The organism is Enterococcus sp. SB12 (assembly GCF_030910025.2).
In the GTDB taxonomy this organism is placed as follows: domain Bacteria; phylum Bacillota; class Bacilli; order Lactobacillales; family Enterococcaceae; genus Enterococcus_B; species Enterococcus_B faecium.
In genome coordinates this window covers 57672-115342 of the sequence record NZ_CP175676.1, presented here as the reverse complement: position 1 = coordinate 115342, position 57671 = coordinate 57672, and the positions used below count along the sequence as shown (strand labels likewise).

The 57671-nt window shown below is 37.4% G+C and carries 44 protein-coding genes and 10 pseudogenes (2 of these 54 cut by a window edge); 37 read left to right on the top strand and 17 right to left on the bottom strand.

Annotation, left to right across the window (positions count from 1 at the left end; translation table 11 throughout):
* The 4 genes from RBL01_RS13200 to RBL01_RS13185 all read right to left on the bottom strand — a co-directional run.
* Positions 1–1761: the 5' portion of an ATP-binding cassette domain-containing protein gene (locus tag RBL01_RS13200; RefSeq protein WP_200771337.1), read on the bottom strand. The gene continues 507 nt to the left of window position 1, outside the view; 1761 of the gene's 2268 nt are visible here — the first part of the coding sequence; the start codon lies at positions 1759–1761; the stop codon falls past the left edge of the window.
* Between the two features lie 332 nt (positions 1762–2093).
* The gene (locus RBL01_RS13195; protein ID WP_410779664.1) at positions 2094–3263 is read right to left on the bottom strand and encodes an IS256 family transposase; all 1170 of its coding nucleotides are present in this window, start codon (positions 3261–3263) and stop codon (positions 2094–2096) included.
* A gap of 179 nt (positions 3264–3442) precedes the next feature.
* The gene (locus RBL01_RS13190) at positions 3443–3709 is read right to left on the bottom strand and encodes a hypothetical protein (protein WP_002298902.1); all 267 of its coding nucleotides are present in this window, start codon (positions 3707–3709) and stop codon (positions 3443–3445) included.
* A gap of 9 nt (positions 3710–3718) precedes the next feature.
* Entirely contained in the window at positions 3719–3883 is a 165-nt protein-coding gene (locus RBL01_RS13185; RefSeq protein WP_002298900.1) for a leucocin A/sakacin P family class II bacteriocin, read from the bottom strand.
* A 325-nt stretch (positions 3884–4208) separates the two neighbouring features.
* Between RBL01_RS13185 and RBL01_RS13180 the strand changes: the two genes are divergently transcribed.
* The 3 genes and pseudogenes from RBL01_RS13180 to RBL01_RS13170 all read left to right on the top strand — a co-directional run bounded on the left by RBL01_RS13180 (position 4209) and on the right by RBL01_RS13170 (position 7336).
* A complete protein-coding gene (locus RBL01_RS13180) occupies positions 4209–5117 on the top strand; it encodes an IS982-like element ISEfm1 family transposase (RefSeq protein ID WP_258430544.1) in 909 nt (302 codons plus the stop codon).
* A 166-nt stretch (positions 5118–5283) separates the two neighbouring features.
* Positions 5284–6890: pseudogene (locus tag RBL01_RS13175) on the top strand (Nramp family divalent metal transporter).
* A gap of 8 nt (positions 6891–6898) precedes the next feature.
* Positions 6899–7336, top strand: coding sequence for a universal stress protein (locus RBL01_RS13170; protein WP_002297835.1), 438 nt, complete (start codon positions 6899–6901; stop codon positions 7334–7336).
* 62 nt (positions 7337–7398) lie between these two features.
* Here the strand turns inward: RBL01_RS13170 and RBL01_RS13165 are convergent, their stop codons facing one another.
* From RBL01_RS13165 to RBL01_RS13150, 4 genes and pseudogenes are all read right to left on the bottom strand, one after another.
* Complete coding sequence (locus RBL01_RS13165; RefSeq protein ID WP_143353314.1) at positions 7399–7590, bottom strand: IS3 family transposase; 192 nt, start codon at positions 7588–7590, stop codon at positions 7399–7401.
* 95 nt (positions 7591–7685) lie between these two features.
* Positions 7686–8166, bottom strand: a pseudogene (locus tag RBL01_RS13160) (IS3 family transposase); the annotation flags it as partial.
* 200 nt (positions 8167–8366) lie between these two features.
* Positions 8367–10025, bottom strand: a complete 1659-nt coding sequence (locus RBL01_RS13155; protein ID WP_038809773.1) for a hypothetical protein — start codon at positions 10023–10025, stop codon at positions 8367–8369.
* Positions 10009–10737 carry an ATP-binding cassette domain-containing protein gene (locus RBL01_RS13150; RefSeq protein WP_038809774.1) on the bottom strand — a complete coding sequence of 243 codons (729 nt, stop codon included), beginning with the start codon at positions 10735–10737 and terminating at the stop codon, positions 10009–10011. The genes RBL01_RS13155 and RBL01_RS13150 overlap by 17 nt, the downstream gene beginning before the upstream one ends.
* Before the next feature lie 242 nt (positions 10738–10979).
* On the opposite strand from RBL01_RS13150, the pseudogene RBL01_RS13145 reads away from it, so the two are divergent.
* From RBL01_RS13145 to RBL01_RS13130, 4 genes and pseudogenes are all read left to right on the top strand, one after another.
* Positions 10980–11907, top strand: a pseudogene (locus tag RBL01_RS13145) (ABC transporter ATP-binding protein).
* A complete protein-coding gene (locus tag RBL01_RS13140; RefSeq protein ID WP_038809771.1) occupies positions 11904–12677 on the top strand; it encodes an ABC transporter permease in 774 nt (257 codons plus the stop codon). Before RBL01_RS13145 ends, RBL01_RS13140 begins: the two are co-directional and overlap by 4 nt.
* Positions 12678–12713: 36 nt before the next feature.
* The gene (locus RBL01_RS13135; RefSeq protein WP_038809770.1) at positions 12714–13067 is read left to right on the top strand and encodes a bacteriocin immunity protein; all 354 of its coding nucleotides are present in this window, start codon (positions 12714–12716) and stop codon (positions 13065–13067) included.
* 75 nt (positions 13068–13142) lie between these two features.
* Positions 13143–13268: pseudogene (locus RBL01_RS13130) on the top strand (GNAT family N-acetyltransferase); the annotation flags it as partial.
* Between the two features lie 62 nt (positions 13269–13330).
* Here RBL01_RS13130 and RBL01_RS13125 read toward each other — a convergent pair.
* Positions 13331–14272, bottom strand: coding sequence for an IS30 family transposase (locus tag RBL01_RS13125; RefSeq protein ID WP_200771310.1), 942 nt, complete (start codon positions 14270–14272; stop codon positions 13331–13333).
* A gap of 311 nt (positions 14273–14583) precedes the next feature.
* On the opposite strand from RBL01_RS13125, the gene RBL01_RS13120 reads away from it, so the two are divergent.
* The 3 genes from RBL01_RS13120 (at position 14584) to RBL01_RS13110 (ending at position 16405) form a co-directional block, all read left to right on the top strand.
* Positions 14584–14835, top strand: coding sequence for a hypothetical protein (locus RBL01_RS13120; protein WP_038810181.1), 252 nt, complete (start codon positions 14584–14586; stop codon positions 14833–14835).
* A gap of 301 nt (positions 14836–15136) precedes the next feature.
* Entirely contained in the window at positions 15137–15433 is a 297-nt protein-coding gene (locus RBL01_RS13115) for a DUF4298 domain-containing protein (protein WP_002330390.1), read from the top strand.
* A gap of 429 nt (positions 15434–15862) precedes the next feature.
* On the top strand, positions 15863–16405 hold the full coding sequence (locus tag RBL01_RS13110) for a site-specific integrase (RefSeq protein ID WP_050582853.1): 543 nt from the start codon (positions 15863–15865) through the stop codon (positions 16403–16405).
* Positions 16406–17094: 689 nt separating this feature from the next.
* On the opposite strand, the pseudogene RBL01_RS13105 reads toward RBL01_RS13110, so the two are convergent.
* A pseudogene (locus RBL01_RS13105) lies at positions 17095–17247 on the bottom strand (IS982 family transposase); the annotation flags it as partial.
* On the opposite strand from RBL01_RS13105, the gene RBL01_RS13100 reads away from it, so the two are divergent.
* The gene (locus RBL01_RS13100) at positions 17243–20215 is read left to right on the top strand and encodes an Eco57I restriction-modification methylase domain-containing protein (RefSeq protein WP_307781022.1); all 2973 of its coding nucleotides are present in this window, start codon (positions 17243–17245) and stop codon (positions 20213–20215) included. The pseudogene RBL01_RS13105 and the gene RBL01_RS13100 sit on opposite strands and share 5 nt — an antisense overlap.
* Before the next feature lie 93 nt (positions 20216–20308).
* Here RBL01_RS13100 and RBL01_RS13095 read toward each other — a convergent pair whose 3' ends face one another.
* A complete protein-coding gene (locus tag RBL01_RS13095; protein ID WP_002330479.1) occupies positions 20309–20896 on the bottom strand; it encodes a recombinase family protein in 588 nt (195 codons plus the stop codon).
* A gap of 192 nt (positions 20897–21088) precedes the next feature.
* Positions 21089–21505 (bottom strand): annotated as a pseudogene (locus tag RBL01_RS13090) (tyrosine-type recombinase/integrase); the annotation flags it as partial.
* Positions 21506–21979: 474 nt separating this feature from the next.
* On the opposite strand from RBL01_RS13090, the gene RBL01_RS13085 reads away from it, so the two are divergent.
* Together RBL01_RS13085 and RBL01_RS13080 are read left to right on the top strand one after the other, a co-directional pair.
* Positions 21980–26728, top strand: a complete 4749-nt coding sequence (locus RBL01_RS13085; RefSeq protein WP_410779663.1) for a S8 family serine peptidase — start codon at positions 21980–21982, stop codon at positions 26726–26728.
* A 46-nt stretch (positions 26729–26774) separates the two neighbouring features.
* Positions 26775–27038, top strand: a complete 264-nt coding sequence (locus tag RBL01_RS13080) for a hypothetical protein (RefSeq protein ID WP_008271158.1) — start codon at positions 26775–26777, stop codon at positions 27036–27038.
* Positions 27039–27188: 150 nt separating this feature from the next.
* Here RBL01_RS13080 and RBL01_RS13075 read toward each other — a convergent pair whose 3' ends face one another.
* The 4 genes and pseudogenes from RBL01_RS13075 to RBL01_RS13060 all read right to left on the bottom strand — a co-directional run.
* Positions 27189–28466, bottom strand: coding sequence for an ISL3 family transposase (locus RBL01_RS13075; protein ID WP_072538804.1), 1278 nt, complete (start codon positions 28464–28466; stop codon positions 27189–27191).
* A gap of 158 nt (positions 28467–28624) precedes the next feature.
* A pseudogene (locus RBL01_RS13070) lies at positions 28625–29348 on the bottom strand (bacteriochlorophyll 4-vinyl reductase); the annotation flags it as partial.
* Positions 29349–29583: 235 nt separating this feature from the next.
* Complete coding sequence (locus tag RBL01_RS13065) at positions 29584–30234, bottom strand: hypothetical protein (RefSeq protein WP_239520003.1); 651 nt, start codon at positions 30232–30234, stop codon at positions 29584–29586.
* 45 nt (positions 30235–30279) lie between these two features.
* Positions 30280–30423, bottom strand: a pseudogene (locus RBL01_RS13060) (IS982 family transposase); the annotation flags it as partial.
* Positions 30424–30513: 90 nt separating this feature from the next.
* Between RBL01_RS13060 and RBL01_RS13055 the strand changes: the two are divergent.
* From RBL01_RS13055 to RBL01_RS12990, 14 genes and pseudogenes are all read left to right on the top strand, one after another.
* A protein-coding gene (locus RBL01_RS13055; protein ID WP_410779662.1) for an IS3 family transposase occupies positions 30514–31628 on the top strand; the annotation gives its coding sequence in 2 pieces (ribosomal slippage) (positions 30514–30790 and positions 30790–31628; 1116 coding nt in all).
* Positions 31629–32220: 592 nt separating this feature from the next.
* Positions 32221–35895 (top strand): SpaA isopeptide-forming pilin-related protein, encoded by a 3675-nt coding sequence (locus RBL01_RS13050; protein ID WP_058128821.1) that lies wholly within the window; start codon positions 32221–32223, stop codon positions 35893–35895.
* Position 35896: 1 nt separating this feature from the next.
* Complete coding sequence (locus RBL01_RS13045; RefSeq protein ID WP_002291088.1) at positions 35897–36628, top strand: pilin N-terminal domain-containing protein; 732 nt, start codon at positions 35897–35899, stop codon at positions 36626–36628.
* Between the two features lie 64 nt (positions 36629–36692).
* The gene (locus tag RBL01_RS13040; protein WP_058128820.1) at positions 36693–38180 is read left to right on the top strand and encodes a SpaH/EbpB family LPXTG-anchored major pilin; all 1488 of its coding nucleotides are present in this window, start codon (positions 36693–36695) and stop codon (positions 38178–38180) included.
* 86 nt (positions 38181–38266) lie between these two features.
* Positions 38267–39463 carry a class C sortase gene (locus tag RBL01_RS13035; RefSeq protein WP_058128819.1) on the top strand — a complete coding sequence of 399 codons (1197 nt, stop codon included), beginning with the start codon at positions 38267–38269 and terminating at the stop codon, positions 39461–39463.
* Positions 39460–40581, top strand: a complete 1122-nt coding sequence (locus RBL01_RS13030) for a class C sortase (protein WP_010724946.1) — start codon at positions 39460–39462, stop codon at positions 40579–40581. Before RBL01_RS13035 ends, RBL01_RS13030 begins: the two co-directional genes overlap by 4 nt.
* Positions 40582–40737: 156 nt before the next feature.
* Complete coding sequence (locus RBL01_RS13025; protein WP_002311014.1) at positions 40738–40992, top strand: transposase; 255 nt, start codon at positions 40738–40740, stop codon at positions 40990–40992.
* A gap of 198 nt (positions 40993–41190) precedes the next feature.
* A complete protein-coding gene (locus RBL01_RS13020) occupies positions 41191–42150 on the top strand; it encodes an IS30-like element IS6770 family transposase (protein WP_002293280.1) in 960 nt (319 codons plus the stop codon).
* Positions 42151–42352: 202 nt separating this feature from the next.
* A pseudogene (locus RBL01_RS13015) lies at positions 42353–42752 on the top strand (recombinase family protein); the annotation flags it as partial.
* Positions 42753–42779: 27 nt separating this feature from the next.
* Complete coding sequence (locus tag RBL01_RS13010; RefSeq protein WP_005880869.1) at positions 42780–43046, top strand: DNA cytosine methyltransferase; 267 nt, start codon at positions 42780–42782, stop codon at positions 43044–43046.
* 170 nt (positions 43047–43216) lie between these two features.
* Positions 43217–45637, top strand: a complete 2421-nt coding sequence (locus RBL01_RS13005) for a hypothetical protein (protein WP_058128846.1) — start codon at positions 43217–43219, stop codon at positions 45635–45637.
* The gene (locus RBL01_RS13000) at positions 45624–47291 is read left to right on the top strand and encodes a LeoA/HP0731 family dynamin-like GTPase (protein ID WP_005879553.1); all 1668 of its coding nucleotides are present in this window, start codon (positions 45624–45626) and stop codon (positions 47289–47291) included. Before RBL01_RS13005 ends, RBL01_RS13000 begins: the two co-directional genes overlap by 14 nt.
* Before the next feature lie 188 nt (positions 47292–47479).
* A complete protein-coding gene (locus tag RBL01_RS12995) occupies positions 47480–47629 on the top strand; it encodes a DUF3173 family protein (protein WP_050582839.1) in 150 nt (49 codons plus the stop codon).
* Positions 47630–47714: 85 nt separating this feature from the next.
* Positions 47715–47873 carry a hypothetical protein gene (locus RBL01_RS12990; protein ID WP_154212950.1) on the top strand — a complete coding sequence of 53 codons (159 nt, stop codon included), beginning with the start codon at positions 47715–47717 and terminating at the stop codon, positions 47871–47873.
* Between the two features lie 29 nt (positions 47874–47902).
* Here RBL01_RS12990 and RBL01_RS12985 read toward each other — a convergent pair whose 3' ends face one another.
* The gene (locus RBL01_RS12985; RefSeq protein WP_016249818.1) at positions 47903–48583 is read right to left on the bottom strand and encodes an IS6-like element IS1216 family transposase; all 681 of its coding nucleotides are present in this window, start codon (positions 48581–48583) and stop codon (positions 47903–47905) included.
* 74 nt (positions 48584–48657) lie between these two features.
* On the opposite strand from RBL01_RS12985, the pseudogene RBL01_RS12980 reads away from it, so the two are divergent.
* The 10 genes and pseudogenes from RBL01_RS12980 to RBL01_RS12935 form a co-directional block, all read left to right on the top strand.
* Positions 48658–49062: pseudogene (locus RBL01_RS12980) on the top strand (recombinase family protein); the annotation flags it as partial.
* Between the two features lie 142 nt (positions 49063–49204).
* Complete coding sequence (locus RBL01_RS12975) at positions 49205–49426, top strand: helix-turn-helix domain-containing protein (RefSeq protein WP_002331328.1); 222 nt, start codon at positions 49205–49207, stop codon at positions 49424–49426.
* Between the two features lie 15 nt (positions 49427–49441).
* The gene (locus tag RBL01_RS12970) at positions 49442–50284 is read left to right on the top strand and encodes a hypothetical protein (protein WP_002342384.1); all 843 of its coding nucleotides are present in this window, start codon (positions 49442–49444) and stop codon (positions 50282–50284) included.
* A 62-nt stretch (positions 50285–50346) separates the two neighbouring features.
* Positions 50347–52149 (top strand): exonuclease domain-containing protein, encoded by a 1803-nt coding sequence (locus RBL01_RS12965; RefSeq protein ID WP_002343693.1) that lies wholly within the window; start codon positions 50347–50349, stop codon positions 52147–52149.
* Between the two features lie 178 nt (positions 52150–52327).
* The gene (locus RBL01_RS12960) at positions 52328–52582 is read left to right on the top strand and encodes a transposase (protein WP_000199136.1); all 255 of its coding nucleotides are present in this window, start codon (positions 52328–52330) and stop codon (positions 52580–52582) included.
* Between the two features lie 197 nt (positions 52583–52779).
* A complete protein-coding gene (locus RBL01_RS12955; protein ID WP_410779661.1) occupies positions 52780–53739 on the top strand; it encodes an IS30-like element IS1252 family transposase in 960 nt (319 codons plus the stop codon).
* 297 nt (positions 53740–54036) lie between these two features.
* Positions 54037–54945, top strand: coding sequence for an IS982-like element ISEfm1 family transposase (locus RBL01_RS12950; protein WP_410779660.1), 909 nt, complete (start codon positions 54037–54039; stop codon positions 54943–54945).
* Positions 54946–54994: 49 nt separating this feature from the next.
* Positions 54995–55870 carry a hypothetical protein gene (locus RBL01_RS12945; protein ID WP_058128840.1) on the top strand — a complete coding sequence of 292 codons (876 nt, stop codon included), beginning with the start codon at positions 54995–54997 and terminating at the stop codon, positions 55868–55870.
* An 18-nt stretch (positions 55871–55888) separates the two neighbouring features.
* Complete coding sequence (locus RBL01_RS12940; RefSeq protein WP_073985031.1) at positions 55889–56356, top strand: hypothetical protein; 468 nt, start codon at positions 55889–55891, stop codon at positions 56354–56356.
* Positions 56357–56599: 243 nt separating this feature from the next.
* Positions 56600–57671, top strand: partial view of a Y-family DNA polymerase gene (locus RBL01_RS12935; protein ID WP_368281607.1) — the 5' portion only. 254 nt of this gene lie beyond the right edge of the window; only the first 1072 of its 1326 coding nucleotides appear in the window; its start codon is at positions 56600–56602; the stop codon falls past the right edge of the window.

The window sequence follows — 57671 nt, the reverse complement described above, 5'->3', positions numbered from 1 at the left end:
ACGTTTCCCATGACACAACTCACATTCTTGAACGATTGGATCCATGAATGCCATCTCGGTGATCATCACACCTTTACCTTTGCAACGGGGACAAGCACCTTTACCGTTATAACTAAATAGTTGTGTTGAAACGCCATTGTTGGCTTTACTGAAAAGCTTTCGTAGAGGATTTAAAATGTTCAAGTAAGTTGCAGGTGTAGAACGAATATTCAAACCTACAGAATCCTGACTCAAATCAATATAGTCTTGATCAGAAACTTGTTGTTTGAAAGCTTGGACTAAAGTACTTTTTCCAGAACCTGCTGGTCCAGATATCACGGTCATTACACCTTGAGGGATTCTGGTAGATACGTCTTTTAAATTATGAGAAGTTACATGATTAACATTTAGCCAAGATTGAGGTTCACGAGGCTTTGGGAAAGTGATTTTTTCTCGTAACATTTTACCCGTAATCGTATCTGACCGTAATAGTTCGTCGTAGGTACCAGTGAAAGTTACTTGACCACCATTTTTGCCGGCTTGTGGTCCCATTTCTACGACATAATCTGCTGTCGAAATAATGGCAGGGTTGTGATCAACTAGGATAATGGTATTGCCATGTTCCTTGAGCTTTTTTAAGGATTGGGTAATTAATTTAATATCGTGAGGATGGAGTCCTACACTTGGTTCATCGAGTACGTAAACTAAATCGGATAGGGAACTCGTCAAATATTTGGCAATTTTAATTCGTTGAGCTTCTCCACCAGATAGAGTATCAGTTCCACGGCCAAGGGAAAGATAACCTAAACCGATGTCGACCAAAGCTTGAACTTTACTATGTAGTTCACGCACCATTGTTTTAGCCTTGGGGTCCGAGATATTATCCAAAAATTTTAGGACACTTACTAAATCCATATCGCTGACTTCTGCAATATTTTTGCCAGCAATTTTACCAGTTAGAGCCTTTTTGTTCAGACGTGTTCCATGACATACTGGGCAAGGTTTTCGAGTGACAATCTTTGATAAGGCAGCTTCATGATGACGACCTGAGGCACTATGAATAACAGAGCGAAGCATACGTGGAACTAGTCCTTCATATAATGCCGTACGGCCCCAATTTGCCGGTGGATTTTTTAATTTTTGTTGCGGAGCGTGCATGAATAAATCATATTCTTCATCGGTGTAGTCTTTAATTTTTTTGTCTAAATCAAATAATCCACTGTTGCCATATTCCTTCCAACGCCAAGTTCTCGGTTGAAAACCGGCAAAAGTCATTGCACCTTCATTGAGTGATTTATTAGGATCAATTAATTGACGTTCATCTATGTCGTCAACAAAGCCTAATCCCTGACATTTTGGACACATTCCCTGAGGTAGGTTAAAGGAAAACCATTCAGAATACCCAACCCAAGGCTGTCCAATTCGAGAAAACATCAAACGTAAGACGGAATAGATGCCGGTGTAGGTTGCCAGAGTAGATCGAGAATTACGACCAATAGGCTTCTGTTCAACCACAATTGCCACTGGTAAGTTGTCGATTCGGTTCACTTCAGGTTGACCGTATTTAGGCAAATATTGTTGGGTGAAACTAGGAAAAGTTTCATTCAATTCACGTCGGGAAACAGCGGCTAATGTATCAAAAACTAAAGAGGATTTACCAGACCCAGAAAGACCAGCAAATACAGTCGTTTTATGCTTAGGAATATCTAAACTGACATCCTTTAAGTTATTTTCTTGAGCTCCATGGATAGAGATAGTCCCATCTGCAAATAAATCAGTCATAAAAACCTCCAACAGTAAATTTATAATTCCATTATACATAGAAATCTCGTTTAACAAAAATAATCGGGTCTAGAATTTTTGGTGTTGGAAAGTATTTCCATTCCAAAAATACTAGGCCCTAATTTAAAAAGCCATTGATAATGGATCAAAAACGGCCACTAGGGTATACCCTGTTGGTCCTAAAATGTTATTCTATATGGACATAAATGAATAACTGATAAAGAAATAATAAACTTAGCAAAAAACAAAGATATTACAAAATTAAATAATTGAACCTATATGGTTGCGTCAAGAATTATGTGTAAATGGAAAAGCCCATTCTGTTGATCAAGTTAAAACATTGATTCTAATGTATCATGTATTTCTTTAAAACCTTTATGAACTCGGCATAGAAACTTTTGATTATAGTTGTTGAATTGAGATACTAGAAATCTCTCCAGAGATTCTTCATTAGGAAATTGCTCTTTTCTTTTGGTATATTTCTTTAATTGTTTGTTAAAACCTTCAATCAAATTAGTTGAATAAATAGTTCTTCTGATTGACGGAGGGAAATTATAAAAGGTTAATATAGCAGGATTCATGAGTAATTTAACTACTCGTGGATACTGCTTTTTCCATTTATCTATCATAAAACTTATTTGATTCATAGCTTCTTCTTTTGAAGCTGCTTGATAAACCAATTTAAAATCATTACAGACTTCTTGTCGGTCACTAACACGAACCTTATGAGCAATGTTTCTAGAGATATGGACACAACATTGTTGAAATTGAGCATTTGGATAAATACTATGGATACTATCGTTAATGCCGCTTAAACCATCAGTTACAACTAATAAAACCTCTTCTAAACCACGGTCTTTTAAGTCTTGAAGTATTTCTTTCCAAACATACGAAGACCCAGTTGGAGCAATACTAAACCCAAGAACCTCTTTGGTCCCATCTAGTCGGATACCTATGACAATATATACAGCTTCTTTTGAGACAGTTTGTCTTTTTAAAGGAATGTGAGTAGCATCCATAAAAATGATTGAGTATTGGGATTCTAAGGACCTTTCTTTAAAAGCAACAACATCTTCAGATACTATTTGAGTGATATTGGAAATGGTTTGTGGCGTATAGTAATGACCATATATTTTTTCAATCAACTCAGAGATTTCAGACATAGTGATTCCTTTTTGAAATAATTGGATAATGGTGGTTTCTAAAGAGTCGTTACTTCTTTTATAAGCAGGCAACGTTTGTTGAGAAAACTCTCCGTTTCTATCTCTAGGAATTGCCAAATTTAATTCTCCAAACTCTGTTTTAAATGAACGAGAATAATTCCCATTTCGGGAATTACCTGAATTAAAACCAGTGCGATTATATTTCTCATAATCAAGAAAAGCCGTTAATTCAGCTTGTAGCAGTGTATTGATAGCTAATTCTAGATGACGACGGAATAAGTCATCCAAATCACCTTTATTGATTAGTGTTTCCATAATTTCTGTAGTAAAATTAGTCATGAGAAAGTCCTCCTATAAGATTTCGGTTGTGGTAACTTTAATTTTACAGAATGGACTTTCTTTTTATCTACCTAAAATTTCTATTTACACAAAATATTTTACGCTATCACCTATATAGTAAGAGTACCTAAACTCAATTAGATACTCTTTCAAAAAAATATAATGGTACTTATTACAACTCAAAGTCCCGACCATGCTTTGGGAGTTTTTACTTCAGCAAGTAACTCCAATAAAACTTTTGGTGTGGAAAAGCCGTTTCTAATAGTGAACCCACTAATTGCAGGTTGAAATTCTTTCTTATAATCATAATAAAATTCACCTTTAGCAGCACTATCTTTTATTTTTTCTAAAATTTCACATAGATTTTTATCTTTTTTAATTTCTGGGGTGGCTAATGCAGTTTCAGTTAATTCTAGAATTTTGTTGAAGGATTTATTATTTTTCATAATAGGATATTAATGTCCCATACCTGCCAAGCCAGAAGCCCAGCCACTAATAACAATTCCTGCAATATTTTCTTTAGCTTCTCCCCAGTTAACCCAGCACTTACTATTATTACAATAAATACCATTATCATATGAACGCGTAGCTGCATCAACTTTTGTACCAAAATTCGTCACAACTAATCCAAACTTTCCAATAAGAGTTAAACTAAATAATTTTTTTCTAATAAATCAATACCTCCTTTTTTCTAAAATAATTATAAATAATTTTCAGAAAAATTTGATAATTATATCATAAAAAGTTTTTTTGAAAGCATAATTGCAATAAAAAATCATTATTAAAACTAATCCCATTTTTATTCTAATCCGAAACACTAAAATACAAGAAAAAACCCGTGGTGCTAGTTAATTTTTTCCTAGAGGAAAATGTCTAAACATGTTGGTAAATCAACAAAAAAACGCATATAGTAGTCTCAAAACTCCCAAGAAATGAGGACTACATATGCGTTCATCAAAATATACTGAACATTATACAGATACTTTTATAACATTCAAGGAAATTATGAGAACTGTTTCTAACATATACCACAATTGTGTACCAGATAAGATTAAAAACCGAAGAAATACTGATCAACTGAAGCAACGCGATACAGTGATTATTGCTTGTGTTATATGGGGCATAATTAATGGCTATACTAGCCAAAGAGCCACGTATAGAGCGGTTTGTTCCGTCTTATTTCCTAATGGTGACTTTCCTAGTAGGAGTCGATTCACTCGCTTAAGTTCAAACTTAGCTTACACTATCAAGATTATTCGATACTTTTTCATCAAGAAGCTCACCAAAGGTGAACTAGTCGGAATTATAGATAGTTTTCCTAGTCCATTATGTAAACCAGTTAGAAATAGACAAGCAAAACTATTGAATCAAATAGCCAAAGTTGGCTATAACTCAACAAAAAAATCTTATTTTTATGGTCTTAAAATTCATATGATCGTTACTAAGACTGGCTTTCCGATTACTTACTCAATCACGAATCCAGGTGTCCATGACGTGAAAGTGTTAGAGACTTTATCGGAAGAAGCGAATCTTCCCAATATCCTAGGGGACAAAGGATATATTAGCCATAAAATCCATGAAAAGCTTGCCCTTAAGGGCATTACTATATCCGTTCCGCCACGTAAAAACATGGATAAATCAGAAAAACTAGACCACAGCTTACTTGGAAAACAAAGAAAAACAGTTGAGACTGTTTGTTCTTCCTTAGAAAAATTAGGTTGTCAAAATTTCAACTCACGTTCTGTTAAAGGGCTAGAGAGTAGATTTGAAAGCATATTACTGGCTTACAGTGTTCTATTAAGTCGAGCACAACGACGTTTTGAAGGAACTTTGAAATATTCTTTAGGATATTAAAATTAACTAGCACCACGGGTATATAGATATATTTTTAACGTGTACAATTGATTCATTCCGATACAAATGAAATGAAGGCAAATAATATTAAATTAGGCGAATGTTTATTTTTTTTTAGGTTTGTCTAATATTTTACTTTAATTTAATAAAAAAGAGGTGTATACTTATGATATTTTTAAAGGAAGGTGGAAATATTTTGAAAGATACAACAAGTCAGTCCAATAAAGAGCACAAACATCGATTAATTCAGCATGCGAATGGTCCCTCTTTAGAGGAAATTAACGGAACTGTCGAGGTACCCAAAGGCAAAGGCTTTTGGAAAACCTTGTTCGCCTATTCTGGACCGGGAGCATTAGTTGCTGTGGGATATATGGATCCAGGCAACTGGTCTACTTCGATTACGGGTGGGCAAAACTTCCAGTATTTATTAATGTCGGTCATTTTAATGTCTAGTTTAATTGCAATGCTATTACAATATATGGCTGCTAAATTGGGAATTGTTAGTCAAATGGATTTAGCTCAAGCAATTCGAGCGAGAACGAGTAAAAAACTAGGAATCATTTTATGGATTTTAACGGAATTAGCGATTATGGCAACAGATATTGCGGAAGTAATTGGCGCATCAATTGCTCTTTATTTACTTTTTAATATTCCGCTTGTCGTCGCAGTCTTTATTACGGTATTTGATGTTTTATTATTATTGTTGTTAACGAAAGTTGGTTTTAGAAAAATTGAAGCAATAGTTGTCTGTTTGATTTTTGTAATTCTTTTTGTGTTTGTTTATCAAGTAGCGTTGTCTGATCCTAATTGGGGGGATGTACTTAAAGGATTGGTTCCGACTGGTGAAACGTTCTCCTCTACACATTCAATTGGTGGTCAAACGCCTTTAACTGGTGCATTAGGAATTATTGGTGCAACCGTTATGCCTCATAATTTATATCTACATTCGGCTGTGTCTCAGACTCGAAAGATAAATCGTACGGATGAAGATGAAATCGCCAATGCTGTACGATTTTCAACATGGGATTCTAACATTCAATTGACTCTCGCTTTTTTTGTTAACTCCTTATTGCTCATAATGGGAGTTGCTGTTTTTAAAACAGGGGCAGTGAAAGATCCATCATTTTTTGGGTTGTATGAGGCTTTATCAAATCCGGATACATTGAGTAACGGAATTTTAATCACCGTTGCAAAATCAGGTCTTCTTTCTACATTATTCGCAGTCGCGTTACTAGCTTCTGGACAAAATTCAACGATTACCGGAACTTTAACTGGACAAGTAATTATGGAGGGATTCATTCATATGAGAATGCCAATTTGGCTAAGACGTTTAATTACGCGTTTGATTTCAGTTATCCCAGTGTTAATCTGTGTAATTATTACAAGCAGGCAAGGAACGATTCGGGAGCACACAGCGTTAAATACACTAATGAATAATTCACAAGTCTTCTTAGCTTTTGCGTTACCATTTTCGATGGTACCATTATTAATGATGACCAATAGTGAGGTGGAAATGGGAAGCCAGTTTAAAAATTCGATAGTTATTCGGATACTAGGATGGGGTTCAGTAATTGGATTGACATATTTAAATTTGATTGGATTGCCCGGCCAAATTGAAGGTTTTTTGGTGAAAAGGTGACATCAAGCCAACTTGTACTAGCTGATTCTATTGCCTATGTCATTATCGTCGCAGTATTACTACTGTTAGCGTGGACAATTATTGAACTGTATAAAGGAAATAAAAAATATAATCAATTAATTAATGAAAGGTAAGATGCACTATGGAAGGATTTGATGAATTTAAAAATATTTTAGTTGGGGTAGATGAATCAGAAGGAGCTCAAAAAGCCTTTCAATATGCTGTAAAGCAAGCGAGTAAAACTGGAGCCGCATTACTGATTGCCTCAATTTTAGAAATTGAAGAGTTGAATGTTTATGAAGCGTTAGACCCTGAGTACTTGAGCCAGAAACGAAGTCAATTGTTACTTAATTTGGAAAAGTACAAACAATATGCAGAAAATAGCGGTGTAAAAAACATTCAGCTGTACAGTGGAGAAGGTGATCCGGCCGAGGAAATTACTAAGACGATTTTGCCAGCAACATCTGCAGATATCTTAATCATTGGATCGCGATCAATGCATGGAATTAAAGGATATTTTGGTTCGCATGCTACTTATATGGTTAAAAATTCTCCAATCTCAATTACAGTTATTAAGTAAATATTGCAGATAATATGTATTTGGGTCAATATCTTGGACAAATTTTAATAGAGATGGTTATGCTATTTCCTCTCTTGACAGGTCTTCAAACTCCTGTGGAGTAGATAACCAATCGAACTAATGTAGCTAAATAGCGCTCGTTTGGCTTCTTCAAAATCTGAGTAAGTAGTCGTATAGACCTCTTCTTTTTTCAATGATGCATAGGAAGATTCAATTATTGTATACTGGCTGCATAAATCCGTTTGTAGAACCATTCCTCCTGGAATGTAATAATGCTTTTTGGATTAGAGTCAATAGCTGAGACACTTTTTACGAGAGATTTTTTATGTTAAGCAGCCAGTATCTTTTTCTAAAATTCAACCGTAGACAGATATGCTAAAGCACTGTGAATTCTGTGGTTGTTATAAAATCCTTGAACGTAACTGAAAATTTGCGCCTTGCTTCTTCAAAAGTTTGATATATTGGTCGCTGGGACACATGTTCTTTCTTCAATAATGCATGGAATGATTCGATTCCTTCGTTATCGTAGGGACAGCCTTTACGGCTGTAGGAATGGTGATAGTTAATTCTTTCAGCCGTTCTTCGTATTCATTACTTGTATACTGCGACCCTAAATCGGTATGCAAAATCAGCCCATTTTCAACATTTCTATTTGAAACAGTGTCCTCAAGGGCTTTTTATACAATAACAGTCGTCATATTACGATCAAAGTGATAACCAATAATTTTTCTTGAATGAAGGTCCATGATGGTTGAGAGATAGCACCATCCATCGTCTAACGTATGGATGTATGTGATATCAGCTACCTATTTCTGATTCAACCTAGTTGTGACTTTTGGATTTAAATGGCAGTATTTTTATAGAGATAAATGGCACTATCTGTGTTTCAGATAGTGCCATTTATCAGTTACCTACCCCAATGTAGTTCTAACTGTTAAAAGTAACTTACTGCATAAGTGATAATCAATCACTTATTATTACTTATTTCAATAAAAGTAATCTCAAAACTGGCTTAAAAAAAATTAACTAGCTATTCCTTAATTTTGAAAGTTTTCGGAGCCATTTTATAAATTACTACTAATCCAATTGCTACATATAAAATACTAATAATCGAAATAAAAATTACATATAAAAAACCGGTTGCTCTGACCTGTGTATTCATATAAGCAAAATAGTAGAATACCCAAGTGATTACCTTATATAGTGGACTTTTAACTGACATATCAACAGTAAAAGGCTGAAGCAAATAATAAATAAATAGCTCATGAAAGGAAAATAGAAGTCCTAGTGCAAGTAATAATAACAGTAATGTTCCAAAAAATTGCCAACTTAAGTAGAAATTATTCAGTACCTGTAACAATACAAATAATAGGAAAATTTCCAAAATAATTAAACTATTATATTTAAAGATTTGTCTTAACCTATAAGTGAACCCTTTCAAAATAGTGGATCTTTCGCGATAAAATGAATAATACAACATTGAAGAATCGCAATTGACAAACAACATTTGTACAATTTGTTTACCAAAAGAGAGAAAATACATTAAAAGGAATAATAGTGGTAAAAGCTGTAACGTATCAACTTCATTAATATAGTTACTGACACCCGCAATTCTCAGACTAGTTAAGCCTACTACAACTATGGAAAATCCAACGAGTAGCGCACGGATTTTTTTATTGAACACTTGACGATAACGACTAAATAACAATGCGTTCAAATACTCGTTTCCCTCTAACCTATCTATCTGGTTATCTTTGGTAACTTGTAGTTGCTTTTGCATTTTCAACCCTTGGCCTATATATTGGTCATTTTCTTGTTTCGTACTTTTAATAGCTTCATAAAATGACAATGATTGTACGATAGTTTTCCTTATAAATTCATTTTGTTTAGGATAATTCCACGCACTTTTGTAGCCAACCAAAATTAAAATTACCCAAACTGGTAGTAACATCCAATTAGTAAAAATACGTGTTAATGGAGCCACTAAATCAAGATAATACAAGCTACCTATAATAACTAAAAAAAAACCTGTAGCAATTGCTCCAAGCCACCGTCGTCTTACTGTACTGTAATTGAGCATATAAATTCGCTGGCAGAAGTTAAATAGTAAAAAGTTTCCTGCTAAATATGAAAGAGGTATAAATAATACCAGCGTCATATTGTTAGCTACGTAGCCATAAAATAAACCTGCAAAAAAATAAAAAATAGCATTTTTTATAATTCCAACAAACTTTTGTCCTAAGATAAACTGATTGCGTGATAAAGAGAACGCTGTATAAAAATCAATCAATTTTTGCGTAGTAATCACTGAAAAGTGGTTATAAAATCCCCAAATAACAACTACTAACAAAAGCCACAGGAACGCCCCTTGTTGCATCATTGGTTGATCAATTTTAGAAAAAACATCAGAAAACTTGTCTCCTTTGAAAAATGTTATTAAAGAGACTTGGGTGAGAATAACTATTACAAAAACAAAGATTTTTATTAAGAAGGAATATAAGATACTCAAAATCGTTAAGAGAATACTCAATAGGCTTTTCAACTCGTAAGCCGCGTATATTCGCTCGTTGATTACTTTTTTAACTCCGGGAATTCGACATAAAAAGTAGAAAATTCCGTTAAGTGTTTTACTCAAGTTATACTTAAAATAATGCCAATCTTCTTTAAAAAAACTAGCTAATACTTTCATCAACTAGCTCCTCCTTGTCCAACAGTAACTGCACTACTTCCCTTTCAAAGTCTTGGTCATGAATACGATTAGCAGGAATCCCTCGTAACTTGCCATGATGCAGTAGCACAACTTCGTCACATAAATCCTGTGCTAACTGCAGAATATGCGTTGAAAAAATAATTACTGACGCAGATTTCATGTGAATAATCATTTCTTTCATTTCGTGAGCCGCCACCACATCAAACGATGTTAAAGGTTCATCCAATAATAATACTGGTGGTTGAACCATTAAGGAAACCAACATTTGAACCTTATTTTGCATACCATGGGAAAAATCTTTAAGCAATCGATGATGATCCTCTTTGTCGATTCCAACCGATAGTAAATAATCCTCTGTACGTTGAATATCCTTAATCTTCTCACGATTGATATCTACAAAAAAGCGGACAAATTCATACGCTGTCATAAATGCTGGTAAGTGAGGTGTAGTGTAAACAAACCCAATGTCAGTATTATCATAGTTTTGAATCTGTTCGTCTTTATCGTTTAAATAAATTCGACCGTCATCTAGTGAAACATTCTGTGAAATACAGTTAAACAGAGTAGTCTTACCAGCACCGTTCCGTCCTAAAAGCCCATAAATTTTCCCCTTTTCAAATTGAAAACTAGCTCTATCAAAAATAAGTTTCTCTCCAAATTTTTTTGTAATATTATCAATTACTAATTCCATTTCCTCACCTCTCTCGTAATACAATAAGTTTACTAGACTATTAGTTTTTTTAAAAGGAAAAGTTAACATGTACTATACACTTGGTGTCCAAAAAAAGAGGGTTTTTGAGACAATATAAATGAACAAAAAAGAAGATTGAAAAATCCGTTTCAATGTCTATTAATGGTAGTTAACTTATTTACTCATACTTAAGACCTAGCGACAATGTACTAACAAAAGTGTAGAATATAAAAGTAAAGAACATGAAGGGAGTGGGTCAAGTGACAGAAATTTTGTCTATTCAACATTTGTCAAAAAACTTTGGTAAAAAGCAAGCACTAAAGAATATTAACTTCACCTTGCAGCAGGGGCAAATTGTTGGGTTAGTAGGTCCTAATGGCGCAGGGAAAACGACGATAATGAAAGCTTTGTTAGGTCTAATTCACTATCAGGAAGGAACAATTCAAATAAACGGGCTACCGATTTCACCGACTAGCCACAAAGGGCTAAAAGAAGTAGGCGCCTTAATCGAATATCCTGGAATCTATCCTTTTCTTACAGGGTATGACCATCTGAAATTATTTTCTGAAACGAAAGATAAAGCGACTATTGACAACCTCGTAGCTATGCTTAAAATGACGGAATATATTCAAAAAAAAAGCAAAGTCTTACTCTTTGGGAATGAAGCAAAAGTTAGGAATTGCTTTAGCTTTACTAAATAGTCCAGAACTCGTTGTATTGGATGAACCAATGAATGGATTGGATCCTCAAGCAACTCGTGATGTCCGGGAAATTATATTATCATTAGCTAAAACTGGTACAACGTTTCTAATTTCAAGCCACATTCTTAGTGAACTAGAAAAAATCTCTGACCAGTTTATTATTATTAATAATGGTGAAATTACTCGTCAATGTTCTATAGATGAATTGAGTCAGTCAGCGAAACATTACTTCCTTTTAAAAACGTCACAGAATGAGTTAGCTAGAGAACTTCTAATAAAAGAAAAGTTTGTTATTGAGAGTCCAACTGAACTCAAAGTAGTTAAAGAGACGGAGGATCAATTAAGTGACATTATCCAACTTATATCGACTAACGGTATACAAGTAAACGATATTCAACACCTTGATAACGATTTGGAAAGTTGTTTACTTGAAATATTAGACGAAAAGAAAGCTGGTGTTCAAGAATGATTTTACTTGTGAAACAAGAACTTTTTAAGTTAACTAAAAAAAAATCTACGTTTATTGCTCCACTATTGTTAGTATTGCTTATTATTGTTGCTGGAATACTTACAAAAAAATATTCCGATGTGATTGCTCCAGATATCATGTTCACCAGTAATTTTAGTGGCACTTCTTGGATTGTTTTTATCATGATTGCTGCAAGTAGTGCAATTATTTCTATGGAATCTCAATACGGAACACTGAAAAATTTACTCTATCGAAAATATTATCGTGGAGAGATTTTGGTTAGCAAATGGTTAACATTAGCTATTTATTCCCTATTTCTATATGTATTAGCAACAGTTACTTCTATGATAGTAAAAATAGCTTTGTTTCCTTCTATCCGTTTTACACAAACATTAGAAAACGGACAAACTTTATTAAAACCTTTAATGTTAAATACACTGGGAAGTTATATTGGCTTATGGCTGATTCTTAGCTTAGTTTTAATGTTAGCTTGTTTTATTAATAGCTCTGGAGCCGCTATTTCTGCTGGAATAGTCTTCTATTTTGCTTCTTCTATAGTATCCGGTATTTTAACAGCTGTCATAGCTAAATGGGAGTGGGTAAAATGGAATCCAATTAGTATGTTAAATTTGCAAAATCAATTGGGGAATGAAAAAATCATGGAACCATTAACGCATTTGTCCACTAATCAATTACTCATGGGAAATGTTGTTTATATTGTTATTTTCTTAGTGTTGGGCTATGTAGTATTTAAGAAAAAGAATATTTGATTTTCGTAAAATAGAAAAAATTGGAGATGATGAAGTATGACCGAGTCAAAGTTAACTAATGAAAGAACAACTATACATGCATTATATAATTGTTTATGTGAGCGAAAAGAACAATCGAATGAGCTATTAGACATTGAAGATGTGCTTTTGCAAGTCTACAAAAAATTAGACACTGTAAAAAATCCCGAAGCATTAATTAATCGCTTAGTTCAATATATCCGCAGTATATCCTTGAAAGGAAGACTACATTACTCTTCAAAGGAAGAAAACTTAATTATCCAGTTAGGAGAATTTGGCAAAAAAGCTGGATTAAATGGATTATATAGAGGAGATTTTTCAGACAAGAGTCAATTTTATAAATTTACAGAAAGTATACAACGCCATAATTAAAAAGTTATTCCTACTAAAGATAGTCAAAAACTTATATGCTTTTGACTAGTTCTTTTTATATTACAACTATGCGATTACAAAAATGTGAGACAAAAAATACTTTTGACTGAAGATGCTACTAAAGTAAGGCATTTTTTTGAGAAGTTTGAATTCGTTTCTTGTGATAAGGGAAGCACTGTGTCTTTTTATAAAGAGTTCTAGCTACTAAAAACAAAAAGGTAAGAAACTTGAAATTTTTTTACCTTTTTTATTTTTATTAATTGTCAAATTAAGTTAGACAATTCCTCTTTGCATATGTGACTCAAGAATACTTCTATTGGTGTTTTATAGTTTAATGATTTTCGAGGGATATTATTTCTTTTCGATGCAATAGATTGGATAAAAGATTCATCAACTTCGTTGAAATCCATTTGCTTTGGTAAACCATTAGAGTTTTCATTTAACCCTCTTTGTGATGGTGTACCAGGATCTGCAAAATAGATATCAATATCATTGATATTACTGATTGATTTCCAATTTGAAAATTCCTTTCCACAATCAAAAGTCATTGATTTGAATAGATGCTTAGGTACAGATTGCATCCATTGGTTCAAACGATTTTCAATATCTATAGCTCGTCTGCCTTCTGGCTGAAGAGTGATGATTACTTTAGATAATCGCTCAACAAGGGTAATAACAGCACTTTTGTGCTTTTTACCCAAAATAGTATCCCCTTCAAGGTGGCCAAATTCTTGATTGAATTTAGAATAATCATTACCTCTGTCACGAAGTGATCGACGAAAAGATTGTTTTCCCCGAGTTTCTTTGTGTCCGTTGGCTTTACGTTTTCCTTTCATAGGTCGGTGAGTCACTTCAAATACGCCTTGTTTAAACATACGATAAAGAGTACGCATAGAACAAGAAATAGAAAACTCTGCACGGCCAACAATCACATCAGGTGTCCAACCTTGAACAACCCTCTTTTGAATATATTCTGTTTGTTCATCTGATAAGACAATAGGACGTCTGCCACAGCGAGTTTTATTCTTCTTGTATTGATTGAAATAATCTAGAGCATTGTGCCCTGTTTTGAAAAATTGGTAAACTTTATGAATCGTTTGTCTAGATCTATTCAATAGTACTGCGGTTTTGGCTACAGATTGATGATTATTATAATACGCCTCTATCATTGCAAGTTCATTTGATGTAAGCTGGGGATAGGTCATTTGTCTTCACTCCTTATAATTCTTTTGCGGGAACTATCTTGAGTGTAGCACAAATGACTTTTTTATTTGTCTAGCTTAATTTTACAATCGGCGGTATAAAAAAAGCGCCCCACAAAAGAGCGTCTTAGTATATTTTTCCTATAACTATTATATCATAAATCGGTAAGTTTTGACCACTTTGAAATTATTACAAATTCAATCATATCAAAACTTACGGACAATCAGCCACTTAAAAACTTTACCTTGCCTTAGGATGGCAGTCTCAGCATCATAAAAACATTGCAGGTCAATCAATTTGGGAAATTGGTCGCATGTTAAATCATGTTAAAGAAAATGATTTGGCACATGGTGATTTTATAAATTGGCTCAAAAAAATAAATATTGAAAGAACCGAAGCCCATAGATTTATGAAAGTTGCTAAGGAGCTTCCAAATGTTGACAATTGGCAACTTTTAAGTAATAGAGCGCTATATACTTGTCCAATCGTTGGACAACAGTCAAATCTGATAACGTTATCAGATAATGGAAGTCGACTTCCAATTTGTGAACGTACACAAATTTAGTAACGTTTCGAAATATCCAAATGTTTGTACGTACCAACATATCAAAAATAGAATACATACTCTAATTTGAGATAACACCAATATCAACCGACGTCGGTTGATTCTTCGCAAAACGAAGAATCACAAATACAATTTTTTGAATCTCTTCCAATTGGCACAATATCAAGCGCATTCACTCATTCCAGTGATCTAGACGTGCTTAGAATGGCAATCTCAACATTAAATATAACTTTATTAAATACTAATGATTGCATTAAAAATTGCTTTTTGAGATAATTGCTAAAAAAGAGAGGATTCTCAAATGGAAAACAAAGATATAGAGCTGATTCAACAAATGGAAAACAAATATGACACTTTTATGCCAGTCTTAACTAATTTAATTGATAGTGTTGAAAAATTTAACTCAATTTACAATAACTATATTGAATTAAAAAATTTTTATGGTAGTGAAAAATGGTTTGAATATATGGAAATTGAAAAAATCCCAGTAAAATGTGGTGTTCTAACAGAAGACCAATTATTTGATATGATTGGTGATCATAATGAACTTCTTGGAGTATTACTTGACCTAACTTCAAAAATGTACAAAAATTTTTAAAAAAAATAAACACCACTTAAGGTGCCATTTCTTGCCTGCTGAACTCATTTTTAGTGACTTTTTATATAGTTTTGATTTTGTTTTATTTTCATCTAACTGTAAACCAAATCATCACAAACGCTTATATATCAATGAAGTTTACTGTAAATTTACACTGTTTAAATGCTAGGTTTAATTCTACAAATTTTTTAAATGTTTCGATTTTGAATTTTATTTCAGGTAAATTACTGGAAGAGTGAGTAGACCAGTCTTTAACGTCACTTCCAATTATAGCTAATTCTTTATGAGCATTAATAATTCCCATTGTTGCCAATTTTCCAGGTTCTAAAATTACGACTTAATCACTTAGTTTTTCTTCTAATCGATTTTTAAAACTAAAATCAATGGAGCGTTCTTTATCTTTATATCAAAGATTCAAATATCTTAAAAATGGTGCAGGATACATTATTTGATAGTTTTCGTGCTGGTCGTCGCAACTATACAATTTTCCAAGTTGGGAAAGCGACCTTGTTAAGAGTAAGTGATGTCATGAAATTAAAGAAAACAGATGTCTTTAATTTTGATGGAACAGTCAAACAAACTGCATTTATTCATGATCAAAAAACAGGTAAGGGAAATATGTTATATTTAAAAACTGTCCAACAAAATTTAATGCTTTATCATGCATGGCTCATCCAACAAAACATGAATTCAGAGTGGTTATTTCCTTCAACTTCTCGTCCTGATCGTCCTATTACCGAGAAACAGTTTTATAAGATTATGGCACGAGTTGGTGATCTTTTAGGAATTAACTATCTAGGAACGCATACCACGCGTAAAACAGGCGCTTATCGGGTCTATACCCAGTCAAACTATAATATTGGCTTAGTTATGCATTTATTAAACCATTCAAGTGAAGCCATGACCTTAACGTATCTTGGATTAGATCAAGCTAGTCGAGAAACGATGTTAGACCAAATTGATTTTGGGTAATGAATGTTTAGAACTTAGTAGTCGTCCAAATACGACTACTTTTTTTGTTGAATCGTCCTTGGACGATTCAATGCTTTTGACTTGTAAGAACAGGATTGAATGAAGCCATACTGTTCGCATATTTTTAGTGGATGAACAAACAAAATACGAGAGATTTTTTCTTCTTTTTGTATGACAAAAAGAAAGAACTTTTGCCCATTTTATTTTTATAAAATGGGCAATTGGCGTTTGCTTAAAGCAAATCGACACAATCCAAAGGGGATAAAAGGGGAAAGTGAAACTTCCCCTTTTTCAAGCCACATTGTAATACAAGAACGAAGTGATTTGTATTACAATGTGATAGCTTGCCAGTATTTATGGTTTTATATTTGCTATTTTGTTGTGAGGATTGTAACCGAATAGGACGCAATTCTTATTACAAAATCAATGACAAAGGGCGATTGAGGAATAAGCGCTGGGGCATTTTATCTTTGAGGAAGTTCTTGATGGTTCAGAAAAATGTATCACAAATTTAAACAAAGACTCACTCATTTAAGAGACGCTACTATCATGAAATTTTGTTGTTGCGATAAGCAACTTCTGATACACGATTTTTAGCCATTACATCACTCGTTTTTAGAGTGATGTGTAAGTGCGCATTAACCTCGCTATAATATATTATAATAGAATACCCGTGGTGCTAGTTAATTTTAATATCCTAAAGAATATCTCAAAGTTCCTTCAAAACGTCGTTGTGCTCGACTTAATAGAACACTGTAAGCCAGTAATATGCTTTCAAATCTACTCTCTAGCCCTTTAACAGAACGTGAGTTGAAATTTTGACAACCTAATTTTTCTATGGAACAATCGGCGAAAATTCGTTATTCATTAGAACACCCTACAGAGAAAAATCCATATGAATCATTACCAAAAGTTAATATGTTTACGTTTGATATGAAAAATAAAGAACGCTTTTCGGATAATTCAAAATCGTTTAATTTCCGTGAGTTTTTCCGAGTGAATGAAAATAATGAGTTTGTTCATAAACATGATATTAATGCATTCTTAGATAATATTACTAATCAAGATAGTAGCACTAATTACCCATTTTCAACTAATCAATACCGTAATGAATTAAGGCATACATTATGGCTATTACCTGGAGTTAAAGAAGCGAACGCATTTGAAAAATTACTTAATGAACATCAGATTTTTGGAAAGGAATACAAAATTGTTAATGTTGTTAAAGATGATAAATCAGATAGCAACGAAGTCGTAACAGAGGGCGATTTGGATAAAGTTCGGCAAGCAATAGGAGATCCCAGTCAGAATAAAACTATTACACTTACTGTTCGTAAATTAACAACGGGGGTTAATATCCCTGAGTGGACTGCCGTTCTTTGCCTTTCAAATACCAATAGTGCTATGAATTATCTTCAAGCTGCATTTCGAGCTCAAACGCCATTTTCTCATGAAAAACTTGGAATGAAGAAGAATTGTTATATCTTTGATTTTGCTCCAGATCGTGCACTTACTGTCATGGCTGAAAGCGCACAAATTAATTCCGGTGTAGGTAAGAAAAATACATTACAACAAAAAGAAGCTATGACACAATTACTGAATTTCATGCCTATTTTGGGTCAAACAGACCATGGTATGAAAGTTTTTAATGTTGATAGAATGCTTACCCAACTCAAAAAAGTTTATGCGGAAAAAGCTGTTCGTTCAGGATTTGAAGACGATTCACTTTACAATGATGAATTACTTACACTTGATGAAGCAGATTTGAATGATTTTAATAACTTGAAAGAAATTGTTGGAAAAACTAACCTATCAGGACTACCAAAGAAAGTTGAAATAAACGTCAATGGATTAACGGATGAAGAGTATGAAAAAGGAGAAAAAGCTCAGAAAAAGAAGCCTCGAGAACGAATTACAGAAGAAAAAGAAATTATTGAAAAAGTCAAACAAGCAAAAAAACAACGCAAAGCAATGATTTCAATTTTGCGTGGAATTTCCATACGAATTCCGATGATCATTTATGGTATGCCTATTGAGGTTGATAAGGAAATGGGAATCGATGAATTTGTCAATCACGTTGATAGCATTTCATGGGAAGAGTTTATGCCAAAAGGCATTAAAAAGTCTGATTTTAAGCGGTTCGCAAAGTATTATGATCCAGAGGTTTTTGTCGAGGCAGGAAGAATTATCCGACAGAGGGCTCAGTCTTATGATGATCTAGAGTACACAGAAAGAGCAGAGAAAATTGCAGAACTTTTTGGAACATTTAAAAACCCAGATAAAGAAACTGTTTTGACCTCATGGAGAGTTGTTAATCTACAGCTTTCTAAAACAATTGGCGGATTACGTTATTTTGATGAAAACTTTGAAAACACTACATCGAACGGGCAAGATTCGATCACTTGGGTTGATACAGAGATCACAAAAGAAGTATTTAAACCGAATACTAAAATTCTTGAAATTAATTCTAAAACAGGGCTATATCCTCTCTATGTAGCAAGTTCATTATTTCATCAAAAACGAAATAAGCTAAACGATGATCGAGCAGGAAGATTCAGCAAGATTGATGATGATGAAATAATACAAGAAGTTTTGAAAGAAAATATTTATGTCATTGCTAAAACGCCTATGGCCAAGACTATAACGCGGCGTACATTAGCAGGATATAATGATTGGACGACTAATATTTTATATGTAGAAGAAATTGATCAAAAACTCAAATCAAATATGGATCAAACCTTAAATGAAATACAAAAAGGACTGAATGTAATGAAATTTGATGTAGTGATAGGAAATCCCCCACATCAAGAAAAAAGTATCGGAGATAGCACGCAAAAACCACCAATTTATCATAAATTCATGGAACTTGCTTATACCATTTCTGATAAGGCAGTGTTGATTACTCCTGCTCGTTTTCTATTTAATGCAGGTGCAACTCCAGAAGATTGGAATCATAAAATGATTAATGATAATCATTTAAAAATAGTTTATTTTGAAAATGTAAGTTATAATATTTTTCCAAATACAAATTTTGGATCTATTGTAGTTACCTATTGGGATAAAAATAAAAACTTTGAACCAATAGGTATCATGACAAACTTTTCTGAACTTAATTTAATTATTAAGAAATTAAAAATCAATGGTATTGATACGTTGGATAGTATTGTTTCGGGGCGCGGAGTGTATAAATTGACACAAACAGCTCATAACGAACATCCTGAAATTGAAGATATTCAATCAAGGGGACATAAAAACGATGTTGGAACCGGAGTTTTCGGTAAATTAGAAAACATAATCTTTTTTAAAGATAAACCTAATGATGGAAGAAAATATACTAAAGTACTGGGATTATTGGATAAAAATAGAGAGTATTTTTGGGTAGATACAAGATATATAACTCATACACCTGATTACACTAAATTCAAAGTTGTTTTACCGAAAGCTAATGGAACAGGATTACTGAAAGACAAACCATCAAAGATGATAGGGGCTCCTTTAGTTCTTGAACCATTTGTTGCTTTTACTGAAACATTTATTTCTATTGGTGCTTTTGATAACGAAGAAGAAGCACATAATGCATTAAAATATATTAAATCAAAATTTGCACGTGCTTTATTAGGGGTACTTAAAGTTACTCAAGATAATCCGAGGGATAAATGGAAATTTGTACCACTTCAAGAATTTAATAGTAATTCTGACATCAACTGGGCAAAATCAATCCCAGAAATTGACCAACAGCTCTATACAAAATACAAATTATCTCAAGATGATATTGATTTTATTGAGGGTAAAGTTAGACAGATGGATTAATATACCAAATACATTTTATTTTGTCGATCATTATGGGGTCACAGGAACATCTGTACAGAAAAAGCGGTAGAAAAACGAACAACTGACGATAAATTACGTTAGTTGTTCGTTTTTTTTGTTTAACTTTTTCAGTTTTAGTCGATTAATTTCACGATAAAATGTTCCTGTAGATATCTGATTTGTTTCAATAATCTCTTTGATTGAATAATCTCCACTTTTGTACATTCGAACTGCAATATCTAACTTCTCCTGTGGAACTTTAGGACGGCCAATCGCTACACCTCGTTTTTTGCTAGCTTCGATTCCTTCACGGACTCGATCAGCTAATAGATTACGTTCCAATTCAGCAATCACACTCATCATTTGTAACATGGCCTTCCCCGTGGGTGTTGAAGTATTCATATTTTCTTTGAGAGAAACAAATTGAATTTGTTTTTGATCCAATTCTTGAATCAAGTTCAAAATATCCAAAGTATTACGTCCAAGCCTAGAAATACTTTCTACCACAACAATATCGCCTTTTCGTATAGTCTGGAGAAGCTGCTCAATACCAGGTCGATTTCTTTTTGTTCCCGTATATTTTTCTTGAATAATCTTCTCTGCGCCAAAATTTTTTAACTGATCAATTTGACGATCTAAATTTTGGTCGTCTTTCGATACTCTAGCATAACCAATAATCATATAAATCCCCTCAAAATTATATTCTTGCTTATTATGAAGAATTCTCTTCTATTTTGCAATAGGTTTTGAAAATCAGTAAAATACGTTTTAAAAGCTTGATATAACAATGTTTCATAGTTTCAAAAAGTCATTGTAAAAACGATTCTAAATAACTATTTCCAAAACCTACCGCTATTTTCTGTTTAGTTGTTCCAGTGACCCCATACCTAATAGATCGCCAACGCGTGTCATCACCTTATAAAACTGCTTCTCCGTTATATGTCGATCTGGATGGGACGTTGAGGGAAATAACCAATCCGAAGTGATATTCTGTTGGACTAGCCAATCATGATATTGTAGCAAGTCTTGTTGGACGGGCTTTAAATATAAGGTGTTTGCTTTGCCTGTCTTTTTATCATGAATAAAGGCCGTATTTATAACAGTTCCTTCGGGATTATAGACATCTGATTTTTTTAACGTCATGACATCACTCACCCGTAGTAGAGTGGCTTTTCCAACTTGGAAGATGGTGTAGTTTCGACGACCAGCGCGAAAACTATCTAACAAGGTGTCCTGTACCATCTTTAATACGTTTGAGTCTTCAATTGGCAGTACAATCTGTTGAGACATCATATACCTCCCCGTTAATTAAATTTTGTCTATTTGATTGATATCAGACGGATCGTATGTTGTTGTACCTTTTGGCTCATACTCTGTAACTAATACATCTTCTTCGTTTAATATTTGGCGCTACGATATTTGGAGTTGATAGGCAGCTTACCTACCAGCTCCAAATATCGTAGCGCCAATAATGTTTTATGGAGGGCACACCTGTCTCAGCGTGTCCTCCTTTGTTTTGCCACAAAATTAAAATCGGTGCTAGCTAACTCTCATAATTATGCGGCGGTCAAGTGGTCCCAATATGTCGTAATTATCGATACACCGATATTCACCGTCTTGACAATGCTGATGTGATGCGATAAATTATCCTTGTTGAGCAAATTAAAATTAAATGAGTTAAAAATGTGAACGATTTGTGTTTTTGCAAAGCTTTGTCTGGGAAGATGGCGTGCTCAACAACCAATATGAGGGGGGGAGTCACGAATGCGTAGAAATTCGATGACCGAAATGAAGAGGCACTACAAGTTATATAAGTCGGGATCCAAGGGGGTAGCGGCGGCAATCATTACCGTTAGTGCGGGAGCTATTGTGCTGAGTGGTTACGCCACACAATCAGTGTCGGCCGATACCACGGCGGCGGCAACGGTACAAACGCAAACCGACACGGAAACGACCGGACAATCGTCCACCGCGGTGGACGACGCGCAAAATGCAGCGGACAACCACACGCAAAGTAGCACGGCTACGGAGGAGGGCACGACGCCAGCTACTACTACGAGTCAATCGCAGGCTGGCTCAAGTGCAACCACTAGCGGCGCCACTGCCACCACTGCCACCAGTGGTGCGAGCGCGTCGAGTTCAAGCGCTGCAACCACATTGGCGGCAACGGTACAAACGCAAACCGACACGGAAACGACCGGACAGTCGTCCACCGCGGTGGACGACGCGCAAAATGCAGCGGACAACCACACGCAAAGTAGCACGGCTACGGAGGAGGGCACGACGCCAGCGCAATCATCAGCTACCGCGTCACAGGCGACGCCAGCTACTACTACGAGTCAATCGCAGGCTGGCTCAAGTGCAGCCACTAGCGGCGCCACTGCCACCAGTGGTGCGAGCGCGTCGAGTTCAAGCGCTGCAACCACGACGACACCTGCCGCTACCACCACCGCGCAGGCTACAGCCGACGCAACCGCCGATCCCGGTCCCGCAAACCAGGATACGTTGACCAAGGGGAACGTTGAGGGCTTGTGGAATGAGGGTTATCAGGGTCAGGGCATGGTTGTGGCCGTGATCGATTCTGGGGTCCAACCACACGCAGACTTGCGGTTGACTGACGATAGTACGGCGGCGATTAGCAAAGACGCCGCGGAGGCCGCTATTGCTAAGCTAGGGCACGGCACGTACGTCAACAGCAAGATTCCCTTTGCCTACGATTACGTGAACAACGATAGTGTCAACACGGGGACTACGGTGTCCGGGTCTACGCACGGTGAACACGTCGCTGGTATTATTGCCGCCAACGGGACGGTTGCCGATGGCGCTACCGGTACGTCTAAAGCGTCAGTCTACGTCAAAGGGGTCGCCCCGGAAGCCCAGATTTTGGCGATGCAGGTCATTGATGAGTTCCCGGACGAAAATGCTAACGATATTTCCCGGGCAATAAGGGACGCCGTTTCGATGGGAGCCAATGCCATCCAAATGTCACTGGGAGTTGGTGTGGCCGAACAAGATCTGACCGACGAGGAGCAAGCCGCCGTGCAGTACGCTACCGACCACGGAGTCTTTGTTTCCATCTCGGCCAGCAACAACGGCAACGCGGCCAGCATTGTGGGCTCTGATAAAAAGAATGATATTTCCACGGCGTACGTGCCGAAGAACGATTCAACCATTGCTGATCCCGGTGCCGCAGCGTCCGCGATGACCGTCGCCGCCGAGAAGAGTGCGACTGGTGCTGATTCTGAAATGGATGGATTCTCCTCGTGGGGACCGATGGCGGACTATACGCTTAAGCCGGACATCGCGGCGCCCGGTGATCGTGTGACCTCCACGGCCATTGACCCGAAAACCAATACCCAAACATACGCGGTTGAGTCCGGTACTTCCATGGCTGGCCCGTACGATGCCGGTGCGGCCCTACTAGTCATGCAGAAACTCAAGGCAACCCGTCCAGAATTGCAGGGCGCGGACCTGGTTAAGGCCGTTAAGCTAGCGTTAATGAACGCGGCAGACCCAATGATTGACTTAAACTACCCGGACACCTACGTCTCCCCGCGGCGCCAGGGTGCTGGACAAATTGATGTGACCAAGGCGGGGAACTTGGACGTCGCTGCCGAGGGTACAAATAACGCCGGCTCGGTATCGCTGGGTAAAATCGGGCAGACGACCAGCTTCAACGTGACTTTAACCAATTACGGACAGACGACCCAAAGCTACACGGTCGACTACGACGGTGGGCCCCTCACGCAGGTGCGGGACACCAGTAAGGGTAATATCGTGCACGACCAGAAATTGGCAGGAGCGGCGGTGAACAGTGCTACGCCAACGTTTACGCTCGCTCCCGGTGCCAGCGAAGTGGTGACCTTCACGCTCACGTTGGATGATGCGGTTGCCGCTAACCAAATTGTCGAGGGCTACTTGACATTTAAAGCGGGAGACGACACCCAGACCATCAGTGTGCCGTACCTCGGCTACTTTGGTGACCTCACCACCGAGCAGATTATTGATGATCCGGCGAACAAGCAGGATTCAATCTTTAAGGGTGGGTACCTCGTTGATAACAACAATAACCCGCTGGGGGTCACCGACGCTGCCTCACTGAGCAACCTCGTGAATAGCGACGTAACAGGCAAGTACACGTGGGGACAGGTGCCCGTGTACATTGAGAACGGCAAGGTCTCGTTCTCGCCTAACGGAGACGGTGCTAGTGATACCGTGTACCCATACGTCTTTGCCAAGCAGAACCTCAAGGCGGTCACCATTCAGATACTGGACGCTAATGGTAACTTGGTTCGCGTGCTCGACAAGGAGAACAACACGACCAAGTCATACCTGCAAAATGGCTTCAGGCACAACTCTGACTTAGGGTTGAGCACCGACATGCGTCTGGATGCTGACGCGTTTACCTGGGATGGTCGGATTTACGACCAACAGACGGGCAAGTACATCACGGCGCCGGATGGTAGGTACACTTACCGGATTGTGACTGAGCAGTACAACGACGGGGCGGAGCAGGAACAAAACTTTGATTTACCTGTAGCCGTGGATACCGTCGCACCGACTCTGACCGGTCTGACTTACGCCGAAGGTCAGTTGACGGCCAGCTACAACGACCAGGGTGCGGGGTTCAGCCAGTTTAGTGACGCGGTGCTCAAGATTGGCGCCCAGGAGTATGGGGTGAGTCTCGATAACAACGGGCAAAGTAACGCTGGGACAATCAGCTTCAAACTGACGGCAGCGCAAATGGCCGCCCTAGCAACGAGCGATGGGCAGCTGACCTTGACGGTGACGGACGTTGCTGGCAACCACACCAGCGCGAGTGTACAGGCGTTTGCGGGTACTACTTCAGCCTCAGCAACCGATACTACCGCCAACGTCGCACCGCAGTTTAGTTGGCAAGTCGGTGACGGTAGTAATAACTATTGGCGTACGAAGGGTTTCGTGCAGGCCGTGTCCGACCAGACGAGTTTCACCGCGTACGCCCAGGTGCCGGCGGGTGTCGATTGGATTGTTTACGCAACCGACGCTAGGGCGGGCAAAGTGTTCCCAGGCAAAGTCGATACGGCTACTGGTATCGTGACGTTTAACCTGACCGAAGGGGCTCCCTACGGCGACTTTGTGGGCACCGTACTGTACCCGACCGCTAACTTTGGCGAATACAAGCGGGCTGGACGTGCTGACGGGGACGAAATGATCGTCTTCCTTGACGCTGACGGCACTGCCGGATACGGTCACTTCAGCACAACGAATCCACACACGGTGATTGCCCTGCGCGATAACGCAGACGCGGCTGCGGACGCTACGGTCACGACCGGGGCGCCAGTGCTTAGTGGGCGCGCCTTTGCGGACATTACGACGCACGCACAGCCAACTGCTGGGCTTTCCTTTGATAAGTTTAACGACAACACGTTTACGTTGGTGGGTGCTGATCAGGTGGCGGACGTTTACGACCCGCAGACTGGTGAACTGACGATTACGGGTAAGGTGGCTGATCCTGCCGGGAAAGCCATGACGGTGACTGATGCTACCGAGCCGACCAAGGCGGTTGCGATTAACGCGGACGGGACGTTCAGCTTCACGGTACCATTCAAAGCCGCTGAGCAGCAGTCAGTTGGTTACCGTCTGACGACGACTACGACCAACGATGACGGTACGACGGCAAGTAGCACGGCTTACGGCGCGCTCCAGATCTACCTGGACACCGTCTTCCCAACTTTGTCCATGCCGCAAGCCGACACGTTGACGGTTGATGCGGATGGTAACTACGATATCACGACGTCAGACCCGACCTTTACCGTCACGGGCACCGTAAACGATAACGTGAATGGCTACCGGCTGTACACGAACGGCGATAACGTTGTGCACCAGAAGAACCTGGCTGGGTTTAACAACCACGTGGATGCGGATGCGGCCAGCTCAAACCCTTATGGGGCGGCTGACTTTAGCCAGACGTACAACCTGTTGGAGGGCGATAACTACTTCACCGTGACTGCCGTGGATATGGTGGGTAACACCATCACGAAGGTTTTCCACGTCGTACGGGTGGACGCAACTAGCGTGACACCAAAATCGCAGGGCAGTAAGGGTACCGCCATCACTAGCCCCGTGGTTGATGGTGGGCAGCGCGGGCAGGCGCAGGGCGCTCCAGACGTGCACCCTGCTGCACCTGGTTACAAGAATGATGGTCAGGGTGGCGTACAGCTAGTACCTGCCGCCATCACCAGCCCCGGGGTTGATGGTGGGCAGCGCGGGCAGGCGCAGGGCGCTCCAGACGTGCACCCTGCTGCACCTGGTTACAAGAATGATGGTCAGGGTGGCGTACAGCTAGTACCTGCCGCCAGCCAGGCAGGTCGTCCGCAGAGTGGTGCTGAGCAAGGTCAAAGCCCAGCAACTACGACTGCAGCGGCACTGCCGGCGACGGGGGAAACACACAGCCCGTTGGCCGCAATCGGTCTAGCTATCCTCAGCGTGCTGGGACTGGCTGGACTTGCATCCCGGAAGCGGCGTGTATAGTTTATATGTAGACGATAGCGGCAACATCGGGGGGGGGGTGAAGAGGATGCAACCAGTGACCATTACTAATTTAGACCGGGTGTTGACCGCGTTGGTGCAGGCGCGCCAGCGGGGAGAACTCTCTCCTGACCAGGTGGTGCTGGATGTACGCCCGCACGAGCCCGGATCGGCGCACGTTTTCACGGTACGGGACGACGCTGGCAGGCAGCACGTACTCGTTGAACTCCGGTTTGATGAGCCCTTACCCGATAACTACGCCAGTGAAATACGCCGCCGCGGCTACCACCTCGAATTGGTGGATGGGCGGTAATCATAAAGAACTTGAAGTCGGTACACGGCGCATTGATTGCGAAGTGTGCCGGCTTTTTGCGTTTGTCTCGGCAATTGTTGGCTCTTCGTCAAGTAGAGTTGATAGATCTTTTGTGAAGCATCTAGGCCTTAATTGGTCTAGGTGCTTTTATTATGGTGCTGCCTTGCTGCTCTTAGCTCTGAGCCAAACCCGTTCCAGGAATATACGATTGATGAAATTGTTCCAATTCGTATAGCCGTACGCAGTGTTCTTAATCTTCTTGATGATGCCGTTAATACCCTCAAGGAAGCCAATTGAGTACTCATAGCGTAATGCATTGATGACTTGTCTCTTGTACTTCTTTAACGTTTTGATAGACTGATCCATTCGGTTTCCTAATGATCGATAGCTCTCTAGTGCGGCTGCGAGTGCTGACGCATCACGCTTTCTAACCGCTCCTATAATCTCTTGGTAGACTTCATATGCTGCCCGGAACTCCGGGCTCAGGTCTAAGCTCTTGGCGACCAGATTTACAGTTGTTTCGTAATAGCCGACGCTGGTGTGATACGTGGGTTTTATTGCTTCAAGTTCGTTGAAGTCCTTAAGAAAGATTTTCCACTCGCGTTTCATGAATCGGTATTCCTTGCTACGCTTAGATAGACCCTTCATTACTTGGATACGGACCATGTTGAGGGCGGTCGACACCATCTGGACGATATGGAACCGATCCACAACTATCTTGGCGTTTGGAAACAAACGTGGAACTAGGTTGATATATCCGGCGTTCAGGTCTAATGACACTGTCTGCACTTGCTGGCGGACACTGAGTGGAAAGCCTTCAAAGTACTTCGTTATTGCGTATGCCGTCCGGCTCGGTAGAATTGCGCCAATCTGGTGTCGATCGCCATCACCCCAGATGAAGCTCATTTTGTTGGTAGCTTTGAACTCATCAAAAGCCAGATGCTTCGGGAGCCATAGCTTTTGATAGTAGTTATGCTTCGCCGCTTCTTCATCAATAATCCGCTGGACGGTCTTATCAGCCACGTGGAAGCGTCGCGCAATGTCGGTTAATGGACAGTTGCTGAAGGCTTCAAATAGCACCATCTGGCGGACTGGGGTGCTGATGGTGCTACGCGCTCGGACGTAATCAGTCTCACTCTGAAAGACCGACCGGCACAATTCACAACGAAATCGCTGACGGCTAAGCTTTATATAGGTGGGACGGTAGCTGTAACTGGGCATAAGTACGCAGGTACGTTCAAACCCATAACGAACTAGTTTGCTGGCAAAGCCACAGGCAGGGCAATGCTCTGGTTGGAGTTTAAGTTCGGCATAGAAGACAAGGGCTTTAGCGCCCCGAATTTCTTCAATGACAGCGTCTTGCGTAAAGATAATGTTAGGGTCCTTGATTTCTAGAACCATTCGGATAGACTTACTTGTAAGGGACATTACACAAACTCCTATTCTCTATTCTTTGGTCGGGACAGTGAACGAGCAGAAAGTGTAATGTCCTTTTTGCGCGTTCAAATATAGAAATGGTATAGAAAAAGGAGCTGGTAGGCAAGCTGCCTGTCAACTCCAAATATCGTAGCGCCTAATATTTTAATATCTTGTTGCGTATAGTTGACGGATTTACCCAACTCATCTTTCAGTTTGTTAGCCATTGGTTTTAATGTCAGATAGTTCATGCTTCCTGATAAAACTCCCCCTACGACTGGAATAACTTTGGATACTCCCTTAGCAAAAGTTGCTTTCGTTAATTTTGTTCCAAAGATAGCCAGTACCTTTTTCAATATTGTAAAGTAAAGATGCTTAGTTAACGTTTTATTAGGTAGCTGTTTTAGTGCTTGTAAGGCTAATTTATTAGATAAAATACGAATAGTTGATCCAGCGGAACTCACACCAAACATGATACCTAAGTAAAGAATTAGCGTGTTTTTTGCATCTTCCGTTAATTCGTCTTGGTTAGCCCAAATATTCTGATAGCCATATACGTATAATATTTCTTGAGCTAGTTTTAAAGAGTATCCATAAAACTGAGCCATATCAGCAGGAATGGTTGCTGCAATAGCTACGCCACCTGGTTACCCACTTGCAAATGATATTGATGAGGATTTCAATACATTTGAATTGATAACGTTACTAGCAATACGATCAAGTTCTTCTTTTGAAAAAAAAAGCCTAAGGACCTTCCTTGAATAACTTTGGCATATCATCTATTTTGTTACTAAATGTTTTAGTTAAAAAATCAGAGCGATCTACTTTGATAAAAGGTAATTTCAAAGATTCGTTGATTACATTTAATGCTACGCTTTCCTTATTTATTGCCATTTTTTATACCTAATCTCTTATAGGTTTTGTTAGGGGCGATATTCTAATTATAGACCCTGTTTAGATGTGTGAAGATAATTTATCCATCATCTTTATTGACTTCTGAGCACTCACTTCTTTCATATGCTTTTGTAATCACAAATCTTAATTTGGTTAAATATATTGATTTATTGTGTGTCTGATTACGACTAATGATTTTTTGACTGATAACTATCACTAACAGAATTGCAAAAATTTAAGCCATAAAGTAAAAATCACTTTTAACTGTTCCGCCAAATAGATTACCTCCAGTGGTTAATGCTATCGGTGCAACAAAAGATCCCGCATTGCAACCAATTAATACCATTGTATTTATTGCGTTCTCTTTCCCACTCGGAGCAGTTTCAGAAATTGTCTTAAATGCATATGTACCAATAAGTGGCGAACCTATTCCTGAAATTACACTCCCAAGGCATACTAGCCATAAATGACCCTGTGGGATAGTTAAACTTCCAATTAAGAAAGCCACTATGCCACTTGGGACGACCCACCAATGAAGCAAATTATAAATTTTGCCAAAGAAAATACCGACTATCATCGCCATAGTTGTTTTCATTGCTATGATAATACCTGATAATGTTCCAGTTCCTATTTTTTGCTCCACTAATAGTTTTGGTAATTCCACATTAGTACCAGTATCACATAAAGTTACCAACATGAGAAATAAGGCTAAAAATACAAAGCCTATCTGTTTTTTACCATGACTTTCATTACTACTATTATTTTTTTTCAGATTATTTTTATCGGTTTTCGATTGCACTTCAGGTACATACTTCCAAAAAATAAATGATATTGGAATTGCCCAAACATAAATTAAGAAGCCAAAACGCCATCCAAGTAACAGCAAAGCTCCTATCATAAGACTAGCCAATACCCGTGGTGCTAGTTAATTTTAATATCCTAAAGAATATCTCAAAGTTCCTTCAAAACGTCGTTGTGCTCGACTTAATAGAACACTGTAAGCCAGTAATATGCTTTCAAATCTACTCTCTAGCCCTTTAACAGAACGTGAGTTGAAATTTTGACAACCTAATTTCAACTCACGTTCTGTTGGATAGGCTACAATTAACTAGACAGAAAAATTAAGGTGTGTAGACTAGAAGAAAACATACCAGGAGGAATTTTTATGTCTAAGAGAACACGAAGAACTTTTTCACAAGAATTCAAGCAACAAATCGTCAATCTTTACTTAGCTGGAAAGCCACGTGTAGAAATCATTCGAGAATATGAACTAACGGCTTCAGCATTTGACAAATGGGTAAAGCAATCTAAAACGAGTGGTTCATTCAAAGAAAAAGATAATCTTACGCCTGAACAAAAAGAATTGTTAGAACTACGTAAAAGAAACCAGCAATTAGAAATGGAAAATGATATTTTAAAGCAAGCAGCGCTGATATTCGGACGAAGAGACAAGTAATCGATGCGAATAAGCATCTTTACCCTATATCAGCGATGTGCAGAATATTAGGTCTATCACGTCAGTCCTATTATTATCAATCAAAACCAAAGAAAGACGAATCAGAACTTGAAGAAGAAGTCGCTGAAGAATTTATCCGCAGCCGAAAGGCCTACGGCTCAAGAAAAATAAAAAAAGCCTTATCAAAACGAGGCATTCAGATCAGCCGACGAAAAATTAGTAGAATCATGAAAAATAGAGGATTAAAATCGAGCTATACTGTTGCTTATTTTAAAGTACATCATTCTACTTGCAATGAAGCCAAAACGACAAACGTATTGAATCGTAAATTCTTAAGAGACAACCCATTAGAAGCGATCGTAACAGACTTGACTTATGTACGAGTCGGGAAAAAATGGAATTATGTCTGTTTCATTTTGGATCTGTTCAATCGAGAAATTCTCGGCTATTCTTGTGGAGAACATAAAGATGCCGTTCTAGTAAAAAAAGCATTTAGCCGTATCAAACAACCTCTGACAGAGGTTGAGATTTTTCATACTGATCGTGGAAAAGAGTTTGATAACCAAGTTATTGATGAATTATTAACAACTTTTGACATCAATCGATCATTGAGTCATAAAGGCTGTCCTTTTGATAATGCCGTAGCTGAATCAACTTATAAGTCGTTGAAAGTAGAATTTGTCTATCAATACACATTTGAAACCTTACAACAATTGGATTTGGAGTTATTTGACTATGTCAATTGGTGGAACCACCTTCGGTTGCACGGTACACTTGGCTACGAGACACCGGTTGGTTACCGTAACCAGAGATTGGCGCAGTGAATCCTTGATAATGAGCTCGGATGTGCTAACGCTAGCGAGGCAGTCTAACTTTAACTGTTAGCTCCTGCCGAAGATCGTCACATCCGAGGAGGCTCATTGTCAAGGACAATCGGAATAGCATACGGAAAGAAGTTCTGCACCTTATAAAATTTGTCAAAAAAACTGTTGCCATTCCAATCCGGGATCGGGTGTCCCAATCGTGATCCTAAGTGCTAAGTTAGCTGTGGAGGAGTTGTTAAAAGATGATCGTTAAATGATTAAGCGTTTTTGATGAATACGATAATGATTTTTATACTGTGAAGCCATCAAAAAAAAGCATTCAAAAAATTTTTATACAATATTTTCTCAATTGCCAAAAGACAAAGAATGCGTCGTCTAAGCTTTTTACCAACGTGCCGATGATACCGTCTATGAAAAAAGCAAGACTCATTGTTTATTGAAGTCAAGAAAAAACGTTTGGAAGCACTGCAAGTATTACAGTAGTATTAGCGCTATAAGTAGTTTATAATTTAGATGACAGTATCAAATCTTAAATAGTGCTATTTAAATTTTGTTTAAGAATAGATATCATGTTTTTTAGAGGAGGAAAGAAATGAAGAAGAAAAAATCGGTCTGGTTTATGATGGTTGCTATTTTGATGGGCTTTATCCCGCCAATCTTGACTGCTTGTTCAAGTATCGCACATGCGATAGAAACCCAGCCGGATAAAATTGTAGATCAAGCGGGTTTAAAAGTCATTTCCTCTGTTTCATCAGATGGAAATTCTTTAAACTGGGAACTTCAATATGAAAAAAGTGTAGCAAGTGATGGCAATGATCAAGCACTGAAATTTAAAGTGACGGCTGATGGAGAAGCAATAGCTTTTAATGAAGATGCCAGTTTTGCTGTTAATGATGACCAATGGTTTGCGGAAAAAGATTTTTCAAAACAATCGCAGGGTTCTCTTTCATTCACAACGGTGCTAAATGTCTCCAAGGTAGCTCTTGAAATTCAAGCCGATGCAACGAAAACGGATGGAACACAAGCTGTCACTATTAACAAGAATATTTTGACTAGTGCAGTAGAAGGTCCGCATGCGTTGAAATTACCAGCAGTGGCTACACAAGAAACGACAGAAGTAAGTGCTACTTCTCCGACAATAGCGAAAGAAACTACCAGTAGCCAAGAGACCGAAACGACTGCACAAACGGAAGAAGCCAGTGAAGCAACGTCGTCTGAGATAAATTCCTCTCGGGTAGTAGTGGGCGCTAGCAATCTTGAATATTTTAGTGGAATAAGTGCATTTTCTTCCATTAATTACAGCAATATTGCGCCAGAATATACGACAGATGCTACAAAAGGAACTTTTCCGACTAACAGCTGGCAACCAGCTGGGCAAACAAATGTGATCAACCACCAAGGTAACAAGGAACGCAACTTTGCCACTTGGGATGGTGTAACTAGCTGGAATGGCGATCCATCAGACACAACACATTCTTATATCCAGTATGGTGAAAAACAAACAGATTTTGCCATTCGGAAGTACGCCAAAGAAACGAGTAAACCAGGGCTTTACGATGTATATTTGAATGTAAAAGGTAATAAGCAACAAGATATCAAACCAGTTGATATTGTTTTGGTAGTGGATATGTCAGGAAGTATGGAATCGAGTCAAAGAAACGGCTGGAATGATCGTGCTGGTGCAGCCAGAAATGGTGTGAAAAATTTCTTGACTTCTATTCAAAACGCCGGTCTGGGTAATTACGTCAATGTTGGTTTAATTGGGTTTTCTAGTCCTGGTTATATCGGTGGCAAATCGGGTTATATTAGTGTCAAATTAGGCAAAGTAGGTAATGCCAGCCAGCAACAAGCGATTAATGGTGCATTGAGTCCAAGGTTTCAAGGGGGTACGTATACGCAGATTGGTTTGCGGCAAGGATCAGCCATGCTGAATGCGGACACCAGCGGCAATAAAAAAATGATGATTTTGTTAACAGACGGTGTGCCGACTTTTTCTGATAAGGTAAAAAATTCAGTGATGGAAAACGGCATATTGTATGGCACTAACTTTGGAACCACCAGAGATGAACCCGGCTATACCGCAGAACTTCGATGGCCATACACCGATAGTTCAGGTCATCGTATATATGATACTTGGCCAGCAACATTAGGTGAGGCTAAGAAGGCAAAAGATAGCGGTAATGTGGTGCACGCTTTAGGCATTCAACTGGCTGGCGACGACGGCTACTGGTCGGAAGGCTACATGTCAGACGAAGAAGTGCGTCAAAATATGGAACTTATTCCCACTTCACCGGATCTATACGAAGATGCTGATAGTGCCGATGCTGTTGAGGCTTATTTGAACAATCAGGCAAATGACATTATCAAAAACTTTAATACTGTCACCGACGGCACGATCACAGACCCGATTGGTACGCAATTTCAATATGCGAACAACCAGGCGACCGTTACGAGTGTCGGCAAGCAAACTGTGCCAGCAAGTGAGTTGCCAAGTGCGGCGATCCAAGATGGTCAATTGACGGTGAATCACATGAACTTGGGTCAGGATCAGGAAGTTCAGATCCATTATCAAGTGCGTATCAATACAGAAGATAAAGATTTCACGCCGGAAAAATGGTATCCGATGAATGGTCAAACAACTTTGACACCAAACGGAGACAATCCGGATAATAAAGTAGACTTTGGCGTTCCTTCCGCAAAGGCACCGGGGGTGAAACTTAATCTGAAAAAGATTTGGGAAGAATACGATAAGGATACGAGTAAACGTCCCGATTCTCTTGATTTCACCTTGAACCGAAAAGATACCACAGAGAGCAATTCTTGGAAGCAAGGTTTTATTCGTCTTTCTAAAAGCGATGTTGCTACAGATACTAATGTCTGGGAAAAGACCAATATTGAAAAAGTAGCAGAAACACAAGGAGCTACTGAATCGCTTTGGTTGCCACAATTCAACAACAAAGGGAAAGATTTTGCTTATAGCTTTGAAGAAGCAACGGTCAATGGCTATGAATCTTCAAGTAATGCTGCTAAAACCATTTGGACCAATAAAAAAATCTACACACCACTTGCTTTAGAGATCACTAAAATTTCTGATCAAGGAAAGACACCTCTTAAAGGAGCAGTCTTTAGACTAAGTGGAGGTAGTTTGCCAAATGTGGGCGTTAAACTTAAGGACAATGGGGATGGAACCTATACGTTGTCTGATGATAAGTACAAGCTGCAATTAAATACTGAGTATACATTGACAGAAGTTACACCACCAGCCGGACATAAGGCTACTACAACTAGTTGGAAAGTCAACGTTAGTGCAGAAGGTAAAGTAACCATCAACGATGCTGCGACGGGTATTGAAATCAATGACAACACTATCAAGTACACCATTGAAAATGAGTTTACCAAACGTCCTTTATTGGTTGAAAAATATAATAAAGATAGTGGTAAAACATTAGACGGTGCGAAGTTTACGTTGAATCAATATGACGATAAGTGGACGAATGATGGTAAAGTTGTCGGTGATGATTTGATCGGAAGTGATGCCAAATCTTTTGCTAGACTGGCACCAGGCTATTACAGCTTGGAAGAAACGACGGTACCGACAGGCTATAAAAAAGACGATACAGTCTTTAAGTTCCAAATCGATAGCGCTGGGAAACTACTTGATGCAAATGGCAAAGAAATCACCGCTAACTCAAAACCAATGACAGATGGTTTCTATTTAACGAGCGATAATAAGATTGTTTTAATCAAATACAATGAACTGCGTGATTTTGACTTTTCAATTCTTAAAAAGAACTCGCAAAGCAACAAACCATTAGCAGATACTGAATTCAGCTTAGCCACAAAAGAGGATTCCAATACGATTTTGGCTACTCTGAAGACCAATGATGAAGGAACGGGTCAGTTTTTAGATGCTTCGGGTAATCATTACGGTGTTCGTCCAGGAACTTACGTTATCAAAGAAACGAAAGCACCAGAAGGGTTTGTCCTTTTAGAAGGGATTTTGGAGGTCACTATAAATGCGGACGGAACTGTCGGCGACGTGACTTATGATGGTAAGGATCTTGATAAAGATGCTATCAAAGTAAATCTAAAAGATGAGGACAATAACGTCATCGAATTGACAGTTGCTAATACACCCAAAGGACAACTGCCAGCAACCGGCGGATCAGGTATACAGACTTTCATCATAGTAGCCTTAGCTCTTGTCACAGCAGCAGGTGCTCTTACGATCTGCTACTTCTACCGTAATCGAAAGGAGTTGAACTAAGATGAAGAATAAATCATTGTTCATCAAAATCACCTTACTTCTTTCAACTTTGCTGGTAGGGATCTTTACGGGGCAACAAGCCTTTGCAGATGATGGGACGATCGATATTGTGATCCACAAACAATTGTGGGACCAAGCACCTGATGCAACTATTCAAAATACGGGAGCGGCCGATCAAGATACCAAAGATCCAATCGAAGGGGTCGGCTTTACGATTTATGACATTACAGAGGATTACTATAAATTGGTCAAAGGCTCTGACGAAACAACAACTATTCAAATGATTCAAGAAAATGTTGCTGATTATCAAAAAATTATCAGAGAACAAGGCCTGACTGATGAAAAAGGCACAATCAAATTTACCCAACTACCTAAAAGCAGTGGCGGTAAAAATGCGGTTTACCTGATTGTTGAAACGGCATTGCCTGATCCTGAAAAGGTAAAAGTCGAAAAAGCGGCCGAACCCTTAGTAGTGGCTTTACCAGTATATGAAATGAGCACAGACGGTAAAACCTATACGGACAAAGAATTAGCTACCGTTCACCTTTATCCTAAAAATGTGGGAACAATCGTTGAAAAGCCAGTGACACCAACTAAACCTAAAAAACCAAGTAAACCGAAGAAACGCTTGCCACAAACAGGTGAAGCAAAATCCTTCCTAGGTATATTGGGGATTCTTTTGATTGGTACGGCGATCATTTTATGGCGGAAACACTCTGTACGAAACAATTAATCAAAGGTACAAAAGACTAAGGTCTATTGGAATATTGTGCAAAAAATCAAGGAGGAATTAGAAAATGAAGAAATTATGGAAAACACTTTTTGCAGCACTACTTGTAGTACCTTTATTCGCCGGCGTGTTTGGTGCGAAAACAGTAAGTGCTGCTGAAGCAACAACGACAAATGTAACGATCAACAAACGAATCTGGAAAGATGGCGAAGCTCCAGCACAAGGTTCCATGCAAAATACTGGGGAAGAAATGGACTTTGGTGGAGATCCACTTAAAGGAGCCGGCTTTACAGCCTATGATGTAACAGATGCTTATCTTGCTCTGATTGCAGATGGTAAGTCACAAGCAGAAGCAACAAAAGAAATTGTTGATAATGCGTCAGATTACACAACTGTAGCAAAAGCAGAACAAAAAACGGATGCCAATGGTCAAACAACTTTTGAAGGACTTGCTTTAAAAGACGGCGACAAAGATAAAGTCTATATGTTTGTTGAAACAAGCACGCCAGACAATGTTTCCGTAACGACAAAGGCCGCTCCAATCGTTTTAGCAATGCCAATCTATACGTTTAAAGATGGCAAATATTCAGATACAATCAATACCAACGTTCAAGTCTATCCAAAGAACGAAACCAAGACTGATAAAAAAGAAGTTGCCAATTTAGATAAGTTCACTGAAGTTAAGGGTGCTGATAGAAATGTTTTATATCATAACCTTACAACTGGCGATGAAATCGAATATAAATTAACTTTAAATATTCCTGCGGACATTCTGGAAGATGGCGTCACTTACTCTGTAACTGATACGCCAACTGCTGGACTTGCTTATGTAAAAGATTCTTTTGCAGCAACTGGTTTAGTAGCTAGAACTGACTATGAATTAGCTGAAGATTCTGCAACTGGCGGATTTACTGTTACTTTGAAACAAAGTGAAAATGTAGGAAAATTAGCTGGTAGTCAATTGATTGCTACTTACAAAATGAAATTAACTGCTGAAGTAAATCCTGACGATTTAGTAAACAATAGTGCCCAAGTAACAATTGGTAACAACCCTCAAGATAAAATTACACCACCAACGAAATTTGGTACAGGTGGTTATAAATTCGTCAAAAAAGATTCGCAATCTGGTGCAACCTTATCCGGTGCGGAATTTGTCGTAAAACAAGGCTCTAACTTTGCAATATTTGAAGATGCTAAAAACACTAAAGGTGAATATATCTTTAAAGAATGGACGACTGGTGAAGCAAAAGCAACGAAAATCGTTTCTGACGACAAAGGTGAGTTGAAAGTAATTGGTTTGAAAAATGGTGACTATCAATTAGAAGAAAAAGCGACTTCAAGTGATAAATATGTGTTACTTGATGAAGATGTCGATTTCACTGTTGAACACGGTCAATATGGCAGTCAAAAATTAAAGTCTGTTCTTAACACGCCTAAAGGTCTGCTTCCATCAACAGGTGGTAACGGGATCTATGCCTTCTTACTTATCGGTGCTGCTCTTATGATCGGTGCTTACGCTTGGTTCAAGAAATCTAAAACACAAGCTGAAGTCTAAGATATAGTTTTAAAATAGCAAAAGGCAGCTTCATTTCTTGAAGTTGCCTTTTCTTTCTTTTAAAATAGGGAGAAGGAGGTGCAAGCATGGATCAGCGCCAAAAAAATGAACGGATCAATTTGATTTTAAAACTGCTAATGGCGATTTTATTTACGACCGGTGCCATTATTTTCAGCTATCCCTTTTTGGCCAATGCGGTGAATTCCTATTATGACCAAAAGATGATGGAAAAAAACTTGGCTGAGATGGCCGCAACAAATACCAAAGAACAAGCAAAAAGGCACCAAGAAATGGCCGAAAAAAATAAAGAGCTAGCTGAAAGTAAGAACATGACCAATATTCCTGGCATGGGACTGGTAGAAGACCCGTTTGAAAATGCGGTCGATGATGCCAAAGATCCGGGTAAAGCCTATTATGAAGAGCATACCGTGGGTGCTATCTATATTCCAAAAATTTCGGTCAGCTTACCTTTATTTGATGAAACCAATGCTGCTCTTTTGGAAAAAGGCGCGACGATTTTACAAGGAACGTCTTATCCGATCGGTGGCGATAGTACCCATTCGGTGATCTCAGGCCACAGTGGCTTGACGGAACGTAAACTTTTTACAGATTTAGAAAAGTTGGTGATTGGCGATGATTTTTATTTGACCATTGCTGGGGAAAAATTGGCTTATGCGGTCGATGACATCCAGATCGTTTTACCGTCGGATATCGACAAAGTGGTCATCCAACCGGGGCGGGACTTGGTGACCTTATTGACTTGTACACCTTATGGCATCAATACCCATCGTTTATTAGTCACTGGACACCGTGTACCTTATGTGGAGGAAATGGCGGAGGAAGTGACCAGTACCAAAAAAGCGGTCGAACGGCGTTTTCGCTTGTATTTACTACTGATCCCGCTTTTCTTTGCCATGATTTTCTATTGGATGTATCGCAAGTTCGTCTATTATCAAAGCGGCAAACACAGTTATGACTTTTGTTTTTACTTATTGGAAAATGGTCAACCCAAAGCAGGCGTGACTTTTACCTTAGTCCGTAAAAAACGCTGGGCAACAGATGTCACTAGCCAACCAGTTGCTGTAAGCCAGGTGGATGGATGGGTGTCTTTCCCTGAGATCAGAGGGGGTCGTTATTATGCCAAGGCGATCGATGGGTCGACAAAACCAGTTAAGGGCAAGGTCCGCCGTTTAAAAGATCGGCAGTTTGTTTTAAGCCACGTCACGAAGAAAAAGCACGGTAAGAAAGTTACTTATTATCTGGAGAATGGAGCGAAAAAATGAAGAAAAATCGGCAAGTGATCTCGCAAATTGCGATCATCCTCATTTTTATGGTCGGCATCTTGACCATGCTCTATCCTTTTTATGTCGATGCGTTGAATAATGTGATCGATCAAGTGCGCGTCGATCGCTATTTGAAGGAAAGCCAGAAAGAATTTGAAGCCGAACGCAAGCGACTGGCGGAAGAAAATAATAAATTGAGCGACAGCGGGTTAGCTCCGGGTGCCGATCCGTTTGCGAATCCGAATGGTGGTACGGTTTCATCTGCTTATTACAAAAAGCATTTGATTGGGACCATCAATCTTCCTGATTTGGCCATTGAGTTACCGCTATTTGATACGACCAATGATGATTTATTGGAACAAGGTGCGACGGTCCTAGATGGCACGTCCTTTCCTGTTGGTGGCGCAAGTACCCATGCGGTGATCTCGGCTCATCGTGGCTTGCCAGAACGGGAACTCTTCACCAATCTGCCGGAGCTTAAAAACGGTGATATTTTTCTGCTAAATGTCTTAGGGGAAACCTTGGCTTATGAAGTGTTTGACAGCCAAGTCGTGACGCCAGATCAGACTTCGGTTTTAAAGATCGAACCAGGCCAAGACTTGGTGACGCTCATGACCTGTACCCCTTATATGATCAATAGTCACCGTTTGTTAGTCACAGGAAAACGCGTGCCATATACACCGGCTGCCGAGAAAAAACAAGTCAAAGGCGATCGTTTTCGTAAGTTGAAACAAATCGCTATCTTGGGGGGAACGGCCCTGTTGATCTTAGCCGCTATTTATCAATTGTATCATGTGATCGCCCGTTACCGATTGCGGAAAGTGCGTTTTGATTTCACTGTTTGCTTAGAAGGCGTGGCAGAACATACGCCAATCGCACTCTATGATAAAAAAGGGAAAAAAGCCCTGCGGCGTAATGGAAAAGCCTATCAAGAACTAACAGATCAAACCGGACAAGTCACTTTTACCGATCTACCAGGGGATTGCTATCGTTTGAAATTGGGCAAGAGTTGGTTGGTGCAGTTTGGTTTGAAGAAAAAAAAGAGGCCATCCAAGATTTGGAAGATAAATAAGAAAAAAGTTATGTTAAAAGAAGAAAGAATACTAGAAGTCAAATAAAAAATGCTCATGTTATCAAATGATTTAAATCCATAAGATACACGTTTCATTGTTTAATATGGGTATTCTTAGCTTCTTGGTGTTAGTATCAAATCTTAGACAGCTTTTCGTAGAGACAAGAACAAATTAAACTTATCTACGAGAGGATGAATTTTTATGACCCGATATGAAGAAAATTTTAAACAAATGATTGTTGAACTGAATCAAACTGGACGTTCTGTTCAAGGGTTAGCGAAAGAATATGGCTTATCTGAAGCAACGATTTACAAATGGAAGAATTTATATTTACCTGATCAGTCCACAGGACTGACTGGAAAAGAAGTAGCTGAACTGAGAAAAGAAAATGCTCGTTTAAATGAGGAACTTGAAATCTTAAAAAAAGCCGCAGCCATATTCTCTCGGAAAACCTAAATTCGCTTGTTCAATTTATTGAAAAATGGTGTAAGGATTACACTGTTTCTTTGTTGTGTCGGTTATTAGAAATCCCTAGAAGTGTCTATTATTTTTATAAGACGCGAATTGTAAAATTAAGTTAGAAAAATAAAAAGGCATTTATGGTACACTCAAATTGTATTTCCGACGAAAGAAAACAAAGGAGTGTAACCATAAATGACCTACAAACATCTTACCATAGACGAACTGACAATGATAGAATCATATTATCTTCAACATAATAAGCCGGTGGAAATCGCTAACCGAATGGGACGTGCTATACAAACTATTTATAATGTAGTCAATAAGTTCAAGCAAGGCAAGACTGCTCTTGATTATTGGCACCAGTATAAAGAAAATAAGAAAAAATGTGGTAGAAAAGTCATTCAATTACCTGCTCATGAAGTAGATTACATTAAAGAGAAAGTCACTCTTGGTTGGACGCCTGACGTCATTATCGGGCGAAAAGAAAGGCCTGTTTCATGCGGTATGAGAACACTTTATCGTTTATTTTCTAAAGGAATATTTGATATTGACACACTACCGATGAAAGGTAAAAGAAAACCCAATGGCCATCAGGAAAAACGGGGAAAACAACAGTATCAGCGCTCAATCCATGATCGACCTGATAATTATCCTGATTTCAATTCTGAGTTTGGTCACCTTGAAGGTGATACGATCGTTGGCATTCATCATAAAAGTGCCGTCATTACTTTAGTTGAAAGATTATCTAAAGTCATTATCACGATTAAACCCAACGGCCGTAAGGCATTAGATATTGAAACTGCCCTTAATCAATGGTTTTCTCGCTTCCCTAAAAACTTCTTTAAATCTATTACGTTTGACTGTGGAAAAGAATTTTCTAACTGGAAAGCCATTAGTAACCAACATGATATTGATATATATTTTGCGGACCCTGGAACACCTTCTCAACGCCCATTAAACGAGAATTCTAACGGGATTCTGCGTCGTAATGGACTGCCGAAATCAATGGATTTTAGAGAAGTGAATCAGACATTTATTTCCAGTGTCAGCAATCAACGTAATCATATTCCAAGAAAATCATTGAATTACAGAACACCAATCGAAATATTTTTGAGCTATGTACAAGAAGCATTTTATTCTAGCTTAATTTGACAAATCATACACTATAAAGCTGTCATTTTTCTAGATAAATGACATAAATTTTCAGCGCTAAGTGACAAAAGCAACTAATTTTTCATGATAGATTTTTAAATATCTCAATCTATCTCCAAAATTAGTTGTTTTTGTAGCTATAGTTGACTATGAATATGACAAATAATTAGAAAAAACTGTGCCAATTAAATATCAAAATGACAAATTGATGAATCAAATTCAAATTAAGGGGGGCAACCCTGGAAGTCTTAAATTTACCCTCAATGAATGGTATTGAAGATGAAAATTTAAGGCGTTTGATTAATAGCCTTGTCATTGAATTGTACAAGTATCAAGCAGAATCAGAACGAAAAAAAATTAAGGAACGTCAGGCACAAGGAATCGAAATTGCTAAGAAAAAAGGCAAATTCAAAGGTCGGCAACTGAAATTTTAAAAAAATGATCCACGTTTAAAGCATGCTTTCGATTTGTTTTTGAATGGTTTATCCGATAAAGAAGTTGAAGAACAAACTGGAATCAATCGCCGAACGTTTAGAAGGTATCGAGCAAGATATAACGTGACAGTAGATCAAAGAAAAAACAATGAAAAGAGGGATAGTTAAGCACCTCAACATCCTGCCGGAGAGCCAATGGTAAAAGTTGGTCCCGATCATTGGAAATTCAGTGGTGACTTTAACCGAAGATTATCTGTTCGTGAAACTGCGCGTATTCAAACATTTCCAGATTGGTATGATTTCTCAGATGGTGAAGATGATAGAGTAAAGGTTGTTTCAAGAAATCATAGATTGAATGAACAATATAAACAAATTGGTAATGCAGTTCCAGTTTATCTTGCTGAAAAAATAAGTCGTCCAATTATTAGCTTCTTATTGAATCATCCAGAATTATTAGATTAATAAATTAAGGCTATCTATCGCAGTTGATGGGTGGTCTTTTTGAATAGCTAATTTATTTTTACATATCAAAAATAGATTAAGGGCGTGATATAATATACTTTGAGTTTATGCATTCAACTTTGATATGAATAGATTTGATTGAAATTTATAAGAGATTGGTAAGTGACGGTATGGTTGAAAAAAATTTTCCTCAAGCTATCTATGGAGAAATATTAGCTGAAATTGAGAGTTTGTTACATGCTCTTTCAAATAGTGGTGAAGATAGCAAATTTGATGAATATAGACAGGATGCTATTAATAAATTAGATGGAGTAAAAAATGAAGTTATAGAAAATATAAAATCATTAGAGGAAAATTCTGAATGGGATACGTTTACTGTGGCTTTTTATGGCGAAACTAATGCTGGTAAATCGACTCTAATTGAAAGTCTTCGTATCCTATTGAAAGAAAAAAAAAAGTTAGAAGAGCATCAAATATTTCGAGATAAGGAATTGGAATTGGAAGGATTAATTCAGAAAGTTGATGAATGGAGAGAGAGCATTTGCTCTTTGGAAAATGAATTGGAGAATTCGATAGCAAAATTTCAAGTAAGAATTAATCACATAAAAGAGCAATTTGAACAAGAAAGACACACAGCTAACGTCCAAGTTGCAGAGTATGAAGAGTTAATCAAGCAGTGCATTATTGAAGATGATGAGGTTTCTGAAAAATTGGTAACCTTCTCGATTCAAAGAAATATACTTAATAGAGCAATACTCGATAAAATGTTAACGAGCACGTGGAGTATGGTTAAGAGTTGGTTTCATCGCTTGGATGAACAAAAAGAAATTGAGAGTTTGGGTTATAAAATAGAAAAATCAAAAAAAGAAATAGATAGAATTCAGTTAAGTATTAACAATTATCAACAATCAATTAATGAAGTCAATTTAAAAATTGAAAGTAATAATAAAGATTACAATTTGCAATACTCCGAGCTTTTAAAACACATCACTAATTTAAAACAGCAAAAGGAGCATAAAATAAAGCTGATAGAGAATCAGATTAATTCTATACAAAATCAACAAGATGGTCTGATTATAGAATTAGAAAAATTAAGTGATGGAGCGATTGTGGGAGACGGTCGTTCCGACTTTACCCAAGAGGTAGGGGACTATCATTTTTTAATTGGTGATAAGAAATTTGTGATTCTTGACTTACCAGGTATTGAAGGTAAAGAGGAAATTGTGCAATCATCGATCGATAGAGCAGTGGAAAAAGCTCATGTCATTTTTTATGTAAGTAAAAAGCCAACACCACCGCAAAAGGGCGATAATGAAAATCTTGGGACGATTGAAAAAATATCCAGGCAGCTATCTAAACAGAGCGAGGTTTATTTTATTTATAATAAACCTGTACGGAATCCTCGGCAATTAAAGAAACCACTAATTGATCAAGATGATGAGAATGGCTTACTTGTTGTTGATGAGGTGTTGTCAGCAGCCTTTAATGAAAATTATGTTTCCCACAGATCACTTTCTGCTTATCCTGCCTTTCTGGCACTAGGAAATTTTTACAGTGGTAAATATTTTAAGGATCGTGGAAAATTTACTGAAAAATTCGAAGGAGCTACTCATATTCTTGAATTGAGTCAAATTCTTCAGTTTGCAGATTGGATGACTGGACAATTAGTTGATAATGTTAAAGATAAGATTGCAAAGTCTAATTATAAAAAAATAAAAGTTACGCTAGATATAACAGTCAGTGAGATTGGAGAAATTCACACTGCTTTTAAAAACCTAGAAAAAACATTGCAAACGAATTACAAGTCTACTTCTAATAAGTTAGATGATGTGGGAGAAGTATATAGCAGAAATATCATAAATTCTAGGCATCAAGCTACTACTGATTTGAAAAATAGCGTTCGAAAGAAAATATATGAAGATATTGATAAAGAAATTAGCAATGAAGAATTTGAAAAGAAAATGAAAATAAGAGTGGAAGAAGGAATTGTAGAATACGCTAATAGTCTAAATGAAAAAATAGACAGAAGTGGTAAAGAATTTACCTCATCAGTAGTAGATATTCTTTCTACGTATCAACGTTATGTAAATGAATTGGTAGATAAGTATGCAAATTCAATTAATTTTACTTTCGATTTTAAACCACAAATCAATATAAAAAAGAACATTAATATAAAAGCAATTGCTATCGACACAATTGCTAATGTAATTAGTATAGTGTACAGAATTTTAAATGCTACAAATCCAATCGGATGGGTTGTTATTGGCTTATCGGCTTTAACTATATTATTTGATGTTTATAAGAAGTTTCGAGCATTTATAGACAAAGATTTCCGCAAATCTCAGCAACGTAAGAGTGCAAATGAAAACATAGATAAAGTAATTGAGAATATCGAGAACCAGTTAGATGAACAATTATTAGGTGTACGTGGAGAAATAATCGAAGGCATTGCAGTTATTAAAGAGAAGCTAATGCAATCTGTAATACAGATTGAGACTATGTCAGCTATATTTTTATCTGCAAAAAATGACATGAATCAATTATCACTTAAGGTAGTGAAAGAGGAAGGGGAACAGTATGGAAACAATTAAGCAGTTTAAGATACAACAGATTAAAATTGTTGAAATACTTCAACGATTACTATCCTTTATAAATGAAGGAAAGAAATTTGGAATCAATACAGATTTCGATTTAATAAATAAAATTTCAAAAGGTATTGATGAAGTTAAAACACAAAAATTAAAGGTTGCACTGGTTGGTGGATTTTCGGAAGGGAAAACTTCAATAGTAGCAGCGTGGTCGGGAAACTATGATTCTGAAACAATGAAAATTGACTCTTCCGAATCGAGTGATGAGGTACAAATTTATCATCTTGATGAATTTGATTTGATTGATACTCCAGGGCTATTTGGCTTCAAAGAAACATCTAATCAAGTTAAATATAAAGAAATAACGCGTAAGTACGTCAGTGAAGCAAATTTACTGCTCTATGTGATGAACCCCAATAACCCGATTAAGGACAGTCATAAAGAGGAATTACGATGGTTGTTTAAAGATTTGAACTTATTATCTAGAACGGTATTTGTTATTAGTAGATTTGATGAAGAAGCGGATATAGAAGATCATGAAGAATATGAAGAACGTTTTGAAACAAAGAAACAAAATATAATAACACGTCTACGAGATTTTGATATTATTGATGAAAATCAAAATGTTCCTATAGTAGCTGTTGCTGCTAATCCATTTGGTGAGGGATTCGATTATTGGTTATCCAATTTGGATGAATATAATCAAATTTCTCATATAAGCGATTTACAAGCTGCTACTTCTGAACAAATAAAAAAATCTGGTGGAGCGAACGCTCTGGTCTTAGCTACTAGTCAAAGTATTGTGAAAGATGTTATCCAAAGACAATTACCAATGGTACAACAGAACGTCGCTTTGGCAGCTGAAGAAATTAATAAGTTCAAGAGTATTATATCTGATGTCCGAAAAGAGCAAGATAGCTCAGAGAGGAATATCAGTAATGCGCGCACCGAATTGAAAGAATACATTACTGATTTATTCACTGATCTTATACTCCAAGTTAAAGGAACAGATATAGAGACTATCAATGAATTTTTTGAAAGAAACATTGGTGATGAGGGGATCGTTTTGGAAACGACTATCCAGAATGAATTTGAGCGCCAATTAGGAAAAATCGCTTATGAAATTTCAAAAGCTGAAACTAATTTCAATGCAAGCATCAATCATTATAATAATATGGTTGGAGATTTGGCTATTCAAGGTATGAAGATTAGTAAAGAATTTCTAAAGAATGCTAAAGTATCGAGTAAGGCAATATTAACTACACGTGATTTTTTGATGCCTACTTTTAAATTTAAACCTTGGGGAGCAATTAAACTTGCTGATAAGATCTCAAAAGGATTTGCTGTAACAGGTGCATTATTAGGTATTGCAGTAGAAGCTTTTGATAGCTATAGTAAGGCAAAACAAGAAGAAGAGTTTAATAGAGTCAAAAATGCAATTGCAGAAAACCTTATTAAGCAACGAAAAGATTACATTACTTTCATAAACAATCCTCAAGATTTTATTGGACAGTTTTTTCCAAGCTATTTTGATTTACTTCAAAGAGTTAAAAATATGGAAGAAGAACTGGTACAGCACCAAAATTTTTTAACTGAATTCGAGGCATGGAAATATGAAGGTGAATTAATTGAATCTGATTTTGAAGTGATTTCTTAGAAAATTGAAATGAAAATAGTAAGTAAATCTTGGTGGATTGTCGGAATACGTCCTTAATAATAAATGGATTTTATATTTGATTTACTTTTTGAATACAATAATAATTGATAGATGAACAAAGTCTTTTTAATAATTGATGACAAATGATTTCTTGTGAGACGCTGACATAAGAAAGAGAAGGCGATAGAATGAAAACAGTCACTCGGCAAGATATTATCAAGTTGGGATTTTCGCAGTATTACGCTGATAAGATCTTCAAGGAATGTAAAAAACATTTGATTGCTAATGGGTATTCTTTCTATCGAAATAGCAGGATGGAATGGCAACCCTTTTTTTGACAAAAATTATAAAGTGTAAAAAACAGGTACTTGTTATCTAATCCGATTGTCCTTGACAACGAGCCACCATGGACGTGGAATAACCGTGGCGAAGCAACGATTAAATGTATCGTCCACTACGCAACGCTACCACATCCATGCTCATTATCAAGGATTCGCTCCGCCAATCTCAGATTTCGAATGCCGATTGGTGTCTTATATCCCAAAGAACCATGTAACGGTTCTGTTGCAAAGTTTTAAATAAAGAATAAAATCCCTTACGGTATCTATGATTTAAGCTGGGATTCCCAATAATACCTTGATTTCAGTACAGACCGAAAACCCGAAGAGAGTGCCTTCTTTTCGGGTTTTCTTATATAATCCTCGAATGGCTTTCATGCCTTTAATCGTGGTAGAGGCAGTGCGTAAACTTCGATAGAATTTATTGCGTCTCTTTACTGGACGATGGTCTTGTTCAATCAAATTATTCAGGTATTTAATGGTACGATGTTCTGTCCCTTGATAAAAGCCGTATTCTTTTAGTTTCTTAAAGGCACTTGTAATAGAGGGGGCTTTATCTGTGACTACAACCTTCGGTTCATCAAACTGCTTCACTAACCGCTTAAGAAAAGCATAGGCTGCTTGTGTGTCCCGTTTTTTACGTAACCAAATATCCAAGGTTAAACCATCTGCATCGATGGCTCGATACAAATAATGCCATTTTCCTTTAATTTTGATGTACGTTTCATCCATTTTCCATGAATAAAAGGATTTTTTATTTTTCTTTTTCCAAATTTGATAGAGTAGTTTGCCATATTCTTGCACCCAACGATAAATCGTTGTATGAGAAACGTTAATGCCACGATCATATAAGATTTCTTGAACTTCACGATAGCTAAGGTTATAACGAAGATAGTAGCCCACGGCTACAATAATCACATCCTGCTGAAATTGCTTTCCTTTAAAATGATTCATCGTCATTCCTCCTGCTATCTTTTTCTATTATTCTACCTTATTTGATAGTAGATTTAAAACTTTGCAACAGAACCATTAATAAGCTACTTGCAGGTGGCAACAACATGATAAAGACCCTGGAAGAGAACATTCATGCTGTGATTGGTGAAACGACAGAATACCAAATTTCAGAGATTAACAACTTACTGGAGAAAAAGCAAAAAGAACTCATCAAGCTGGCTAATAAGGGTCAAGATTATGAACATCTAGCAGATGAGATTGATGAGCTGAGAGACAAGCGACAGCTCCTTTTAGTAGAAGATGCCTCCCTCAGTGGCGAGAACGAGCGAATCAATGAGCTGATTGAATTTATCCGCAAGAACAAATTCCGTACCTTAGAGTACGATGATAAGCTTGTAAGGAAGATAATCCAGAGCGTTACAGTCTATGAAGAACACTTCGTCATATCCTTCAAATCTGGCATCGAAATGGAAATATGAAAACCAGAAGTAAATAGCCCATGACTCTACAGTAGAGTCGTGGGTTTTCTTTTGCTTGCTGATTATAATAATATTTTAATAACTATTGTTATTATAAACCAAATGATTTATAATATTCTTAGCGTAAACTTGGAGGTGCTGTATGACTACGGCAGAAATGATTAAAGAACTGTGTGAGCAAATGAATATAAGTGTTTCCGAACTTGCTAGACGTATTGGACAGACTCCACAGAATTTCAATAAGAAATTACAACGAGAAACGGTAACCTTAGATGAGTTGAAAGCGATTGCTGATGTGCTAGGTGTCAAGTTTGTGCAGGCTTTTATATTGCCTGATGGCAATGAAATAAAGATAGGTAATTAGGAGGTGTAATTTGTATTGAAAATCATAACAATAAATGATGTTGAGTATGCTGTATTTGCTGCTAATGAAGGTACTTCCAAACCACAACCTCATATCATAGAAACGAAATCTGGTACTATTCCAGAAGGAAAACAACTGAGTTTATTAAAAGAATATCTTAAGCAGAATGATATTTCCCCAATAAAAGGAGCAACAACATATTGGTGCATTGACAAGGTTCTTAAGCTTGATTCAAGTAAAGAAAAAACTATAAGTGAAACAATCCATAAACAAAAATACTTATCTTTAACTGAAGAAAATATTGAGAAACAGCATAAGTTTGTAGGTGCAAGCTCTAATTATGGGAAAGAAGGTCTAATAATACATGATGTTTTGAATGCATTTCCTCTTCATAATGATTTAAATACTATTGCGATGAAGATTGCGGTAATTGATGTAACAAATTCAACACATCTTTCTCAATATAAGAGCAGGTTGTCTTTATATGATTTGGCTAAAGTAATTCTGGAGATTCCAAATTTTGATGATCGGTTGGCAAAAGGAGATCCTCAGTTGATAAATATTATCGCAAGGAACATTGGTGCAGTTAATATGTTCTCATTTGCATCCAAGTACTGTACATATCATAATGTGGAAGTGTGTGGGAGAGATGATTACTCCATCTTTGATGGTATCGTTAAAAATACTCTTCCACACTATATCCAAGGACTAACTACGAATAAGATTGATACGTGGCGAAGAAGTTTTGATTACGAGGCATTTAACGAATGTGTTGGAAAACTACTTGATGAAAATAATATACATATTCCTTTTAGAAGAAGAAAGTTAGATCACTTCTTGTGGTATGCGAATAGGTAGAATATAAGAAAAAGGCATCGTAAAAGTGATTCTGGATAAAATTAATGGGGGAGGAAATAATAGTGGGATTATTTGATTTTCTAAAGAAAAAACAAGGAAAGGTTAGTAAACACGTTGATTATCAACTGGCTTCTAGTCTATTTCGTACTGGTAAAGTTTTTGCTGAAAAATTGGAAGTGGACATATCAAATGTAGATGAGTTTCGTAAAACTTTTATCGCTTTTGATGTGGAAACAACTGGCCTAAATTCTTCTTCAGATAGAATTGTAGAGATTGGTGCGGTGCTATTTAAAGAAGGAGTTCCAATTCAATCATTCGGAACTCTTGTCAATCCAAAAGTTAGAATTGCAGCCTCAGCTTCGGCAATAAATAATATAACTAATGAAATGCTAAACTCTGCTCCAAATGAGCAGGAAGTTTACCCCCAGTTGGTAGAATTTTTAGGAGATGCACTAGATGGAAAAATCACTATGTGTGCACACAATGCAAGTTTCGATTTTGGATTTTTAAGTAACACATTTTCTAGACTTGGGTATGATGCTAAAATTAAGTATGTTGATACTCTGAGTCTCTCTAGAAAACATATAAAAGGCATTGTAAATCATAAGCAAGAGACTGTAGCGGAATATTTCGGATTAATAAATGACACTGCCCATAGAGCGGAATCAGATGCAGATATATGCGGAAAGATTTTTTGGGGTGTTTTAGATATTATTGAGGAGTCGTTGGAAGAACAAAAAAAGCAAATAGAAAAGATGACTCCAGACATAAAAGAACTTGAAGTTTGTGCTTTTATTCAAGATATTATTGAGAAAAAAGGATGCGACACCAGTTGGATCAGGTATCGAAAAAACAGTAATAATTATGTCGATGTAACTTGTCTATATACATTCTTAAAGTTTAAGTTTGCTAAGAAGGGAAATTACATCATTATTAGAAAAGATGCTACAAATGGAATTGATTTACCTATAGAACCTTGTACTGTAAGTGAAGGCGGTACAACAAATGTGCGAGTCTATTTTCGTAGCCCCTTTGACTTAACGCCTCTTTCAAATTATATTTTCAGTGCTTATAGCGATTGTTATAATTCTATGAATGAATATATGAGTGTTAGTAATTACACTAAAAAAGAAGCAGAGCAAAGCCTTAGTATGCTGAAATCTATTTCAAAATCAGCGATGAAAGAGTTATTATTCGATGCAAAAAATCGTGGATATGATGAGACTGAAGTTAACCTAAATATTGAAAAAGTGATATCTAGAGAAGATGTAATTATTAACGGGTTGCATAATCGAGTTTCATTAAACAAGATACGAAATATAGGGAATTGGGAGAAAGGATTTGATGCAGGTTATCCATATTGGGAACGTGGAGAAACTGCTAGGAAAAATGGCAAAGTAGATGAAGCTATTGCACTTTTTGATAAAGCTCGATGTAACGGCTATGATGCTCCTGCGCTATATGATTCTTTTGCTAAAGCTTATCGAAAAATTAAGGATTACGATAATGAAATTCTCATTCTTGATGAAGGAATTATGCGTAAAACACGGCACGATGTTGGTACTTTAGAGGCTCGTAGGGATAAGGCAATTAAGCTATTATTTGCTAAACAAGAGGCAGAGCGGATAGCTAAGGAAAAATCTGATTTTCTAAAAGCGAACAAAAAAGAGGATGCGATTAGTGAGCCTAGCAAGAGGCGTGGAAGACAGATTATTCAAATGACTGATGATGGAACAATAATAAAAGAATTCGATACTATAGCTTCTGCTGTAAAAGAAGTTGGCGTTAACTCAAAAAGTATTAGGGATGCTGCAAATGGAGTTCAAAAACATGCTGGAGGATACTGCTGGAAATACAAAGATTAGCAGATAATCTAAGATAACCTAGGATCTTCTTAATAGATATTTATCGCTAATTGCTTTAGCAATACAATATCTTGTTTAAGGATAATGCTTGTATCATCGTGGTGTTAGTATCAAATCTTAGACAGCTTTTCGTAGAGACAAGAATAAATTAAACTTATCTACGAGAGGATGAATTTTTATGACCCGATATGAAGAAAATTTTAAACAAATGATTGTTGAACTGAATCAAACTGGACGTTCTGTTCGAGGGTTAGCGAAAGAATATGGCTTATCTGAAGCAACGATTTACAAATGGAAGAATTTATATTTACCTGATCAGTCCACAGGACTGACTGGAAAAGAAGTAGCTGAACTGAGAAAAGAAAATGCTCGTTTAAATGAGGAACTTGAAATCTTAAAAAAAGCCGCAGCCATATTCTCTCGGAAAACCTAAATTCGCTTGTTCAATTTATTGAAAAATGGTGTAAGGATTACACTGTTTCTTTGTTGTGTCGGTTATTAGAAATCCCTAGAAGTGTCTATTATTTTTATAAGACGCCGATTGTAAAATTAAGCTAGACAAATAAATAAGCCATTCGTGCTACACTCAAAATGTAATTCCGACTAAAGAAAACATAGGAGTGATCACGAATGACCTACACCCATCTTACCACGGATGAACTGGTGATGATAGAGTCTTACTACCACCAAAACATCAAAATTGTGAAAATTGCTGAGTACCTGAAACGATCTCGAACACCGATTTATAACGTCATTAATTTCTTGAAAGAAGGCCATACGGCCCTCGAATACTACCAACAGTATAAAGAAAATAAGAAACGGTGTGGCAGACGAAACATCGTCTTGCCAAAGAAACAACAGTCCTACATTAAAGAAAAAATTGCCCAAGGCTGGACGCCAGACGTTATCATTGGGCGTAAAGAGAAACCAATCAGCTGTTCCGTAAGAACCCTTTATCGCCAGTTCAAGGAAAAGGTGCTCGATGAATCGACTTTGCCCATGAAGGGTAAGCGGAAACCAAATGGACATCAAGAACGCCGAGGAAAACAGGCTTTTAAACGGAATATCGTTGAAAGAGAAACTGATTACCCGACATTTAAAGAAGAGTTCGGCCATATCGAAGGCGATACCATTGTAGGCATTCATCATAAGAGTGCTGTCATAACTTTGGTAGAACGTCTATCGAAAATCATCATCACCTTGAAGCCCGAGGGGCGCAAGGCGATCGATATTGAGAATACTCTGAACCACTGGTTTGGATCGATTCCCAGACAATTATTTAAATCCATTACCTTTGATTGTGGGAAAGAATTCTCTAATTGGAAGGCTTTAAGTAACCAACATGACATCGCTATTTATTTCGCTGATCCAGGGACTCCTTCGCAACGAGCACTGAATGAAAATTCCAATGGCTTGCTGCGAAAAGATGGTCTTCCAAAAAACATGGATTTTAATCAAGTCGACCAAGCTTTTATCTCTTCAGTGGCGAATAAGAGAAACAATATTCCACGAAAGTCCTTGGATTATCAAACACCCCTGGAAGTATTTATGAGTTACATGAATGAAGATATTTTGTCTAGCTTAATTTGACAAATCAAAAAATTAGAAAATGTTTCTTTATAAGAATTTATTCCAAAATAATCTTTCACAATAGATAAGTATTGGAGTATCAAAGAAATGCTTATAATTATTAAAGATAGATTATAATCGATATTTAATATATGAACTAATGTATATATCAATAAAATATTAAAGATCAAAATATAATTACTTGTTACCCGTGGTGCTAGTTAATTTTTTCCTAGAGGAAAATGTCTAAACATGTTGGTAAATCAACAAAAAAACGCATATAGTAGTCTCAAAACTCCCAAGAAATGAGGACTACATATGCGTTCATCAAAATATACTGAACATTATACAGATACTTTTATAACATTCAAGGAAATTATGAGAACTGTTTCTAACATATACCACAATTGTGTACCAGATAAGATTAAAAACCGAAGAAATACTGATCAACTGAAGCAACGCGATACAGTGATTATTGCTTGTGTTATATGGGGCATAATTAATGGCTATACTAGCCAAAGAGCCACGTATAGAGCGGTTTGTTCCGTCTTATTTCCTAATGGTGACTTTCCTAGTAGGAGTCGATTCACTCGCTTAAGTTCAAACTTAGCTTACACTATCAAGATTATTCGATACTTTTTCATCAAGAAGCTCACCAAAGGTGAACTAGTCGGAATTATAGATAGTTTTCCTAGTCCATTATGTAAACCAATTAGAAATAGACAAGCAAAACTATTGAATCAAATAGCCAAAGTTGGCTATAACTCAACAAAAAAATCTTATTTTTATGGTCTTAAAATTCATATGATCGTTACTAAGACTGGCTTTCCGATTACTTACTCAATCACGAATCCAGGTGTCCATGACGTGAAAGTGTTAGAGACTTTATCGGAAGAAGCGAATCTTCCCAATATCCTAGGGGACAAAGGATATATTAGCCATAAAATCCATGAAAAGCTTGCCCTTAAGGGCATTACTATATCCGTTCCGCCACGTAAAAACATGGATAAATCAGAAAAACTAGACCACAGCTTACTTGGAAAACAAAGAAAAACAGTTGAGACTGTTTGTTCTTCCTTAGAAAAATTAGGTTGTCAAAATTTCAACTCACGTTCTGTTAAAGGGCTAGAGAGTAGATTTGAAAGCATATTACTGGCTTACAGTGTTCTATTAAGTCGAGCACAACGACGTTTTGAAGGAACTTTGAGATATTCTTTAGGATATTAAAATTAACTAGCACCACGGGTATATACATAGACAAAAAGGAGAAGAATAGATGAATAAATTGTTAAGTGGGTTGTTTAGAGTATCGGTGATTTTAATGTTGGGGGCCTGTGCAAATTCAACAAGCGGCAAAAGTGAAAATACCAAGAGTGCTGCAGAAGGAAAATTTGTTGTATCAAAAAATATAGAAATAACTGAACAAGAAAAAGAAATGAATGTTACTGAGAGGATGAATGAACTATTTAATGCAGTTAATAAAGACACGATAATAGCAAATACTTCGGAAAAATTTGGCTATCAATTTGCTATTGAAGAGAATTTGAATGAACCTTATAAACTAAGTGATCAAATTAATAAGAATAAAGAACTTATTTTCAAAAACTTAGATAAAGAAATAGGGTTGGAAAATTATTATACAAAAACAGCATTGAAACATATCAAGGAAGAATTTGAAAGAATGAATCAACACACACCTTTTCAATATCCGATAGACTTCTTTTTCTTAGCTCAATACACTGGACATTATTGGGGAGAAGTAAAGACTGAAGACAATGGTTACGTGAATGCTTATATTGATAGAAATACTATAGTTTTTGATGGTCAAAGTTGGAAGATAAATCGCATAGATTCTGAAGGAGAGAACGTTGCTAAAATAGAAGTTACAAACGATAATATTCGTCCAACAAACAATTCGTATACATTTGACTCTTCTATCTTAGAGAGTCAAATAAAAAACAAAGAAAGTGATCCAATAGCTGAATCATTACAATTAAATGATCACAAGTACCAAAATATGTCTGTCATTTTCAGCAATCCTGCAATTAATTCGTTACAGTTATCTAATATGAGTGGAAAACCTGCTTTGGTTGTAACTTTAAATAAAGAAGATTCAATTTGGAAAATCAACACAGTAGAGTATGGATATTAATTTTGACAGGTGAATATTATGAATAAAGTAGCGTACGAACAGAAAGAAAAAGACGTTTTAAAACTACCATATTCCACAAGGTACCAGGCATTGAAGCAAGAGAAAATTCGGTTGAAAAAAATCGAGATTGCCGTTCCTGTAGGTTATCAGGACAAAATAAAAAAAAGACTACAACCAAATAAATGCTTCGTAGAAAGTATAAAATTTGCACGAGATGTCAAAGAAGCTATTTATTGCATTGGCCAATTTCAAAAAAGTGAATTTTTTCATGCTTGGATAGAATTTAAGGATCAGGACTATTGTTTTGATGGCACATTTCAAGCCTTCTATCCAAAAGAAAAATATTATGAATATCGAGGACTAAAAAAGCTTTATACGAGGTCTTCTGCAGAAATAACGGAATTGGCGAAGAAGTATGAAATGCATGGATTGTATCCTGAAGACAGGCAAAAATTAAAAAGTCTACTTGTTAGTAGTTCGTCATGAAAGTTATAAAACCCGAACAACTTTTAAAAAGGAAGTTCGGGTTTTTTTATAGTGAATCAAGTAGCTTTGGTCTGTATTTATTGATATATGAAGACTCTAACGCATTTAAAATCTGATAAGTGGTTAGTTATCCGTTTAAACTGCTTGTAATAACAATTTGAATCTTTTTTTGTTCATTTAAACATTCCTTCTTTACAAACGAGAACGTATGTTTGTATAATTGTAACGAATGGAGTGTTATTTATGATGGATTATTCAAAAGAGCCAGTAAATGATTACTTTTTGATCGATATGAAAAGCTTTTACGCAAGTGTCGAATGTATAGAAAGGAATTTAGATCCATTAACGACTGAATTAGTCGTCATGAGTCGAGCGGATAATACAGGATCAGGGTTGATTTTAGCTTCTTCACCAGCTGCAAAGAAAGAATATGGGATCTCTAATGTCAGTAGGCCAAGAGATCTACCTCAGCCATTTCCTAAAACGTTACATGTCGTCTCACCACGCATGAATCTCTATATTAAGCGAAACATGCAGGTAAACAATATATTTAGAAAATATGTAGCAGACGAAGATTTATTGATCTATTCGATCGATGAATCGATCTTAAAAGTGACCAGATCACTGAACCTTTTTACGACTGAAGGAACACGAAGTCAACGGAGAAAGAAGCTGGCTCAAATGATCCAGGAGAATATTAAAGAAGAGCTAGGATTGATTGCTACGGTAGGCGTCGGCGATAATCCCCTTTTGGCTAAACTAGCCTTAGACAATGAAGCAAAGCATAATGAAGGATTTGTTGCGGAATGGACGTACGAAAACGTTCCTGAAAAAGTATGGAATATTCCTGAAATGACGGATTTTTGGGGTATTGGCTCTCGAATGAAGAAAAGACTCAATCAGATGGGGATTATGAGCATTAGAGATCTTGCTAACTGGAATCCTTATACGATTAAGAATAGACTAGGTGTGATTGGCTTACAGCTGTACTTCCATGCTAATGGGATCGATCGAACAGATATAGCAATCCCACCAGAACCGACAAAAGAAAAGTCCTATGGTAATTCACAAGTGTTGCCACGTGATTATACTAGAAGAAATGAAATCGAGCTGGTTGTAAAAGAAATGGCGGAACAAGTAGCCATTCGTATCAGACAGCATAATTGTAAAACAGGATGTGTCCATTTAAACATTGGTACATCGATCTTAGAAACGAGACCAGGGTTCTCACACCAGATGAAAATCCCTATCACAGACAATACAAAGGAATTGCAGAATTATTGTCTTTTCTTGTTTGATAAGTATTATGAAGGAC

Bases quoted from the DNA above. Each gene is read 5' to 3' on its own strand.
- RBL01_RS13195 (WP_410779664.1), bottom strand. From the start codon at position 3,263: ATGACTAATTTTACTACAGAAATTATGGAAACACTAATCAATAAAGGT.
- RBL01_RS13190 (WP_002298902.1), bottom strand. From the start codon at position 3,709: ATGAAAAATAATAAATCCTTCAACAAAATTCTAGAATTAACTGAAACT.
- RBL01_RS13180 (WP_258430544.1), top strand. From the start codon at position 4,209: ATGCGTTCATCAAAATATACTGAACATTATACAGATACTTTTATAACA.
- RBL01_RS13170 (WP_002297835.1), top strand. From the start codon at position 6,899: ATGGAAGGATTTGATGAATTTAAAAATATTTTAGTTGGGGTAGATGAA.
- RBL01_RS13165 (WP_143353314.1), bottom strand. From the start codon at position 7,590: ATGGTTCTACAAACGGATTTATGCAGCCAGTATACAATAATTGAATCT.
- RBL01_RS13155 (WP_038809773.1), bottom strand. From the start codon at position 10,025: ATGAAAGTATTAGCTAGTTTTTTTAAAGAAGATTGGCATTATTTTAAG.
- RBL01_RS13150 (WP_038809774.1), bottom strand. From the start codon at position 10,737: ATGGAATTAGTAATTGATAATATTACAAAAAAATTTGGAGAGAAACTT.
- RBL01_RS13140 (WP_038809771.1), top strand. From the start codon at position 11,904: ATGATTTTACTTGTGAAACAAGAACTTTTTAAGTTAACTAAAAAAAAA.
- RBL01_RS13135 (WP_038809770.1), top strand. From the start codon at position 12,714: ATGACCGAGTCAAAGTTAACTAATGAAAGAACAACTATACATGCATTA.
- RBL01_RS13125 (WP_200771310.1), bottom strand. From the start codon at position 14,272: ATGACCTATCCCCAGCTTACATCAAATGAACTTGCAATGATAGAGGCG.
- RBL01_RS13120 (WP_038810181.1), top strand. From the start codon at position 14,584: ATGTTAAATCATGTTAAAGAAAATGATTTGGCACATGGTGATTTTATA.
- RBL01_RS13115 (WP_002330390.1), top strand. From the start codon at position 15,137: ATGGAAAACAAAGATATAGAGCTGATTCAACAAATGGAAAACAAATAT.
- RBL01_RS13110 (WP_050582853.1), top strand. From the start codon at position 15,863: ATGGTGCAGGATACATTATTTGATAGTTTTCGTGCTGGTCGTCGCAAC.
- RBL01_RS13100 (WP_307781022.1), top strand. From the start codon at position 17,243: ATGGAACAATCGGCGAAAATTCGTTATTCATTAGAACACCCTACAGAG.
- RBL01_RS13095 (WP_002330479.1), bottom strand. From the start codon at position 20,896: ATGATTATTGGTTATGCTAGAGTATCGAAAGACGACCAAAATTTAGAT.
- RBL01_RS13085 (WP_410779663.1), top strand. From the start codon at position 21,980: ATGCGTAGAAATTCGATGACCGAAATGAAGAGGCACTACAAGTTATAT.
- RBL01_RS13080 (WP_008271158.1), top strand. From the start codon at position 26,775: ATGCAACCAGTGACCATTACTAATTTAGACCGGGTGTTGACCGCGTTG.
- RBL01_RS13075 (WP_072538804.1), bottom strand. From the start codon at position 28,466: ATGTCCCTTACAAGTAAGTCTATCCGAATGGTTCTAGAAATCAAGGAC.
- RBL01_RS13050 (WP_058128821.1), top strand. From the start codon at position 32,221: ATGAAGAAGAAAAAATCGGTCTGGTTTATGATGGTTGCTATTTTGATG.
- RBL01_RS13045 (WP_002291088.1), top strand. From the start codon at position 35,897: ATGAAGAATAAATCATTGTTCATCAAAATCACCTTACTTCTTTCAACT.
- RBL01_RS13040 (WP_058128820.1), top strand. From the start codon at position 36,693: ATGAAGAAATTATGGAAAACACTTTTTGCAGCACTACTTGTAGTACCT.
- RBL01_RS13035 (WP_058128819.1), top strand. From the start codon at position 38,267: ATGGATCAGCGCCAAAAAAATGAACGGATCAATTTGATTTTAAAACTG.
- RBL01_RS13030 (WP_010724946.1), top strand. From the start codon at position 39,460: ATGAAGAAAAATCGGCAAGTGATCTCGCAAATTGCGATCATCCTCATT.
- RBL01_RS13025 (WP_002311014.1), top strand. From the start codon at position 40,738: ATGACCCGATATGAAGAAAATTTTAAACAAATGATTGTTGAACTGAAT.
- RBL01_RS13020 (WP_002293280.1), top strand. From the start codon at position 41,191: ATGACCTACAAACATCTTACCATAGACGAACTGACAATGATAGAATCA.
- RBL01_RS13010 (WP_005880869.1), top strand. From the start codon at position 42,780: ATGGTAAAAGTTGGTCCCGATCATTGGAAATTCAGTGGTGACTTTAAC.
- RBL01_RS13005 (WP_058128846.1), top strand. From the start codon at position 43,217: ATGGTTGAAAAAAATTTTCCTCAAGCTATCTATGGAGAAATATTAGCT.
- RBL01_RS13000 (WP_005879553.1), top strand. From the start codon at position 45,624: ATGGAAACAATTAAGCAGTTTAAGATACAACAGATTAAAATTGTTGAA.
- RBL01_RS12995 (WP_050582839.1), top strand. From the start codon at position 47,480: ATGAAAACAGTCACTCGGCAAGATATTATCAAGTTGGGATTTTCGCAG.
- RBL01_RS12985 (WP_016249818.1), bottom strand. From the start codon at position 48,583: ATGAATCATTTTAAAGGAAAGCAATTTCAGCAGGATGTGATTATTGTA.
- RBL01_RS12975 (WP_002331328.1), top strand. From the start codon at position 49,205: ATGACTACGGCAGAAATGATTAAAGAACTGTGTGAGCAAATGAATATA.
- RBL01_RS12960 (WP_000199136.1), top strand. From the start codon at position 52,328: ATGACCCGATATGAAGAAAATTTTAAACAAATGATTGTTGAACTGAAT.
- RBL01_RS12955 (WP_410779661.1), top strand. From the start codon at position 52,780: ATGACCTACACCCATCTTACCACGGATGAACTGGTGATGATAGAGTCT.
- RBL01_RS12950 (WP_410779660.1), top strand. From the start codon at position 54,037: ATGCGTTCATCAAAATATACTGAACATTATACAGATACTTTTATAACA.
- RBL01_RS12945 (WP_058128840.1), top strand. From the start codon at position 54,995: ATGAATAAATTGTTAAGTGGGTTGTTTAGAGTATCGGTGATTTTAATG.
- RBL01_RS12940 (WP_073985031.1), top strand. From the start codon at position 55,889: ATGAATAAAGTAGCGTACGAACAGAAAGAAAAAGACGTTTTAAAACTA.